The sequence below is a fragment of the Pseudomonas sp. PDM28 genome (genome assembly GCF_019219115.1).
Classification (GTDB): Bacteria; Pseudomonadota; Gammaproteobacteria; order Pseudomonadales; family Pseudomonadaceae; genus Aquipseudomonas; species Aquipseudomonas laurylsulfatiphila.
Genome location: NZ_JAHUWG010000011.1, coordinates 169017 through 226687, shown reverse-complemented (window position 1 = coordinate 226687; position 57671 = coordinate 169017). Strand labels below are relative to the sequence as shown.

At 59.8% G+C, this 57671-nt stretch carries 47 protein-coding genes, 3 tRNA genes and 2 pseudogenes (2 of these 52 cut by a window edge); 39 read left to right on the top strand and 13 right to left on the bottom strand.

Translation table 11 applies throughout. The features are described from left to right. The 3 genes from KW841_RS24790 to KW841_RS24780 form a co-directional block, all read right to left on the bottom strand. Positions 1–44, bottom strand: partial view of a LutB/LldF family L-lactate oxidation iron-sulfur protein gene (locus KW841_RS24790; protein WP_218480135.1) — the beginning only. Its footprint begins 1411 nt before the window's first position; only the first 44 of its 1455 coding nucleotides appear in the window; its start codon is at positions 42–44; its stop codon lies beyond the left edge, outside the window. Next, on the bottom strand, positions 41–865 hold the full coding sequence (locus KW841_RS24785; protein ID WP_218480134.1) for a (Fe-S)-binding protein: 825 nt from the start codon (positions 863–865) through the stop codon (positions 41–43). The genes KW841_RS24790 and KW841_RS24785 overlap by 4 nt, the downstream gene beginning before the upstream one ends. 150 nt (positions 866–1015) lie before the next feature. Continuing rightward, the gene (locus KW841_RS24780; protein WP_218480133.1) at positions 1016–2710 is read right to left on the bottom strand and encodes a lactate permease LctP family transporter; all 1695 of its coding nucleotides are present in this window, start codon (positions 2708–2710) and stop codon (positions 1016–1018) included. Positions 2711–2971: 261 nt separating this feature from the next. Here KW841_RS24780 and KW841_RS24775 point away from each other — a divergent pair, with 261 nt between their 5' ends. Further along, positions 2972–3739 carry a GntR family transcriptional regulator gene (locus KW841_RS24775; protein WP_218480132.1) on the top strand — a complete coding sequence of 256 codons (768 nt, stop codon included), beginning with the start codon at positions 2972–2974 and terminating at the stop codon, positions 3737–3739. Between the two features lie 116 nt (positions 3740–3855). On the opposite strand, the gene smpB is transcribed toward KW841_RS24775, so the two are convergent. Next, on the bottom strand, positions 3856–4338 hold the full coding sequence (gene smpB, locus KW841_RS24770; protein WP_007973144.1) for an SsrA-binding protein SmpB: 483 nt from the start codon (positions 4336–4338) through the stop codon (positions 3856–3858). A gap of 118 nt (positions 4339–4456) precedes the next feature. Between smpB and KW841_RS24765 the strand changes: the two genes are divergently transcribed. The 3 genes from KW841_RS24765 to KW841_RS24755 are packed head-to-tail and all read left to right on the top strand — an operon-like array spanning position 4457 to position 6609. Further along, entirely contained in the window at positions 4457–5860 is a 1404-nt protein-coding gene (locus KW841_RS24765; RefSeq protein ID WP_218480131.1) for a sodium-dependent transporter, read from the top strand. Positions 5861–5867: 7 nt separating this feature from the next. Further along, on the top strand, positions 5868–6302 hold the full coding sequence (locus KW841_RS24760; protein ID WP_116580920.1) for a type II toxin-antitoxin system RatA family toxin: 435 nt from the start codon (positions 5868–5870) through the stop codon (positions 6300–6302). Continuing rightward, on the top strand, positions 6295–6609 hold the full coding sequence (locus KW841_RS24755) for an RnfH family protein (RefSeq protein WP_218480130.1): 315 nt from the start codon (positions 6295–6297) through the stop codon (positions 6607–6609). Before KW841_RS24760 ends, KW841_RS24755 begins: the two co-directional genes overlap by 8 nt. Positions 6610–6670: 61 nt before the next feature. Here the strand turns inward: KW841_RS24755 and KW841_RS24750 are convergent, their stop codons facing one another. Beyond that, the gene (locus tag KW841_RS24750; RefSeq protein WP_007973139.1) at positions 6671–7198 is read right to left on the bottom strand and encodes an outer membrane protein assembly factor BamE; all 528 of its coding nucleotides are present in this window, start codon (positions 7196–7198) and stop codon (positions 6671–6673) included. 97 nt (positions 7199–7295) lie between these two features. On the opposite strand from KW841_RS24750, the gene fur reads away from it, so the two are divergent. Continuing rightward, positions 7296–7700, top strand: coding sequence for a ferric iron uptake transcriptional regulator (fur, locus tag KW841_RS24745; protein WP_003197684.1), 405 nt, complete (start codon positions 7296–7298; stop codon positions 7698–7700). A gap of 191 nt (positions 7701–7891) precedes the next feature. On the opposite strand, the gene recN is transcribed toward fur, so the two are convergent. Further along, positions 7892–9565: a DNA repair protein RecN gene (gene recN, locus KW841_RS24740; protein WP_218480129.1), complete on the bottom strand. Its 1674-nt coding sequence runs from the start codon at positions 9563–9565 to the stop codon at positions 7892–7894. Between the two features lie 240 nt (positions 9566–9805). Here recN and grpE point away from each other — a divergent pair, with 240 nt between their 5' ends. The 8 genes from grpE (at position 9806) to KW841_RS24700 (ending at position 20273) form a co-directional block, all read left to right on the top strand. Further along, the gene (gene grpE / locus KW841_RS24735) at positions 9806–10372 is read left to right on the top strand and encodes a nucleotide exchange factor GrpE (RefSeq protein ID WP_007973134.1); all 567 of its coding nucleotides are present in this window, start codon (positions 9806–9808) and stop codon (positions 10370–10372) included. Positions 10373–10474: 102 nt separating this feature from the next. Next, on the top strand, positions 10475–12391 hold the full coding sequence (gene dnaK / locus KW841_RS24730; protein WP_007973133.1) for a molecular chaperone DnaK: 1917 nt from the start codon (positions 10475–10477) through the stop codon (positions 12389–12391). A 296-nt stretch (positions 12392–12687) separates the two neighbouring features. Further along, positions 12688–13812: a molecular chaperone DnaJ gene (dnaJ, locus tag KW841_RS24725; RefSeq protein ID WP_007973132.1), complete on the top strand. Its 1125-nt coding sequence runs from the start codon at positions 12688–12690 to the stop codon at positions 13810–13812. Between the two features lie 10 nt (positions 13813–13822). Further along, on the top strand, positions 13823–14626 hold the full coding sequence (gene dapB, locus KW841_RS24720; protein WP_007973131.1) for a 4-hydroxy-tetrahydrodipicolinate reductase: 804 nt from the start codon (positions 13823–13825) through the stop codon (positions 14624–14626). 259 nt (positions 14627–14885) lie between these two features. Then, the gene (carA, locus tag KW841_RS24715; protein WP_095965946.1) at positions 14886–16022 is read left to right on the top strand and encodes a glutamine-hydrolyzing carbamoyl-phosphate synthase small subunit; all 1137 of its coding nucleotides are present in this window, start codon (positions 14886–14888) and stop codon (positions 16020–16022) included. 117 nt (positions 16023–16139) lie between these two features. Beyond that, on the top strand, positions 16140–19361 hold the full coding sequence (gene carB, locus KW841_RS24710; protein ID WP_007973129.1) for a carbamoyl-phosphate synthase large subunit: 3222 nt from the start codon (positions 16140–16142) through the stop codon (positions 19359–19361). A gap of 2 nt (positions 19362–19363) precedes the next feature. Beyond that, positions 19364–19840 carry a transcription elongation factor GreA gene (gene greA / locus KW841_RS24705; RefSeq protein ID WP_093230733.1) on the top strand — a complete coding sequence of 159 codons (477 nt, stop codon included), beginning with the start codon at positions 19364–19366 and terminating at the stop codon, positions 19838–19840. A 28-nt stretch (positions 19841–19868) separates the two neighbouring features. Continuing rightward, positions 19869–20273, top strand: coding sequence for an MFS transporter (locus KW841_RS24700; protein WP_218480128.1), 405 nt, complete (start codon positions 19869–19871; stop codon positions 20271–20273). A 9-nt stretch (positions 20274–20282) separates the two neighbouring features. On the opposite strand, the gene KW841_RS24695 is transcribed toward KW841_RS24700, so the two are convergent. Beyond that, positions 20283–20591 (bottom strand): YhbY family RNA-binding protein, encoded by a 309-nt coding sequence (locus tag KW841_RS24695; protein ID WP_007942889.1) that lies wholly within the window; start codon positions 20589–20591, stop codon positions 20283–20285. 105 nt (positions 20592–20696) lie between these two features. On the opposite strand from KW841_RS24695, the gene rlmE reads away from it, so the two are divergent. From rlmE to KW841_RS24615, 16 genes are all read left to right on the top strand, one after another. Further along, positions 20697–21329 carry a 23S rRNA (uridine(2552)-2'-O)-methyltransferase RlmE gene (gene rlmE / locus KW841_RS24690; protein ID WP_007988685.1) on the top strand — a complete coding sequence of 211 codons (633 nt, stop codon included), beginning with the start codon at positions 20697–20699 and terminating at the stop codon, positions 21327–21329. A gap of 199 nt (positions 21330–21528) precedes the next feature. Then, positions 21529–23439 (top strand): ATP-dependent zinc metalloprotease FtsH, encoded by a 1911-nt coding sequence (ftsH, locus tag KW841_RS24685; protein WP_033047686.1) that lies wholly within the window; start codon positions 21529–21531, stop codon positions 23437–23439. 8 nt (positions 23440–23447) lie between these two features. Further along, positions 23448–24299, top strand: a complete 852-nt coding sequence (folP, locus tag KW841_RS24680; RefSeq protein ID WP_102698876.1) for a dihydropteroate synthase — start codon at positions 23448–23450, stop codon at positions 24297–24299. Positions 24300–24315: 16 nt separating this feature from the next. Then, positions 24316–25653: a phosphoglucosamine mutase gene (gene glmM / locus KW841_RS24675; protein WP_116580924.1), complete on the top strand. Its 1338-nt coding sequence runs from the start codon at positions 24316–24318 to the stop codon at positions 25651–25653. Positions 25654–25719: 66 nt separating this feature from the next. Further along, positions 25720–26475, top strand: coding sequence for a triose-phosphate isomerase (tpiA, locus tag KW841_RS24670; RefSeq protein ID WP_007988681.1), 756 nt, complete (start codon positions 25720–25722; stop codon positions 26473–26475). 4 nt (positions 26476–26479) lie between these two features. Continuing rightward, a complete protein-coding gene (gene secG, locus KW841_RS24665) occupies positions 26480–26863 on the top strand; it encodes a preprotein translocase subunit SecG (RefSeq protein ID WP_017336473.1) in 384 nt (127 codons plus the stop codon). Between the two features lie 22 nt (positions 26864–26885). After that, positions 26886–26971: transfer RNA gene (locus KW841_RS24660), tRNA-Leu, on the top strand. A gap of 97 nt (positions 26972–27068) precedes the next feature. Next, positions 27069–27145 (top strand) — tRNA-Met (locus tag KW841_RS24655). A gap of 138 nt (positions 27146–27283) precedes the next feature. Further along, entirely contained in the window at positions 27284–27742 is a 459-nt protein-coding gene (gene rimP, locus KW841_RS24650) for a ribosome maturation factor RimP (protein ID WP_007973115.1), read from the top strand. Between the two features lie 59 nt (positions 27743–27801). Continuing rightward, positions 27802–29283 (top strand): transcription termination factor NusA, encoded by a 1482-nt coding sequence (gene nusA, locus KW841_RS24645; RefSeq protein ID WP_007973112.1) that lies wholly within the window; start codon positions 27802–27804, stop codon positions 29281–29283. Positions 29284–29310: 27 nt separating this feature from the next. Next, positions 29311–31836, top strand: a complete 2526-nt coding sequence (gene infB / locus KW841_RS24640) for a translation initiation factor IF-2 (protein WP_007973110.1) — start codon at positions 29311–29313, stop codon at positions 31834–31836. 159 nt (positions 31837–31995) lie between these two features. Further along, positions 31996–32397, top strand: a complete 402-nt coding sequence (rbfA, locus tag KW841_RS24635; protein ID WP_007973108.1) for a 30S ribosome-binding factor RbfA — start codon at positions 31996–31998, stop codon at positions 32395–32397. A 3-nt stretch (positions 32398–32400) separates the two neighbouring features. Then, positions 32401–33318 carry a tRNA pseudouridine(55) synthase TruB gene (gene truB, locus KW841_RS24630; protein ID WP_007973105.1) on the top strand — a complete coding sequence of 306 codons (918 nt, stop codon included), beginning with the start codon at positions 32401–32403 and terminating at the stop codon, positions 33316–33318. Positions 33319–33460: 142 nt separating this feature from the next. Further along, entirely contained in the window at positions 33461–33730 is a 270-nt protein-coding gene (gene rpsO / locus KW841_RS24625) for a 30S ribosomal protein S15 (protein ID WP_015093441.1), read from the top strand. A gap of 206 nt (positions 33731–33936) precedes the next feature. Next, positions 33937–36042: a polyribonucleotide nucleotidyltransferase gene (pnp, locus tag KW841_RS24620; RefSeq protein ID WP_007973102.1), complete on the top strand. Its 2106-nt coding sequence runs from the start codon at positions 33937–33939 to the stop codon at positions 36040–36042. Positions 36043–36181: 139 nt separating this feature from the next. After that, a tRNA-Thr gene (locus KW841_RS24615) sits at positions 36182–36257 on the top strand. Between the two features lie 15 nt (positions 36258–36272). On the opposite strand, the gene KW841_RS24610 is transcribed toward KW841_RS24615, so the two are convergent. Then, the gene (locus KW841_RS24610; RefSeq protein ID WP_116580926.1) at positions 36273–36812 is read right to left on the bottom strand and encodes a hypothetical protein; all 540 of its coding nucleotides are present in this window, start codon (positions 36810–36812) and stop codon (positions 36273–36275) included. Positions 36813–37114: 302 nt separating this feature from the next. Here KW841_RS24610 and KW841_RS24605 point away from each other — a divergent pair, with 302 nt between their 5' ends. Continuing rightward, positions 37115–37420 carry a DUF6388 family protein gene (locus KW841_RS24605; protein ID WP_218480127.1) on the top strand — a complete coding sequence of 102 codons (306 nt, stop codon included), beginning with the start codon at positions 37115–37117 and terminating at the stop codon, positions 37418–37420. Positions 37421–37471: 51 nt separating this feature from the next. Here KW841_RS24605 and nadC read toward each other — a convergent pair whose 3' ends face one another. Next, a complete protein-coding gene (gene nadC, locus KW841_RS24600; protein WP_218480126.1) occupies positions 37472–38320 on the bottom strand; it encodes a carboxylating nicotinate-nucleotide diphosphorylase in 849 nt (282 codons plus the stop codon). Between the two features lie 264 nt (positions 38321–38584). On the opposite strand from nadC, the gene KW841_RS24595 reads away from it, so the two are divergent. The 5 genes and pseudogenes from KW841_RS24595 to KW841_RS30165 all read left to right on the top strand — a co-directional run. Then, positions 38585–40771 (top strand): DUF1631 domain-containing protein, encoded by a 2187-nt coding sequence (locus tag KW841_RS24595; RefSeq protein WP_218480125.1) that lies wholly within the window; start codon positions 38585–38587, stop codon positions 40769–40771. Between the two features lie 62 nt (positions 40772–40833). Then, on the top strand, positions 40834–41394 hold the full coding sequence (gene ampD / locus KW841_RS24590; protein WP_116580928.1) for a 1,6-anhydro-N-acetylmuramyl-L-alanine amidase AmpD: 561 nt from the start codon (positions 40834–40836) through the stop codon (positions 41392–41394). Beyond that, positions 41391–42227, top strand: a complete 837-nt coding sequence (gene ampE / locus KW841_RS24585; protein WP_218480124.1) for a regulatory signaling modulator protein AmpE — start codon at positions 41391–41393, stop codon at positions 42225–42227. The genes ampD and ampE overlap by 4 nt, the downstream gene beginning before the upstream one ends. Before the next feature lie 238 nt (positions 42228–42465). Beyond that, positions 42466–43605, top strand: a pseudogene (locus KW841_RS30170) (HAMP domain-containing protein); the annotation flags it as partial. A gap of 285 nt (positions 43606–43890) precedes the next feature. Continuing rightward, positions 43891–44463, top strand: a pseudogene (locus KW841_RS30165) (methyl-accepting chemotaxis protein); the annotation flags it as partial. A 125-nt stretch (positions 44464–44588) separates the two neighbouring features. Here KW841_RS30165 and KW841_RS24575 read toward each other — a convergent pair. Beyond that, positions 44589–45368, bottom strand: coding sequence for a TatD family hydrolase (locus KW841_RS24575; protein ID WP_218480122.1), 780 nt, complete (start codon positions 45366–45368; stop codon positions 44589–44591). A gap of 3 nt (positions 45369–45371) precedes the next feature. Then, the gene (cra, locus tag KW841_RS24570) at positions 45372–46367 is read right to left on the bottom strand and encodes a catabolite repressor/activator (protein WP_218480121.1); all 996 of its coding nucleotides are present in this window, start codon (positions 46365–46367) and stop codon (positions 45372–45374) included. Between the two features lie 290 nt (positions 46368–46657). Between cra and ptsP the strand changes: the two genes are divergently transcribed. From ptsP to KW841_RS24550, 4 genes are all read left to right on the top strand, one after another. Then, a complete protein-coding gene (ptsP, locus tag KW841_RS24565; RefSeq protein WP_218480120.1) occupies positions 46658–49519 on the top strand; it encodes a phosphoenolpyruvate--protein phosphotransferase in 2862 nt (953 codons plus the stop codon). Next, positions 49519–50460 (top strand): 1-phosphofructokinase, encoded by a 942-nt coding sequence (pfkB, locus tag KW841_RS24560; protein ID WP_218480119.1) that lies wholly within the window; start codon positions 49519–49521, stop codon positions 50458–50460. Before ptsP ends, pfkB begins: the two co-directional genes overlap by 1 nt. 11 nt (positions 50461–50471) lie before the next feature. After that, the gene (locus KW841_RS24555) at positions 50472–52211 is read left to right on the top strand and encodes a PTS fructose-like transporter subunit IIB (protein WP_218480118.1); all 1740 of its coding nucleotides are present in this window, start codon (positions 50472–50474) and stop codon (positions 52209–52211) included. Between the two features lie 101 nt (positions 52212–52312). After that, the gene (locus tag KW841_RS24550; RefSeq protein ID WP_218480117.1) at positions 52313–53854 is read left to right on the top strand and encodes an alkaline phosphatase; all 1542 of its coding nucleotides are present in this window, start codon (positions 52313–52315) and stop codon (positions 53852–53854) included. A 119-nt stretch (positions 53855–53973) separates the two neighbouring features. On the opposite strand, the gene KW841_RS24545 is transcribed toward KW841_RS24550, so the two are convergent. Beyond that, a complete protein-coding gene (locus KW841_RS24545; protein WP_218480116.1) occupies positions 53974–56502 on the bottom strand; it encodes a sulfite reductase flavoprotein subunit alpha in 2529 nt (842 codons plus the stop codon). A gap of 254 nt (positions 56503–56756) precedes the next feature. Continuing rightward, on the bottom strand, positions 56757–57671 hold the 3' portion of the coding sequence (locus KW841_RS24540; RefSeq protein WP_218480115.1) for a TonB-dependent siderophore receptor. 1410 nt of this gene lie beyond the right edge of the window; the window shows 915 of its 2325 coding nt (coding positions 1411–2325); its start codon lies off the right edge, out of view; its stop codon occupies positions 56757–56759.

Here is a 57671-nt window from a genome sequence, read left to right as displayed (position 1 = left end):
TCTTCTTCTACGGCAACCGTAGGAATAATCGTTGAGGTGCTCATCGGGCACCTCCGGTACGCTGCCAGAGGAAGCTGGCCAGATGCTGACCGCGCAACGCTTCCTGCTGTTTTTCCAATGAGCCGTTGATGTTCATCAAGCAGCCGCAATCGGCACTCAATACCTTGTGCGCGCCGGATTCCTTCAACGCCCGGGTCTTGTCAGCCACCATCGCGCCGGAAATGTCTGGCATACGGACGCTGAATGTTCCGCCAAAGCCACAGCATTCACTTTCGTGATCGTGATTGACCCGCTCCACATTGCTCAACTGCGACAACAATTCGCGGCCGTGCAGGTGGGTGTTCATTTCGCGGCGTGCCGAACACGAAGTGTGCAGCGCCACTTTCACCGGCTCACCGCTGTCCTTGAACTGCACCTTGCAGACAAATAGCAGGAACTCGGCCAGTTCATAGGTTCTGGCAGCCAGCGCCTGAACCTGTTTCAACGTGTGCGGCTCGTCCTTGAACAAGTCGGCGTAGTGTTCGCGCAACATCCCGGCGCAAGAGCCCGACGGCACCACCACCGGATAATCCCCGGCAAACAACGCCAGTTGTGAGCGCGCGACGGTTCGTGCCTGCTCGGTGTAACCCGAGGTGTAGGCCGGTTGTCCGCAGCAACTTTGCCCTTGCGGGTACTCGACACGAATGCCTTCGCGTTCCAGCAGGTGGATCGCATCCATCCCGGCTTCGGGGTAGAACAAATCGACCACGCAGGTCCCGAACAGGTATACCCGTGAGGGTTTCTCGCTGGGGTATTGCCGAGGCTCGGGCAGTGGCGGGGCGACACGGGTCGCATTCGGCACGGCGTTGTAAAAAAGCTCGCTCATCAGGCGGTCTCCGGGTGGTCCCGGTTATTCGTCTGTTGAGGCTGCTGAATATAGAGCCGGAAGCTTTCAGCAGCCTTACAGACCGGGGTGTGAATTGCGGACGCCGGGGGCGTGGCCCAGCGTCGGTTTTTACCGTTTTGCTTGTAGTCCTTAGTGCACCAGCATGCCGGTGAACCAGTAGGCCTGAGCCAGGGTGATCAGGCCGACAATCGTTGCAAAGAATAGGCTGTGCTTGAGGGTGAAGCGGAACAGATCCGATTCCTTGCCCACCAGACCGGTCGCGGCGCAGGCCACGGCGATCGATTGTGGCGAGATCATCTTGCCGGTCACGCCGCCGCTGGTGTTCGCCGCCACCAGCAAGGTGTCGTTGACACCGATCTGGTGCGCGGTGGTCGCTTGCAGCGAACTGAACAGGGCGTTGGACGAAGTATCGGAGCCGGTGAGGAACACGCCCAACCAGCCGAGGAACGGCGAGAAGAACGGGAAGGCTGCACCGGTGCCTGCCAACACCAAGGCCATGGTCGAGGACATTCCCGAGTAGTTGGTGACGAAGGCGAACGCCAGCACCATGCCGATGGACAGGATCGGCCAGCGCAGTTCGTAGAAGGTCTCCTTCAAAGTGGTAAGACCAGTTTTGACGTTGATCTTCAGCACCAGCATCGAGATCAGCGCCGAGAAGAAGATCGCTGTGCCAGTGGCAGAAATCGGGTCAAGTTTGAACACTGCCGGAATAGCCGTTGGTGCAGCCACGATCGGCGCGACCTTGATCACCATTTGATCAAGATGCGGGATCGCAAAGTTGAACACGAAGCTGTACATCGAACCGCCGGCGGCAAACATGGCCTTGAACGGTTTCAGGGTCCAGATCGTGACCAATACGGTCAGGATCAGGAACGGCGACCAGGCCTTGAAGATTTCCCCGAGGCTGTAAGGTGAAGCCACGGTTGTGCGCTTCTGGCCGAAACCACCGACGCTGGCGCTCACCACGGAGGCCGAGACAGCGCCGACGATGTGCTGGCCAGCGGCGCGTTTTGGTTGCCAGACTTTCAGGAACAGGGTCAGGGAGATCAGTGCGGCCAGGGCCGAGGTGATGTCCGGCAGTTCCGGGCCGATGAAGTTCGAAGTGAAGTACTGGGTCACGGCAAAGCTTAAACCGGCCACCAGCGCTGCCGGCCAGGTTTCCCGCACGCCACGCAGGCCGTCCATCATGAACACCAGCCAGAACGGCACGAACAGCGACAGCAGCGGCAACTGGCGGCCGGTCATGGCGCCGATCTTGAAGGCGTCGATACCGGTCACTTGCCCGGCCACGATGATCGGAATGCCGAGGGCGCCGAAGGCTACTGGTGCGGTGTTGGCGATCAGGCACAAGCCAGCGGCGTACAGCGGGTTGAAGCCCAGTCCTACAAGGAGTGCAGCGGTAATCGCCACCGGCGCGCCGAAACCGGCGGCACCTTCCAGGAATGCACCGAAGCAGAAGCCGATCAGCAGCACCTGCAAGCGTTGGTCATCGGTGATCGAGAGGACTGAGCTGCGGATGACTTCAAACTGACCGCTTTTGACTGTCAGCTTGTAGAGGAACACCGCGGCCACGATGATCCAGGCAATCGGCCACAGGCCATAAGCGAAGCCATACCCGGCGGCGGCGAGCGCCATATCGACCGGCATCTGGAAAGCGAAGATCGCCACCAGGATCGACAACGCCAGGGTGATGCTGCCGGCCACGTGCCCTTTGAGGCGGAACACGGCCAGGGCCAGGAAGAAAAACACGATGGGGATGACGGCGGCGAGTGCGGACAGGCCGAGGCTGCCGAGCGGGGTATAGAGCTGTTGCCAGGTTTGCATATGGGGTGGCCCCTAATTGTTGTTGGTCAGGCACTGATCAGCGTTCTTGGATAATTGGTAATACCAATTTACAATCGCTGTTGGCTAGGGTAAAAGCCTTGTAGGCGGTGTGTCAATTTGCCGCCCTAAAACTTTTGTCGAATGCAAAGTGCGCAGGTCGTCCGTCTGGTATGACCAAATGCGTTGTGGCAGGTGCTGGCGCGGCGCCGATAGGCCAGAATAGAGCCCCGGCGAGCCGTCGGATCGTGGAGAAATCGAGTTATGGGGTTTGATCAGATTCGTCAGCGCCGTTTGTCTGACGATATTGTCGAGCAGCTTGAGGGCATGATCCTCGAGGGCACGCTGAAGGCCGGAGAGCGCTTGCCGGCCGAGCGCGCGTTGGCCGAACAATTTGGCGTGTCCCGCCCTTCGTTGCGTGAAGCCATTCAGAAGCTGACCGCCAAGGGGCTGCTGGTCAGTCGCCAGGGCGGTGGCAACTATGTGGTGGAATCACTGGGGACCACCTTCAGTGATCCCTTGTTGCAGCTGCTGGAAAGCAACCCCGAGGCGCAGCGCGATCTGCTCGAGTTTCGCCATACGCTGGAAGCGTCCTGTGCCTACTACGCGGCGTTGCGCGCCACTGATGTGGATCGCGAGCGGCTGACCGCGGCATTCAACAAGTTGCAGGACTGCTATTCGCGTCACGAAGAGGTGAGTCGTGCCGAAGAGGGGGTCGCGGACGCAAGCTTTCACCTGGCGATCGCCGAGGCAAGCCACAATGCCGTGCTGCTGCATACCATCCGCGGGCTGTTCGACTTGCTCAAGCGCAACGTGGTGACCAACATCGGTGGCATGTACAAACAGCGCACTGAAACCCGCGACATGCTGATCACGCAGCATCGGGAGTTGTACCAGGCGATTATCGAAGGGCGGGCGGAGCAGGCGCGGGAAGTTTCCAGCCGGCACATTCTGTACGTGCAGGAGGTGCTGGAAGAAGTGCGTCAGGAAGTGCAGCGCGTGGCCCGGGCGGAACGGCGCAAGGGGATGTGACCTTTTGAAGCAAAAGATCGCAGCCTTCGGCAGCTCCTACATTGGAATGCGTTCCCTGTAGGAGCTGCCGCAGGCTGCGATCTTTTCGCTGACGCCGCGAAACTCAGGCAGAAAAATCAGTCTTCCTTGCCCTTGTTGCGCACCGCACGCTGCAACTCGCGACCCGCGTCGCGTTCGCGCTCGGTATCGCGCTTGTCGTATTCCTTCTTGCCCTTGCCCAGGGCAATCTCGCACTTGACCATGTGCTTGCTCCAGTACCAGGACAGGCACACGCAGGCGTAACCCTTTTGCTGCACCGCAGCGGACAGCTTGTCCAGCTCGCGACGGTTGAGCAGCAGCTTGCGGCTGCGCACCGGGTCAGCGATGACGTGGGTGCTGGCGGTCGTCAGGGGCGTGATGTGGCTGCCGAGCAGCCAGGCTTCGCCATCCTTGAGCAGGACATAACTGTCAACCAGTTGCAGCTTGCTTGCCCGCAGACTTTTTACTTCCCAGCCGGCCAGGACCAGACCAGCCTCGAACTTGTGCTCGATGAAGTAATCGTGTCGCGCCTTTTTATTTTGCGCGATGGTCCCTGTTGGGTGTTTCTTCTGTTTAGCCATAGGGGCGGCATTATAGGGAGTTACAACAGAGTCGGCTACGGGGTTGCTACGTGCTTGAGCAGGTTGATTGAATCCCGGACAATGCGGCCTCTTTTTTGAACGCTTGGGCGTGATAACGATGTCGACAGACAAGGTTTCTGTCCACGGCAGTTGGGCTAGCCGCTGGGTCTTCATACTCGCCGCGACCGGTTCGGCCGTGGGGCTGGGTAGTATCTGGAAATTCCCGTACATGGTCGGCGTCTATGGCGGCGGTGCCTTCGTGCTGATGTTTCTGGCCTGCATCGCGCTGATTGGTGTGCCGGTCATGCTGGCCGAAACGCTGATCGGCCGCCGTGCACGGCAGAGTCCGGCCAATGCCTTGAAGGCGCTGGCGGTCGAGGCGGGGCACTCGGGCAAATGGTCCTGGGGGGCATTTGCCGGAATGATCACGGCGTTGCTGATCCTGTCGTTCTACAGTGTGGTGGGCGGCTGGTCGCTGGATTACATCATCGACATGGGGCGTGGCGATTTTCAGGGGGTGACGGCGGATCAGGTAGGGGCTTACTTCGGTAATGTCATTGCCGATCCCTGGCGCCTGACACTTTGGCACACGATTTTCATGCTGCTGTCAGCGGTGGTGATCGCAAAGGGCGTGGTCGCCGGGCTTGAGCGCAGTTTGCGCATCATGATGCCGCTGTTGTTCGTGATGGTCCTGGTCCTGCTGGGCTACAGCATGACCACCGGTCATTTCATGGAAGGTGTGCATTTCATGTTCGACTTCCACCCGGAAAAGGTTCTGGACGGCTTGTTGCCCGCAATGGGGCATGCGTTCTTTTCCCTGAGCGTGGGCGTCGGCTCGATCATGATCTATGGCGCCTACATGCCGAAGAGCTCGTCGATATCGGGGACTGTCGTTGGTGTGGCGCTGCTCGACACCTTCGTTTCCCTGGTGGCCGGCCTGGCATTGTTTCCGATTGTTTTCGCGGCGGGCCTGAACCCGAGCGAAGGGCCGGGGCTGATGTTCGTCAGCCTGCCGTTTGCCTTCGGCAACGTGGCGTTCGGGCAATTGATGGGGGTGGTGTTCTTCGTGCTGGTGGCGGTCGCCGCCTGGAGTTCGGCGATTTCCCTGCTTGAACCGATGGTGGCCTATCTGGTGGAGCGCACTAAAGTGAGTCGTGCGTGGGTCACCTTCTGGCTGGCTTTCAGCTGCTGGTTCGTCGGCCTGGGCACGGTGTTCTCCTTCAATATCTGGAAGGAGGCCAAGTTCTTCGTGAGCGAAGGCGGGATGTTCCACCTCTACCAATGGGGAGCAACCGGTGGTCTCGATTTCTTTGGCGTGATCGATTTCTTCACCTCGCGAATCATGTTGCCGCTTGGCGGTTTGTGTTTCGTGGTGTTTGCGGGCTGGATCATGGGGCGTGAAGCGGTGCGCGACGAGTTGTCGATTCGCAACCCGGCGCTGTTTGGTCTGTCCTTGTTCTTGATGCGCTATGTGGCGCCCATCGGCATCCTCGTAGTGTTTGCCGCCCAGCTGTGGAAGTGACGCTGACATGACGACACACATTTCACGTTCGGCCTTGCTGCCGTACCCGGCACAAGCGCTGTATGACCTGGTCAACGACGTGGCGCGCTACCCGGAGTTTCTGCCGTGGTGCTCGTCGGCCGAAGTCCTGGAGAGCTCATCCGAGCATATGCGGGCGAGCGTTGGGGTGGCCAAGGGCGGCCTTAGCCAGCATTTCGTCACGCGCAACACCCTGGTTCCCGGGCAGTCGATCGAAATGAACCTCGAAGAGGGTCCTTTCACCCAATTGCATGGCATCTGGGTATTCAAGGCGCTGACTGACAAAGCCTGCAAGATCAGCCTCGATCTGTCGTTCGATTATGCCGGGCCACTGGTTCGTGCCACCTTGGGGCCGCTGTTCAATCAGGCCGCCAACACCCTGGTGGATGCGTTCTGCCAGCGTGCCAAGCAGATACATGGTTGAGGTCATGATTGAAATCGAGGTGGTCTACGCGGCGGTGGACCGTCAGGTGCTGCTGACGCTGACGGTGCCGGTCGGGACGAGCGTGAGGGCAGCCTTGCTTGGGTCCGCCCTGGCAGGGGAGTTTCCGGAGCTGGATCTGGCCAATTGCCCCGTAGGGATCTTCGGCAGGGTTGTAGCTGATCCAGAGCATCGGTCTGTCCAGGCCGGGGATCGCATCGAGATTTACCGCCCGTTGCTGGTCGACCCGAAAGAGGTGCGCCGACTGCGCGCGGCAAAAGCGGCCGAGGCCAAAGCGCGGAATCAGTGAGTGGCTTGAACGCCAGACAATAAAAAGCCCGGGCATGCCGGGCTTTTTATTGCGTCGCAAATTATTGCGGCGAGGTGTCCAGTGGTTGCGGCGTCGGGACCGGCACGGTTTCTACGCCGTCGACGTCCTTCTGGATCTGGTCCAGCAACGAACCTGGCTTGACCGGCTTTTCCGGTTTTGGCTTCTCGACGTTTTCTGCCGGGGCAGCCACTGTCGTGCCGCTGTCCTTGCCGAGAATGGCTTCGTCACGGCTCACGCCTGGCATGAAATCACCAGAGAGGCTGACAAGCTGATCATTTGGGTTGAAGATAACGCTGATGCGTTCCTGTTGGCGTTCACCGCCACCCGGTTGCAAGCTGTACAGATAATCCCAGCGATCGGCATGGAACGTGTCAGTCAGCAGAGGGTTGCCCATGATAAACCGTACTTGCTTGCGGGTCATTCCCGGGCGTAACTGGTCTATCATGTCCTGCGTGACGACATTGCCCTGCTGGATGTCGATTTTGTAAACCCCGGGGAATGAACAACCGGCGAGTGCGAGCAGTCCCACAAAGGTGAAACTGGTTAGCAAGAGCTTGGTGTTTTGCATCGGTGGGCGACTTCCACTATCTTGGCTGGGACAACGTAAACGCCGATCATACCCGCATTAAGAGAAGCTGCGAAGCAGCATCGCGAGAAAGCTGACCATGGTTGAAAATAGCGAACTACGCAAAGCCGGCCTCAAAGTGACCCTGCCACGGGTCAAAATTCTGCAAATGCTCGACTCCGCCGAGCAACGCCACATGAGTGCCGAGGATGTCTACAAGGCCCTTATGGAGGCTGGTGAGGACGTCGGTCTGGCCACGGTTTACCGTGTTCTGACCCAGTTCGAGGCAGCTGGCCTTGTGGTGCGGCACAACTTCGACGGAGGCCACGCGGTCTTCGAACTGGACGACGGGAAGCATCACGACCATATGGTCAACGTCGAAACCAGCGAAGTGATCGAATTCTTCGACGAAGAAATCGAGCGGCTTCAGAAAGCAATCGTCGACAAGTATGGCTTCGAGATGGTTGATCACAATCTGGTGCTGTACGTGCGCAAGAAAAAGTAAGCATGTCGCGCGAACATCCGTTCGCGAAACGAGCGAAGGCGACCCCAGGGTCGCCTTCGTGCTTTCTGCGGTGTGCTGGTTTGCACATGGTTCCTGTAGGAGCTGCCGCAGGCTGCGATCTTTTGATCTGTGCTTTTAGAAAGGGCAAAGTCAAAAGATCGCAGCCTGCGGCAGCTCCTACAGAGTTCGCTTTAGATTTTTGCAGTGACGACCATTTTCTTGGCGTGAGCCAGGGATTCCTTGGTCAGATCGATGCCGCCCAGCATCCGCGCGACTTCTTCAACGCGCTCGTTTTTGCTCAGTTTGGAAACCGCCGTGCGGGTGGCATCTTCGCCGCGCACTTTATGCACAAATAGATGCTGATGACCTTGCGCTGCCACTTGCGGCAAGTGGGTCACGGTCAGCACCTGTCCGCGCTCGCCGAGCCTGCGCAGCAACTGGCCGACGATTTCTGCGGTCGGGCCGCCAATGCCGACGTCGACTTCGTCGAACACCAGGGTCGGTACGCGGGAGGTCTGTGCGGTGATCACCTGAATCGCCAGGCTGATCCGCGACAGTTCGCCGCCGGACGCCACTTTCGCCAGGGCCTTCAGCGGCTGGCCGGGGTTGGCGCTGACCAGCAGTTCTACCTGTTCCAGCCCGTTTGGCAGCAGTTCGTTGCCGCTGTTCGGGCGCAGTTCAATGGTGAAGCGGCCGCCGGGCATGCCCAGTCGCTGGATCTCCTGCTCCACGGCGCTGGCCAGGCTGCTCGAGGCTTGATGCCTGAGATCGCTCAGCTCCCGAGCCTTTTCCTGGTAGTGCCGGGCATAGGACGACAGCTCATCGCTCAAGCGCTCGATGGATTCGTCGTTGGCGTTCAGGGTCTCGATTTCATCCAGCAGTTTCTGCTGCATCTCGGCCACTTCAGTCGGCTGGATGCGGTGTTTGCGCGCCAGGGTGTAGATCGCATCGAGGCGTTCTTCCAGGTATTGAAGGCGCGATGGATCGGCATCGAAATTGTCGAGGAAACGGTTCAGTTCGCCCACGGCCTCTTCAACCTGGATCTGTGCGCTGGTCAGCAAGCTGCTGGCTTCGCCCAGGGCGCCGATCGAGCTGTTCACGCTCGACAGGCGGTTGAGGCTGGCGGTGAGGGCGTTCAGGACATTCCCGGAATCACTTTCGCTGCATTGTTCGACGACTTGCCGGCAAATGCCCAGCAGGGTTTCGGCGTTGGTCAGGTTCTTGTGTTCCTGTTCCAGCTGCTCGAGCTCGTTGTCGCCGAGGCCAAGGTTTTCCAGTTCTTCGAGTTGATAGCTGAGCAATTGATGGCGTGCACGTTGCTCGTCGCCGGAGTTGGAGAGCCGCTCCAGTTCCTGGCGGGTCTGACGCCAGCGTTGGGCGGCCAGTTGAACCTGGCGGGCAAGGTCCGTCGCGCCGGCATATTCATCGAGCAGGCGACGGTGGGTATCGGTCTTGAGCAGGGATTGGTGTTCGTGCTGGCTGTGAATGTCGATCAGCAGCTCGCCCAGCGCCTTGAGATCGCCAAGCGGGCAGGGCGTGCCGTTGATGTAGCCACGCGAGCGACCTTCGGATGTGATCACCCGGCGCAGGATGCACGGGCCGTCGTTTTCGAGGTCGCGTTCGGCCAGCCAGGCGCTGGCTTCCGGAATGTCGGCCAGATCGAAGGTGGCCAGGATATCGGCCTTGTCGGCGCCCGGGCGGACCACGCCGCTGTCGGCACGATCGCCCAGGGTCAGGCCCAGCGCGTCGAGCATGATCGACTTGCCCGCGCCGGTTTCCCCGGTGATCACGCTCATCCCGCGATCGAGTTCGAGATCGAGATGTTCAACGATGGCGTAGTTGTGTACGGACAGGTGCACCAGCATATGGGCCGCTCCCAGGTGTTAGGTCTGGTTATTTATACAGTGTTTTGTTTCTGGCTGACAATGCCCCTCGTTAGCTCGATTCGATCGGTCCGGCCAATCCCTTATCGCGAGCCGGCATGACAATGCGATTGTTTTTTGTAGGGTTAATCATCGGCGCCCCTTGAAGCCGGATTTTGCGGCCCCATATAGCTGGGCAGAAGCGCGAGTTGAGTTCGCGGACGATATTGAAAGGAGAAATCTATGGCTGACGAACAGACAGTGGATACGCAAAACCCAGACGCCAACCAGGCGCCCGAGGCTTCGGGTGAAGACCTGGCGGCTCGTGTACAAGTGCTCGAAGAGCAACTGGCAGGCGCTCAGGATCAGGCTTTGCGTGTAGCCGCCGATCTGCAGAACGTCCGCCGTCGCGCCGAGCAGGATGTGGAGAAGGCTCACAAGTTCGCGCTGGAAAAATTCGCCGGCGACCTGCTGCCGATCGTCGACAGCCTGGAACGCGGCCTGGAGCTGTCCAGCCCGGACGACGAAAGCATCCGTCCGATGCGCGAAGGCATCGAGCTGACCCTGAAAATGTTCCACGACACCCTCAAGCGTTATCAGCTGGAAGCGATCGACCCGCATGGCGAACCGTTCAACGCTGTTCATCATCAGGCGATGGCCATGCAGGAAAGTGCCGATGTCGAGCCGAACAGCGTTCTGAAGGTGTTCCAGAAGGGCTATCAGCTCAATGGACGCCTGCTGCGCCCGGCGATGGTCGTGGTCAGCAAGGCGCCTGCGCCGGTTTCGCCTTCGATTGACGAGCAGGCTTGAAATCCGCCGCAAGGCCCCCATTTATAAGTCAAGCGTTTAAGTGCTACCGCAGTTAGCCACCACTGCTGCGGCAACCAAATCCAAAGTTTCGGGAGAGTGAACATGGGCAAAATTATCGGTATCGACCTGGGGACTACCAACTCCTGCGTCTCCGTGCTGGAAAACGGCAAGGCCAAAGTTATTGAAAACGCTGAAGGCGCGCGCACCACGCCGTCGATCATCGCTTATGCCAACGATGGCGAAATCCTGGTTGGCCAGTCGGCCAAGCGTCAGGCTGTGACCAATCCGCACAACACCCTGTATGCGGTGAAGCGTCTGATCGGTCGTCGTTTCGACGAAGAAGTCGTGCAGAAAGACATCCAGATGGTCCCTTACAAGATCGTCAAGGCTGACAACAGCGACGCCTGGGTTGAAGTGAACGGCCAGAAAATGGCGCCGCCACAAATCTCGGCTGAAATCCTGAAGAAAATGAAGAAGACCGCCGAAGATTACCTCGGCGAGACCGTGACTGAAGCGGTGATCACCGTTCCGGCCTACTTCAACGACAGCCAGCGTCAGGCGACCAAAGACGCCGGCCGCATCGCCGGTCTGGACGTAAAACGTATCATCAACGAACCGACCGCTGCTGCTCTGGCTTACGGTATGGACAAGGCCAAGGGCGATCACACCGTGATCGTTTACGACCTGGGCGGCGGTACTTTCGACGTTTCCGTGATCGAGATCGCTGAAGTCGATGGCGAGCACCAGTTCGAAGTACTGGCCACCAACGGTGACACGTTCCTGGGCGGTGAAGACTTTGACATTCGTCTGATCGACTACCTCGTCGACGAATTCAAGAAAGAAAGCGGCATGAACCTCAAGGGTGACCCGCTGGCCATGCAGCGCCTGAAAGAAGCCGCTGAAAAAGCCAAGATCGAACTGTCCTCGAGCCAGTCGACCGACGTGAACCTGCCGTACATCACTGCAGACGCCACCGGTCCTAAGCACCTGAACGTGAAGATCTCCCGCGCCAAGCTCGAAGCATTGGTGGAAGACCTGGTTCAGCGCACCATCGAGCCTTGCCGCATCGCAATGAAAGATGCCGGTATCGACGTTGGCGCGATCAACGACGTGATCCTGGTGGGCGGTCAGACCCGTATGCCACTGGTTCAGAAGCTGGTCACCGAGTTCTTCGGCAAAGAAGCACGTAAAGACGTCAACCCGGACGAAGCGGTTGCCATGGGTGCTGCCATTCAGGGCGCGGTACTGGCCGGTGACGTGAAAGACGTTCTGCTGCTCGACGTCAGCCCGCTGACCCTGGGTATCGAAACCATGGGTGGCGTGATGACCGCGCTGATCGAGAAAAACACCACGATTCCTACCAAGAAATCGCAAGTGTTCTCGACTGCCGACGACAACCAGGGCGCCGTGACCATTCACGTGCTGCAGGGCGAGCGTAAGCAAGCTGCTCAGAACAAGTCCCTGGGCAAGTTCGACCTGGCCGACATTCCACCGGCTCCACGTGGTGTGCCGCAGATCGAAGTGACCTTCGACATCGACGCCAACGGCATCCTGCACGTCGGTGCGAAGGACAAGGCTACCGGCAAGACTCAGTCGATCGTGATCAAGGCCAACTCCGGCCTGTCCGACGAGGAAATCGAACGCATGGTGCGTGATGCCGAGGCTAACGCCGAGGAAGACCGCAAGTTCGAAGAGCTGGCCGCTGCCCGTAACCAGGGCGACGCACTGGTTCACTCGACGCGCAAAATGGTGACCGATGCCGGCGATAAAGTGACTGCCGAAGAGAAGACTGCAATCGAAGCTGCCGTAGTTGCCCTGGAAGCCGCCGTCAAAGGCGACGACAAGGCTGCTATCGACGCCAAGGTTGAAGAGCTGTCGAAAGTCTCCGCTCCAGTGGCGCAGAAGATGTACGCCGAACAGGCTCAGCCTGCTGAAGGCGCTGCACCGCAGGGCGAATCGGCTGAGAAGGCTGACGACGTTGTCGATGCCGAGTTCGAAGAAGTCAAAGACCACAAGTAAGTTGTTGGTCGGCCGGTTGACTGCCTTCAGGCGGTGACTGGTAGGATGTCGCCGCGCGGGAGCTTGCTCCCGCGTTGGCGTATCTGGAATACGCGAATTTTTACAGCATGCGACAGCGCTCGCGTGTTGCTGGCATGGCCGGGAATGCTCCTGCTTTCCGAGCCGAAAGTGCCACTTTGAATCTAAGACCAGGATCGTTGAATTGACGTGAGTTGGGTCCGGGCCTGTATTGGGGCTCAACGAGTTCGGCAAACTCAGGAGGGTTTTGCCGGACGTCCTCAAGAGTGCAAAGACTTATGGCAAAGCGTGACTATTACGAAGTATTGGGTGTTGAGCGTGGTTCAAGCGAAGCGGACCTGAAAAAGGCTTACCGTCGCCTGGCGATGAAGCACCACCCGGACCGTAATCCCGATGACAAGGCGTCGGAAGAGATGTTCAAGGAGGCCAACGAGGCCTACGAAGTGCTTTCCGATTCCAGCAAGCGCGCGGCGTACGACCAGTACGGCCATGCCGGTGTCGATCCGAGCATGGGGGGCGGCGGTGCCGGTTTCGGTGGCCAGAACTTCTCCGACATCTTTGGTGATGTCTTCAGTGACTTCTTCGGTGGCGGTCGCGGCGGTTCCCGTGGCGGTGCTCAGCGCGGCAGTGACTTGCGCTACACCCTGGAGCTGGACCTGGAAGAAGCGGTGCGCGGCACGACCGTGAATATCCGCGTTCCGACGCTGGTCAATTGCAAGCCGTGCGATGGTTCCGGTGCCAAGAAAGGTTCCTCGCCGGTGACTTGCCCGACCTGCGGCGGTATTGGTCAGGTGCGCATGCAGCAAGGCTTCTTCTCGGTGCAGCAGACCTGCCCGCGCTGCCATGGCCAGGGCAAGATCATTTCCGATCCGTGCGATTCCTGCCACGGCGAAGGTCGCGTCGAAGAGTACAAGACCCTGTCGGTGAAAGTGCCGGCCGGCGTCGATACCGGTGACCGCATTCGTCTGTCCGGCGAAGGCGAGGCGGGAGCCCAGGGTGGCCCGACCGGCGACCTGTACGTGGTGATCAACGTGCGCGAGCACTCGATCTTCCAGCGTGATGGCAAGCACCTGTTCTGCGAAGTGCCGATCAGCTTCGTCGATGCGGCGCTGGGTGGCGAGCTGGAAATTCCGACCCTTGATGGCCGGGTCAAGTTGAAGATCCCCGAGGGGACTCAGACCGGCAAGCAGTTCCGTGTGCGTGGCAAGGGTGTCGCACCTGTGCGTGGCGGTGGTGCGGGCGACTTGATGTGCCGTGTGGCGGTCGAGACGCCGGTCAACCTGAGCCGTCGCCAGCGCGAAATGCTTGAGGAATTCCGCAGTTCGCTGGCGGACGACAACAGCCATTCGCCGAAAACCACTGGTTGGTTCGAAGGCGTGAAACGCTTCTTCGGCGATTTGTAAGGAGACAGGCATGCGACGTATTGCAGTGATGGGCGCCGCCGGGCGCATGGGCAAGACCCTGATTGAAGCAGTGCAGCAGGCACCAGGCGCCGGATTGACGGCGGCTGTGGATCGTCCTGACAGCACGCTGGTCGGTGCGGATGCCGGTGAACTGGCGGCTATCGGTCGCATCGGCGTGCCGCTGTCCGGTGATCTGGATCGGGTGGTCGACGAGTTCGACGTGCTGATCGACTTCACGCACCCGACGGTGACCCTGAAGAACCTGGCTTTCTGCCGTAAACACGGCAAGGCCATGATCATCGGGACCACGGGCTTCAGTGTTGAAGAAAAGCAGTTGCTGGCGGAAGCGGGCAAGGACATTCCGATTGTCTTCGCGGCCAACTTCAGTGTCGGGGTCAACCTGTGCCTGAAGCTGCTCGACACGGCCGCTCGCGTATTGGGTGACGACGTCGATATCGAAATCACCGAGGCTCACCATCGGCATAAAGTCGACGCGCCGTCGGGCACTGCCGTGCGCATGGGTGAGGTGATTGCCGATGCGTTGGGTCGTGACCTGAAGAAAGTGGCGGTGTATGGCCGTGAAGGCCAGACCGGTGCGCGTGATCGTGAAACCATCGGTTTCGCCACTGTGCGGGCCGGCGACATCGTCGGTGATCACACCGTGCTGTTCGCCGCCGACGGCGAGCGTGTCGAGATCACCCACAAGGCGTCCAGTCGCATGACCTTCGCCAAGGGCGCGGTACGTGCTGCATTGTGGCTGGACGGGCGCGAGCCTGGCCTTTACGACATGCAAGACGTGCTCGATCTGCGTTAAGATGCACCCGAAATCGGGCTCGCGCACCGCGTTTGAGCCCGGTTTTGTTCCGCCAAGCGACGTCCTGTCGCATTCTCCAGCCTTTAAGGCTCATTGGCGGTAGACCGAAAAGGCCTTTTTCTGTAAGCTACAGCTTTAGTGTGTCCACTAAAAGCGCGCAGAATAATTCAGTGAAGAAGCGGGGTGACGTGTCCATACGTCACTCCGCTTTTTTACAACCTGCGATCGCCCTTTCAGGCTTTATTTACGGGAGGTCTTCTTGACTAAGCCAGCCATACTCGCCCTTGCTGATGGCAGCATTTTTCGCGGCGAAGCCATTGGAGCCGACGGTCAGACCGTTGGTGAGGTGGTGTTCAACACCGCAATGACCGGCTATCAGGAAATCCTTACCGATCCTTCCTACGCCCAACAGATCGTTACCCTGACTTATCCGCACATCGGCAACACCGGCACCACGCCGGAAGACGCCGAGTCCAACCGCGTCTGGTCCGCTGGCCTGGTCATCCGTGACCTGCCTCTGGTGGCGAGCAACTGGCGTAACACGATGTCTCTGTCCGACTACCTGAAGGCCAACAATGTTGTGGCCATCGCCGGTATCGACACCCGCCGCCTGACGCGCATCCTGCGTGAAAAAGGCGCGCAGAACGGCTGCATCATGGCCGGTGACAACATTTCCGAAGAAGCCGCCATCGCCGCCGCCCAGGGTTTTCCAGGTCTGAAAGGCATGGATCTGGCGAAGGTTGTCAGCACCAAGGACAGCTACGAATGGCGTTCGACTGTCTGGGACCTGAAAACCGACAGCCACGCGACCATCGAAGCCTCCGAGCTGCCGTACCACGTGGTTGCCTACGACTACGGCGTCAAGGTGAACATCCTGCGCATGCTGGTCGAGCGCGGTTGCCGCGTGACCGTGGTGCCGGCGCAAACCCCTGCTGCCGATGTGCTGGCGCTCAAGCCGGACGGCGTGTTCCTGTCCAACGGCCCTGGTGATCCGGAGCCATGCGACTACGCGATCCAGGCGATCAAGGACGTGCTGGAAACCGAGATCCCGGTCTTCGGTATCTGCCTCGGTCACCAACTGCTAGCCCTGGCCTCCGGTGCCAAGACCCTGAAAATGGGTCACGGTCACCACGGTGCCAACCACCCGGTCCAGGACCTGGACACCGGTGTGGTGATGATCACCAGCCAGAACCACGGTTTTGCAGTAGACGAAGCCACCCTGCCCGCCAACGTTCGTGCGATCCACAAATCGCTGTTCGACGGCACCCTGCAGGGGATCGAGCGTACCGACAAGAGCGCCTTCAGCTTCCAGGGTCACCCGGAAGCCAGCCCTGGCCCGAACGACGTAGCGCCATTGTTCGATCGCTTCATCAACGAGATGGCCAAGCGACGCTGATCGCTCGCCTTGATGTAGCAAAGCTTGAGGGTGGCCCCGCATCGGCGGCCCCCTCAAGGCTTCAGAGATTGAACAAGACGGCTTGCCGACTGACCTGCGGATTTGAGTGACAAACCCATGCCAAAACGTACAGACATTAAAAGCATCCTGATTCTCGGCGCTGGCCCGATCGTGATCGGCCAGGCCTGCGAATTCGACTACTCCGGCGCCCAGGCCTGTAAAGCCCTGCGCGAGGAGGGTTACCGCGTCATCCTGGTGAACTCCAACCCGGCCACCATCATGACCGACCCGGCCATGGCCGACGCTACCTACATCGAACCGATCAAGTGGCAGACCGTTGCCAAGATCATCGAGAAAGAGCGTCCGGACGCGCTGCTGCCGACCATGGGTGGCCAGACCGCCCTGAACTGCGCCCTGGACCTGGAGCGCGAAGGCGTTCTGGAGAAGTTCGGCGTAGAGATGATCGGTGCCAACGCCGATACCATCGACAAGGCTGAAGACCGTTCGCGTTTCGACAAGGCGATGAAGTCCATCGGCCTGGCGTGCCCGCGTTCCGGTATCGCCCACAGCATGGAAGAGGCCAACGCGGTCCTCGAGAAGCTTGGCTTCCCGTGCATCATCCGTCCGTCCTTCACCATGGGCGGCACCGGTGGCGGTATCGCTTACAACCGTGAAGAGTTCGAAGAAATCTGCGCCCGTGGTCTGGACCTGTCGCCGACCAAAGAGCTGCTGATCGACGAATCGCTGATCGGCTGGAAAGAGTACGAGATGGAGGTTGTCCGCGATAAGAAGGACAACTGCATCATTGTCTGCTCCATCGAAAACTTCGACCCGATGGGTGTGCACACCGGTGACTCGATCACCGTGGCTCCGGCACAGACCCTGACCGACAAGGAATACCAGATCCTGCGTAACGCCTCCCTGGCGGTGCTGCGCGAGATCGGCGTGGAAACCGGTGGTTCCAACGTTCAGTTCGGTATCTGCCCGAACACCGGCCGCATGGTCGTGATCGAAATGAACCCGCGCGTATCCCGCTCCTCGGCGCTGGCTTCGAAAGCCACCGGCTTCCCGATCGCCAAGGTCGCGGCCAAGCTGGCTGTGGGCTACACCCTCGACGAGCTGTCGAACGACATCACCGGCGGCAAGACCCCGGCGTCCTTCGAACCGTCCATCGACTACGTCGTGACCAAGTTGCCACGTTTCGCCTTCGAGAAGTTCTCCAAGGCTGACGCGCGCCTGACCACTCAAATGAAGTCGGTCGGTGAAGTCATGGCCATCGGCCGTACCTTCCAGGAATCCCTGCAGAAAGCCCTGCGCGGCCTGGAAGTTGGTGTTTGCGGCCTGGACGAGAAGGTTGATCTGGCCAATCCGGAAAGCATGAGCGTGCTCAAGCGCGAGCTGACCGTGCCGGGCGCCGAGCGTATCTGGTACGTGGCGGACGCCATGCGCGCCGGCATGAGTGTTGAAGATATCTTCGGCATGACCATGATCGATCCTTGGTTCCTGGTGCAGATGGAAGACCTGATCAAGGACGAAGAGAAGGTCAAGACCCTGGGTCTGACCAGCATCGACCGTGACCTGATGTTCCGTCTCAAGCGCAAAGGCTTCTCCGACATGCGTCTGGCCAAGCTGCTGGGCGTGACCGAGAAGGCCCTGCGTGCTCACCGTCACAAGCTGGAAATCTTCCCGGTCTACAAGCGCGTCGACACCTGCGCGGCCGAGTTCGCCACTGACACCGCTTACCTGTACTCGACGTATGAAGAAGAGTGCGAAGCGGCGCCATCGGGTCGCGACAAGATCATGATCCTGGGCGGCGGTCCGAACCGTATCGGCCAGGGCATCGAGTTCGACTACTGCTGCGTACACGCGGCACTGGCCCTGCGCGATGACGGTTACGAGACCATCATGGTCAACTGCAACCCGGAAACCGTTTCCACCGACTACGACACCTCCGATCGCCTGTACTTCGAGCCAGTGACCCTGGAAGACGTGCTGGAAATCGTTCGCGTCGAGAAACCAAAGGGCGTGATCGTCCAGTACGGCGGCCAGACCCCGCTGAAACTGGCCCGCGCCCTGGAAGCTGCTGGCGTGCCGATCATCGGCACCAGCCCTGACGCCATCGACCGTGCCGAAGACCGTGAGCGCTTCCAGCAAATGGTCCAGCGCCTGAACCTGCGTCAGCCGCCAAACGCCACCGTGCGCAGCGAAGACGAAGCCATTCGCGCCGCGGCCAAGATCGGTTACCCGCTGGTGGTGCGCCCGTCCTACGTACTGGGCGGCCGTGCGATGGAAATCGTCTACGAAGAAGAAGAACTCAAGCGCTACCTGCGTGAAGCGGTTCAAGTGTCCAACGACAGCCCGGTGCTGCTGGACCACTTCCTCAACTGCGCCATCGAGATGGACGTGGATGCGGTTTGCGACGGCAAAGACGTGGTAATCGGCGCGATCATGCAGCACATCGAGCAGGCCGGTGTTCACTCCGGTGACTCCGCGTGCTCGCTGCCGCCGTACTCGCTGCCGGCGCACATCCAGGACGAGATGCGCGAGCAGGTCAAGAAAATGGCCCTGGAACTGGGCGTGGTCGGCCTGATGAACGTGCAGTTGGCGCTGCAGGGCGAAGACATCTACGTCATCGAAGTCAACCCGCGTGCTTCCCGTACCGTACCGTTCGTGTCCAAGTGCATCGGTGTTTCCCTGGCGATGATCGCAGCACGCGTGATGGCCGGTAAAACCCTGAAAGAACTGGGTTTCACCAAGGAAATCATCCCGAACTTCTACAGCGTGAAAGAGGCGGTGTTCCCGTTCGCCAAATTCCCTGGTGTTGACCCGATCCTCGGCCCAGAGATGAAGTCGACCGGTGAAGTGATGGGCGTGGGCGACACCTTCGGTGAAGCGTTCGCCAAGGCCCAGATGGGTGCCAGCGAAGTATTGCCGACCGGCGGTACTGCGTTCATCAGCGTACGCGACGACGACAAGCCACTGGTTGCGGGCGTGGCCCGTGATCTGATCAACTTGGGTTTCGAAGTGGTTGCCACTGCCGGGACTGCCAAGCTGATCGAGGCTGCAGGCCTGAAAGTGCGCCGTGTGAACAAGGTGACCGAGGGTCGTCCGCACGTGGTCGACATGATCAAGAATGACGAAGTCACGCTGATCATCAACACCACCGAAGGTCGTCAGTCGATCGCTGATTCGTACTCCATTCGTCGTAATGCCCTGCAGCACAAGATTTACTGCACCACCACCATTGCTGCTGGCGAAGCCATCTGCGAAGCGCTGAAGTTCGGTCCCGAGAAGACCGTGCGCCGCTTGCAGGATCTACACGCAGGATTGAAGGCATGAGCATAACGAAGTACCCAATGACCGTTCAGGGCGCTCGCGCCCTGGAAGAAGAGCACACTCACCTGACCAAGGTCGTTCGTCCGAAGCTCAGCCAGGACATCGGTACGGCCCGCGAGTTGGGTGACTTGAAGGAAAACGCCGAATACCACGCTGCCCGCGAGCAGCAGGGTATGGTCGAGGCGCGGATCCGTGACATCGAAGGCCGCATGCAGAACGCGGTGATCATCGATGTGACGACCATTCCTCACACCGGCAAGGTGATTTTCGGCACCACCGTCGAAATCGCCAACGTCGAAACCGATGAAAGCGTGACTTACCAGATCGTTGGTGAGGACGAGGCTGACATCAAGCTCGGCAAGATTTCCGTCGGTTCGCCGATCGCTCGCGCCTTGATTGCCAAGGAAGAGGGTGATGTGGTCGCCGTGAAAACGCCTGGCGGTGTTATCGAGTACGAGATTGTCGAAGTTCGTCACATCTGAAGGCCGGCGTCCGTTTCGTGCGGGCGCCATGCTTTGGCAACTGACCCAGATGTTGTGGGTCGGTGGCTTGTGGCTGTTGCAAGTGGGTCTGTTGCCGGTGCTGGGCCGAATTGGCCTGGCGCCGCTGCTGATCGACGAAATTGCAGGTACGCTCAATACGCTGGTAGTGGGATTCGCTACGGCGTGTTTGATTTTTCAGGCTTTGGTGCTGATTAAGGCCGAGGGCCTTGTCAGTCTATGGCGGGATATACGCGGGCAACTGCTGTTGATGGCGCTGTATGCGTGCGCGATGTACTTCGTGGTGCGCTTCGGTTGGCCGGATGCGCTGCGTTGGCAGGCGTTCAGCTATCTTGTTCTGGGCTTTTCCGGGCTGGTGCTGGTGTTGCAGCCGGTGCCGGGATGGAGTGGCAGGGTGCGCGAAGCACACCCTTGACCCTTGCCATCACTTGAAGCGATGGACGTTCGACAGCTGCTTGTTGACGCTGAAGTTCTTGCGGTAGATCAGCGCCATCTTGCCGATGACCTGAACCAGATCCGCTTTGCCGACCTTGCAGAGCTCTGCAATGGACGCCAGGCGCGATTCGCGATCGAGGATGTTGAGCTTGATCTTGATCAGCTCGTGATCCGCCAAAGCGCGTTCGAGTTCGGCTAACACACCTTCAGTCAAGCCATTGTCTGCCACAATCAAAACCGGTTTCAGATGGTGGCCAATGGATTTGTACTGTTTCTTCTGCTCTTGAGTGAGCGGCATAATCTGACCCCTGCGTCTGATCTTGTAAAAAGCGGCGGCCAGTTTACCCGAGCGAGTCCGGGACCGCCCAGTTAATCACGACCCGTTTTAATTCCGAGGTATCCCGTGGCCCGTTCCAAGACAAGCCTTAAGTGGCTGCAAGAACATTTCAACGACCCATTCGTCAAAATGGCACAGAAAGACGGGTACCGTTCCCGCGCCAGCTACAAGCTGCTGGAGATCCAGGAAAAGGACCGTTTGATCCGTCCTGGCATGAGCGTAATCGACCTGGGTGCGGCTCCGGGTGGCTGGTCGCAGGTGACCAGTCGTCTGATTGGCGGGCAGGGCACACTGATCGCTTCTGACATTCTTGAAATGGACAGCATCCCCGACGTCACCTTTATTCAAGGCGACTTTACCGAGGATGCCGTGCTGGCCCAGATCCTCGACGCCGTCGGAAATAAAGAAGTAGACCTTGTGATTTCCGACATGGCCCCCAATATGAGTGGATTGCCGGCCGTTGATATGCCGCGCGCGATGTTCCTGTGCGAACTGGCGCTGGATCTGTCGACGCGGGTGCTCAAGCCCGGTGGTGATTTTTTGATCAAGATCTTCCAGGGCGAAGGTTTCGACGAGTTCCACAAGAGCGTTCGCCAGCAGTTCGAGAAGGTGCAGATGCGCAAGCCGACCTCGTCGCGCGACCGTTCTCGCGAGCAGTACCTGCTGGGCCGCGGTTTCCGCGGTCGCAGTGAGGAATGAGTGAATTTTCGATCGGGGTGATAGGATTTTTGTATTACGCCTTGTCAGAATTAGCGAATATTGTGTAGGAAGTGTTTCACAAAGGGTTACAGACGGCGCCTGCCAAGTCGTAGGTAATGTAGTAAGTTAGGCCGGTGAATATCATGCGAAGCGCGCGCCAGTAGCGGAGCTTGCTTCAGAGGGTAGTTAATTGAACGATATGGCAAAGAATCTGATCCTGTGGTTGATCATCGCGGCTGTCCTGGTGACGGTGATGAACAACTTCTCCAGCCCTAACGAGCCGCAGACCCTCAACTATTCCGACTTCATCCAGCAGGTCAAGGATGGCAAGGTCGAGCGCGTGGCGGTTGATGGCTACGTGATTACCGGCAAGCGCAACGATGGCGACAGCTTCAAGACCATTCGCCCGGCGATCCAGGACAACGGCCTGATCGGCGACCTGGTGGACAACCACGTCGTGGTCGAAGGCAAGCAGCCTGAGCAGCAAAGCATCTGGACCCAACTCCTGGTCGCCAGCTTCCCGATCCTGGTGATCATCGCCGTGTTCATGTTCTTCATGCGGCAGATGCAGGGCGGTGCCGGTGGCAAGGGCGGGCCGATGAGCTTTGGCAAGAGCAAGGCGCGCCTGCTCTCCGAGGATCAGGTGAAAACTACCCTGGCTGACGTTGCCGGTTGCGACGAAGCCAAGGAAGAGGTCGGCGAGCTGGTCGAGTTCCTGCGCGATCCGGGCAAGTTCCAGCGCCTGGGTGGCCGCATTCCTCGCGGTGTGCTGATGGTCGGTCCTCCGGGTACCGGTAAAACCCTGCTGGCCAAGGCTATCGCCGGCGAAGCCAAAGTACCTTTCTTCACCATTTCCGGTTCCGACTTCGTCGAGATGTTCGTCGGTGTGGGTGCCAGCCGTGTTCGCGACATGTTCGAACAGGCCAAGAAACACGCTCCATGCATCATCTTCATCGACGAAATCGATGCGGTCGGTCGCCATCGTGGCGCTGGCATGGGGGGTGGTCACGACGAACGCGAGCAGACGCTCAACCAGTTGCTGGTCGAGATGGACGGCTTCGAAATGAATGACGGCATCATCGTGATTGCCGCGACCAACCGTCCTGACGTGCTGGACCCTGCGTTGCTGCGTCCAGGCCGTTTCGACCGTCAGGTTGTGGTCGGTCTGCCGGACATTCGTGGCCGCGAACAGATTCTCAAGGTTCACATGCGCAAAGTGCCAATGGGTGACGATGTTGCTCCGGCCGTGATCGCACGTGGTACCCCGGGCTTCTCCGGTGCCGACTTGGCCAACCTGGTGAACGAGGCGTCGCTGTTCGCTGCCCGTGCCGGCAAGCGCATCGTCGAAATGAAAGAATTCGAACTGGCGAAAGACAAGATCATGATGGGCGCCGAGCGCAAGTCCATGGTCATGTCCGAGAAAGAAAAGCAGAACACGGCTTATCACGAAGCGGGCCACGCCATTGTGGGGCGCGTCGTGCCTGAGCATGATCCGGTGTACAAGGTGTCGATCATCCCGCGCGGTCGTGCGTTGGGTGTGACCATGTTCCTGCCGGAAGAGGATCGTTACAGCCTGTCCAAGCGTGCATTGATCAGTCAGATCTGCTCGTTGTATGGCGGTCGTATCGCTGAAGAAATGACCCTGGGCTTCGATGGCGTGACCACCGGTGCTTCCAACGACATCATGCGTGCCAGCCAGATTGCGCGGAACATGGTGACCAAGTGGGGTCTTTCGGAAAAGCTCGGTCCGTTGATGTATGCCGAAGAAGAGGGTGAAGTGTTCCTCGGTCGCGGCGGTGGCGGTCAAAATGCAAGCTTCTCCGGTGAGACAGCCAAGCTGATCGACTCCGAAGTGCGTAGCATCATCGATCAGTGCTACGGCACGGCGAAGCAGATTCTCACCGACAACCGTGACAAGCTCGATGCCATGGCTGATGCCTTGATGAAGTACGAAACCATCGATGCCGAGCAGATCGACGACATCATGGCGGGTCGTACGCCTCGCGAGCCACGCGACTGGTCGGGTGGCACGGGTACTTCCGGCACCCCGCCGGTGGTACAGGATGAGCGTCCGGAAACACCGATCGGCGGTCCTGCTGCTGACGTATAAGGTTTGAAATGACTTCTGTTCAGTCCTCGACCCGGTTGCCTTGCGGCAACCGGGTTCTTGATTTGGCCCAGACGCATGTCATGGGTATCCTCAATGTCACTCCAGATTCGTTCTCCGATGGTGGCCAATACAGTCAGCTCGACGCGGCCATGCGCCACGCCGAAGCCATGGTGGCGGCCGGCGCGACGCTGATCGATGTCGGTGGCGAATCCACTCGTCCTGGTGCCAGGGCGGTATCGCCGCTGGAGGAGCTGGAGCGCGTGGCGCCGATTGTCGAGCGCATTGCTCGCGAGCTGGACGTCATCATCTCGGTCGACACCTCAACGCCAGCCGTCATGCGTGAAACGGCGCGTCTGGGTGCCGGGTTGATCAATGACGTACGTTCGTTGCGCCGCGATGGCGCGCTGGATGCCGCGGCGGCCACCGGTCTGCCGGTTTGCCTGATGCATATGCTGGGCGAGCCAGGCGATATGCAGGACAATCCGCAGTATCAGAACGTTACAAGGGAAGTCGGTGAGTTTCTCGCCGAGCGCATGGTTCAATGTTCGTTGGTGGGCATTCCAGCGGAGCGGATCATTCTTGACCCCGGCTTTGGTTTCGCCAAGACCTTGCAGCACAACCTGAGCTTGTTCAAACATATGGAAGCCCTGCATGCCCTGGGGCGCCCCCTGTTGGTCGGGGTTTCGCGAAAGAGCATGATTGGCCAGGCATTGAATCGTCCGGTGGGAGACCGGCTGTATGGCGGTTTGGCGCTCGCGGCGCTGGCTTCGGCGAAGGGTGCGCGTATATTGCGCGTCCATGATGTAGCCGAAACAGTGGATGTGGTGCGGATGATCGCCGCAGTGGAATCAGCCGAATAAGAATGATGGAGCACTTATGAGCAAAAAATATTTTGGCACCGATGGTATTCGTGGGCGTGTCGGCGAGTACCCGATTACTCCTGATTTCATGCTCAAGCTCGGCTGGGCTGCCGGCATGGCGTTCCGCAAGATGGGCGCCTGCAAGGTATTGGTAGGCAAGGACACCCGGATCTCCGGCTACATGTTCGAGTCTGCACTTGAGGCGGGGCTTACTTCCGCAGGTGCCGATGTAATGCTCCTGGGTCCGATGCCGACCCCGGCGATTGCCTACCTGACGCGCACCTTCCATGCCGAGGCCGGCATCGTGATCAGTGCGTCGCACAATCCGCATGATGACAATGGCATCAAGTTCTTCTCCGGCAAGGGCACCAAGCTTCCGGATGAGGTTGAGCTGATGATCGAAGAATTGCTCGATACGCCAATGACCGTGGTGGAGTCGAGCAAGATCGGCAAGGTATCGCGAATCAACGACGCTTCGGGACGCTATATCGAATTCTGCAAGAGCAGTGTGCCCACCGGCACCAGCTTCACCGGCATGAAGATCGTGATCGACTGTGCTCACGGTGCGACCTATAAAGTGGCGCCGAGTGTGTTCCGTGAGCTGGGCGCGGAAGTCGTCGTGCTGTCGGCGCAGCCGAACGGGTTGAACATCAACGACAATTGCGGTTCGACCCACATGGGGCCGCTGCAGGCTGCCGTCGTGGCTGAGCATGCCGATCTGGGCATCGCCTTCGATGGTGACGGCGATCGTGTTCAGATGGTCGACCACACGGGTGCGGTGGTCGATGGCGACGAGTTGCTGTTCATCATTGCCCGTGACCTGCATGAGCGCGACAAGCTGCAGGGCGGCGTCGTTGGAACCCTGATGAGTAACCTGGGGCTGGAGCTGGCCCTGGCTGATCTCGGTGTTCCCTTCGTGCGTGCCAATGTCGGTGACCGCTATGTGATTGCCGAATTGCTGGAGCGCAACTGGATCGTGGGCGGTGAAAACTCCGGACACGTTGTGTGCTTCAGTCACACCACCACCGGTGATGCAATCATTGCTGCGCTGCAGGTGCTGATGGGGCTGCGCGCGCGGGATGAAAGTCTGGCGCAGGCTCGTCAGGCGCTGCGCAAGTGCCCTCAGGTGCTGATCAATGTGCGTTTCGGCGGTGGTGCAAATCCCCTGGAGCATCCATCGGTCAAGGAAGCCAGCGAACGTGTGACCAAGGCCATGGCAGGTCGGGGGCGTGTGCTGTTGCGCAAGTCCGGAACCGAGCCGCTGGTGCGTGTGATGGTCGAAGGTGAAGACGAAACCCTGGTTCGCGGCTATGCCGAAGAGCTGGCAAAACTGGTTACTGAAGTTTCTGCCTGAATTCGGCTTGCCAGCCTTGATTGTGTTGGGTAACATCTGCGCCCACTTTGACCGACGAGGTACAGCATGCGTCGCCCTATGGTAGCTGGTAACTGGAAGATGCACGGTACCCGCGCCAGCGTCGCTGAGCTGATCAACGGCCTTCGTGACTTGGCCTTGCCGAGCGATGTTGATGTCGCGGTATTCCCGCCTTTTTTGCATATCAATCAAGTGATTGATGGCTTGAAAGGAAAGTCGATTTCGGTCGGCGCGCAGAATTCTGCGGTGGAGTCCGGGCAAGGTGCGTTGACCGGTGAAGTTGCACCGAGTCAGTTGGTGGATGCAGGTTGTTCCCTGGTGCTTGTCGGGCACTCCGAACGCCGCCAGATCATGGGCGAGCAGGACGGAATGCTGATCCGCAAGTTCGCAGCGGCACAGGCATGTGGCTTGATTCCGGTGTTGTGCATAGGGGAAACCCTTGAGCAGCGTGAAGCCGGAAAGACTCTTGAGGTTGTCTCGCGTCAGCTGGGCAGTATCATTGAGGAGCTGGGTGTCGGTGCCTTTGCCAAGGCAGTGATCGCTTACGAGCCGGTCTGGGCCATTGGCACCGGGCTGACTGCAACGCCGCAACAGGCGCAGGATGTGCACGCAGCCATTCGCGCCCAGTTGGCGGCAGAGAATTCTGAAGTCGCACAAGGTGTGCGGCTTCTATACGGCGGCAGCGTGAAGGCGGCCAATGCGGTCGAACTGTTCGGCATGCCGGATATCGATGGGGGTCTCATTGGTGGGGCTTCCCTGAATGCAGATGAGTTCGGTGCGATTTGTCGCGCCGCGGGAAACTGAAAAAATGCTGGAAACAGTCGTAGTCGTTTTTCATCTGCTGGGTGCATTGGGCGTAGTAGCTCTGGTTTTGCTGCAGCAGGGTAAAGGTGCGGACGCTGGCGCGTCTTTCGGAGCAGGTGCTTCAAATACTGTGTTCGGAAGCCAAGGTTCCTCTACCTTTCTTAGTAAGTTTACTGCTATACTTGCCGCAGGTTTTTTCATAACCAGCTTGGGGTTAGGTTACTTTGCTAAAGAGAAGGCTCACCAGCTGACTCAAGTAGGTCTCCCAAATCCAGCGGTACTGGAAGTTCCAAAGCAACAACCGGCTTCTGATGATGTCCCGGTGCTTCAAGAGCAAAAGTCGGCTACTCCAGCGACTGACGTACCTCCAGCTCAAGAGCAGAAGTAAGAAGGGTTTCAAACGCAGTATTGCCGAGGTGGTGGAATTGGTAGACACGCAACCTTGAGGTGGTTGTGCCCATAGGGTGTAGGGGTTCGAGTCCCCTTCTCGGTACCAATTAGTCAGGAGAGCCCGCTGTTGCGGGCTTTCTTGCAGGTGGAAGGTTACATTGACCCTGTAGGGGATCGGTCGTATACTTCCGCCCCAGCTTTGTCGCGGGGTGGAGCAGTCTGGTAGCTCGTCGGGCTCATAACCCGAAGGTCGTCGGTTCAAATCCGGCCCCCGCAACCAGTTTAAGGAGCCCCTTTTAAGGGGCTTTTTGTTAGCTGGACACTTTCTACGCCGCTGTTCGACGGCGTTTCAAGGATGGGCGTTTCGCCCATTTTTTTATTTTGCATAGCATGCACATACATGCACTAGGGGGTTCAGGTGTCGAGCAAGCTAGAAGAGTTGCAGGCCTTGCTGGCCCCGGTGGTCGTGGCCCTAGGCTATGAATGCTGGGGTATCGAGTTTTCGGCTCAGGGTCGTCACTCGATGTTGCGCGTTTATATCGATAAAGAAGGCGGCGTGCTGGTGGACGATTGTGCCATCGTCAGCCGTCAGATCAGCGGTGTGCTGGATGTTGAAGATCCGATCTCCGTTGAATACACCCTTGAAGTTTCCTCGCCTGGCATGGAACGCCCTCTGTTCACTCTTGAGCAGTTTGCAAAATTTGCCGGTGAACAAGTGAAGATCAAGCTGCGCTCGCCTTTTGAAGGACGACGCAACTTTCAGGGCCTTCTGCGCGGCGTAGAAGAGCAGGATGTCGTGGTGCAGGTAGAAGACCATGAGTTCCTGTTGCCGATCGATATGATCGACAAGGCCAACATTATTCCCAGTTTTGACTGAGGCGTGCCAGATACTGCGGATCCCGCGGATCCAATGGCTTGCGAAAGGCGAGGCGTACGATGAGCAAAGAAGTACTGCTGGTTGTTGAGTCGGTATCCAACGAAAAGGGTGTACCGGCAAACGTGATTTTTGAAGCGCTGGAGCTGGCCCTGGCCACTGCGACCAAAAAGCGTTTCGAAGACGAAGTTGATCTGCGTGTGGAAATCAACCGCCACACGGGTGCCTACGAGACTTTCCGTCGCTGGACGGTCGTCGAAGAGGCAGACCTGGACGATCCGGCCATCGAAACCTGGCCGAGCAAGGTTGCCGAAACGCATCCTGGCGCCAAGGTTGGTGACGTTGTCGAAGAGAAAATCGAGTCCATCGAATTCGGCCGCATTGCTGCACAGACTGCCAAGCAAGTCATCGTGCAGAAAGTTCGCGAAGCCGAGCGCGCTCAGGTTGTTGACGCTTATCGCGAGCGCCTGGGTGAAATCATCTCCGGCACCGTGAAAAAAGTCACCCGCGACAACGTGATCGTTGATCTGGGCAACAACGCCGAAGCGTTGCTGGCCCGTGAAGACATCATTTCTCGCGAAACTTTCCGGGTTGGCGTGCGTCTGCGTGCGCTGCTCAAGGAAATCCGCACCGAGAACCGCGGCCCGCAGCTGATCCTGTCGCGTACCGCGCCGGAAATGCTGATCGAGTTGTTCCGCATCGAAGTGCCGGAAATTGCCGAAGGCCTGATCGAAGTGATGGCTGCGTCCCGTGATCCGGGATCCCGCGCCAAGATCGCCGTCCGCTCCAAGGACAAACGCATCGACCCGCAAGGCGCTTGCATCGGTATGCGCGGTTCGCGCGTCCAGGCAGTGTCGGGTGAGTTGGGCGGTGAGCGTGTTGACATCGTTCTGTGGGACGACAACCCGGCTCAGTTCGTGATCAACGCCATGTCCCCGGCCGAGGTTGCGGCAATTATCGTTGACGAAGATGCCCACGCAATGGACATCGCCGTTGGCGCAGACAATCTGGCTCAGGCCATTGGTCGTGGTGGTCAGAACGTGCGTCTGGCCAGCCAGTTGACTGGCTGGACCCTGAACGTGATGACCGAATCGGACATCCAGGCTAAGCAGCAAGCAGAAACCGGCGACATCCTGCGCAACTTCATCGACGAGCTGGAAGTCGACGAAGAGCTGGCTCAGGTGCTGGTAGATGAAGGCTTCACCAGCCTGGAAGAGATTGCCTACGTACCGCTGGAAGAAATGCTCAACATCGACGGCTTTGACGAGGAAATCGTCAACGAGCTTCGTGCTCGTGCCAAGGATCGCTTGTTGACCAAAGCCATCGCTACTGAGGAAAAGCTGGCAGACGCCCATCCGGCCGAAGACCTGCTCTCGCTTGAGGGTATGGACAAGGATTTGGCGATGGAACTGGCGGTGCGCGGCGTAGTTACCCGCGAAGACCTGGCCGAGCAGTCTATTGACGACCTGCTCGACATCGACGGCATTGACGATGATCGTGCCGGCAAGTTGATCATGGCCGCCCGAGCCCACTGGTTCGAGTAATTAGGCGCGGCCTGAGGAGAGAAGTGCATGACGCAAGTCACGGTGAAACAACTGGCCGATGAGGTCAAAACACCGGTAGAGCGCCTGTTGCAGCAGATGCGTGAGGCAGGTCTGCCGCACACCGCCGCCGAAGAAAGTGTGACTGACAGTGAGAAGCAATCGTTGCTGACTCACTTGAAAAGCAGCCACAAGGCGAAAGTGGAAGAACCACGCAAGATTACGCTGCAGCGTAAAACCACCAGCACCCTGCGGGTTGCCGGCAGCAAAAGCATCAGCGTTGAAGTACGCAAGAAGAAAGTCTTCGTACAGCGCAGCCCGGAAGAAATCGAAGCCGAGCGCAAGCGTGAACTGGATGAACGTCGCGCAGTAGAAAATGCTGCACGTCAGAAGGCTGAAGAAGAAGCCAAGCGTCGCGCCGAAGAAGAAGCGCGTCGCCAGCCTGCTGCTGCGCCGACCGCTCCAGCCGAACCTGTTGCAGCGCCTGCTGTGGTAGCCGAGCCAGTGCGTGAAAGCGCACCGGTTGTGGCAGCCGCTCCGGCACCTGCGGCAGACACTCGCAAGCGCGACGAACAGCGTCGTCCGGACAAACCACGAGCCGACGACAACAATCGTCGCGGTGGTGGCGATGGCGAGCGCAAAAACGCTCCGCATCGTGCTTCGGTCAAGGAAAAGGCGCCAGCGCCACGCGTTGCCCCACGTACTACCGACGAAGAAAGCGATGGCTTCCGTCGTGGTGGTCGCGGCAAGGCCAAGCTGAAGAAGCGCAACGCCCACGGTTTCCAGAGCCCGACCGGCCCTGTCGTGCGCGAAGTGAAGATCGGCGAGACCATCACTGTGGGCGATCTGGCCCAGCAGATGTCGGTCAAGGCTGCTGAAATCATCAAGTTCATGTTCAAACTGGGTACTCCAGCGACCATCAACCAGGTACTGGATCAGGAAACTGCCCAGCTGGTAGCTGAAGAGCTGGGCCACAAAGTGACCCTGGTCAGCGACACCGCCCTGGAAGATTCCCTGGCCGAGTCCCTGAAGTTTGAAGGCGAGGCAGTTTCCCGTGCTCCAGTCGTGACCGTAATGGGCCACGTTGACCACGGTAAGACTTCCCTGCTCGACTACATCCGTCGTGCCAAGGTTGCTGCTGGCGAAGCCGGTGGTATTACCCAGCACATCGGCGCATACCACGTTGAAACCGACCGTGGCATGGTGACGTTCCTCGACACCCCTGGTCACGCCGCGTTTACCGCGATGCGTGCCCGTGGTGCCAAGGCGACCGACATCGTGATCCTGGTGGTTGCAGCGGACGACGGCGTAATGCCGCAAACCATCGAAGCTGTTCAGCACGCCCAGGCTGCTGGCGTTCCGCTGGTTGTCGCTGTGAACAAGATCGACAAGCCAGGTGCTGACCTCGATCGCATCCGTAGCGAACTGTCGGTACACGGCGTGACTTCGGAAGAGTGGGGTGGCGATACTCCATTCGTACCGGTTTCGGCGAAGATGGGTACCGGTGTAGACGAACTGCTCGAAGCCGTTCTGCTGCAAGCCGAAGTCCTGGAACTGACTGCAACCCCATCGGCTCCTGGCCGTGGTGTCGTGGTTGAATCCCGCCTGGACAAGGGCCGTGGCCCGGTGGCTACCGTGCTGGTTCAAGACGGTACCCTGCGTCAGGGCGACATGGTCCTGGTCGGTTCGAACTATGGCCGCGTGCGTGCCATGCTCGACGAGAACGGCAAGCCAATCAAGGAAGCCGGTCCGGCCATCCCTGTCGAGATCCTCGGCCTGGACGGTACCCCGGACGCTGGCGACGAGATGAGCGTGGTTGCCGACGAGAAGAAAGCCCGTGAAGTGGCTCTGTTCCGTCAAGGCAAGTTCCGCGAAGTCAAACTGGCTCGCGCTCACGCCGGCAAGCTGGAAAACATCTTCGAAAGCATGGGTCAGGAAGAGAAGAAGACGCTCAACATCGTCCTCAAATCCGACGTCCGTGGTTCGCTGGAAGCGTTGAACGGCGCCTTGAACGGCCTGGGTAACGACGAAGTGCAAGTGCGTGTGGTCGGTGGCGGCGTCGGTGGTATCACCGAATCCGATGCCAACCTGGCACTGGCCTCCAACGCTGTACTGTTCGGCTTCAACGTGCGTGCCGATGCCGGTGCGCGCAAGATCGTCGAGCAGGAAGGTCTGGATATGCGTTACTACAACGTGATCTACGACATCATCGAAGACGTCAAGAAAGCCCTGACCGGCATGCTCGGCAGCGATGTTCGCGAGAACATCCTGGGCATCGCCGAAGTGCGTGACGTGTTCCGTTCGCCGAAGTTTGGCGCGATCGCCGGTTGCATGGTTATCGAAGGTGTTGTGCACCGTAACCGTCCAATCCGTGTACTGCGTGAAGACATCGTTATCTTCGAAGGCGAGCTGGAATCCCTGCGCCGCTTCAAGGATGACGCTTCCGAAGTACGTGCCGGCATGGAATGCGGTATCGGCGTGAAGAGCTACAACGACGTCAAGGTCGGTGACAAGATCGAAGTCTTCGAGAAGGTGCAGGTTGCTCGCAGCCTCTAATTCGCGCACTTCAGGAGCCGTGACGGGTAGCCGCATGCAAATGCGCAATTCGTCACCAGGACTCTAAACGCAACGCCCGGTCTGGCTTTTGTCAGGCCGGGCGTTTGCCGCTTTCAGACCTTGCGGGTTTCACCGTGGGGCAGTTACAGGTAACAAGACATGGCAAAAGAATACAGCCGTACCCAACGTATCGGCGATCAGATGCAGCGTGAGCTGGCACAACTGATCCGTCGTGAAGTCAAAGACCCGCGCGTCGGCCTGGTCACCATTACCGCAGTGGAAGTCAGCCGTGACGTCGGTCACGCCAAGATCTTCATCACCGTGATGGGGCAGGACAGCGCCGAAGAAATCGCACAAAGCATCAAGGTGCTGAACTCCGCCGCCGGTTTCCTGCGCATGCAGCTGGCTCGCGAGATGAAGCTGCGCAGCGTTCCACAGCTGCACTTCCACTACGACGAAAGCGTCGTGCGTGGTGCGCATCTGTCGGCATTGATCGAGCGCGCAGTGGCTGAAGACAATCAGCATCCGGTTGCGGCAGAAGCCGAAGACACCAAGGAGTAACCGGTGGCTCAGGTCAAACGTATCCGTCGTAACGTCAGCGGCATTATCCTTCTCGACAAGCCGCTGGGGTTCACCTCCAACGCGGCCTTGCAGAAGGTTCGCTGGTTGCTCAACGCCGAAAAGGCAGGTCATACCGGCAGTCTCGATCCCTTGGCCTCCGGCGTGTTGCCGCTGTGCTTCGGCGAGGCCACCAAGTTCTCGCAATACCTGCTCGATTCCGACAAGGGTTACGAAACCCTGGCGCAACTGGGCAAGACCACCACCACGGCGGATGCCGAAGGTGAAGTTTTGCAGGAACGCCCGGTGACCGTTGGTCGCTCCGATATCGAGGCTGTACTGCCGAAATTTCGTGGGCAAATCAGTCAGATACCGCCGATGTACTCGGCGCTCAAGCGTGATGGCCAGCCGCTTTACAAGCTGGCTCGTGCAGGCGAAGTAGTGGAGCGCGAACCGCGTTCTGTTACTATTACGCGCTTGGAATTGCTGGCCTTCGAAGGAGATACTGCGCGGCTGGCGGTGGATTGCAGCAAAGGCACCTATATCCGTACCCTGGTGGAGGATATCGGTGAGCAACTCGGTTGTGGCGCTTATGTTGCAGAACTGCGACGTACCCAGGCCGGGCCATTCACCCTGGCGCAGACTGTTACCCTCGAAGAGCTGGAAGCGGTACATGCCGAAGGCGGCAACGAAGCGGTCGATCGCTTCCTGATGCCATCGGACAGCGGCCTGCTGGATTGGCCACTGTTGCAGTTCTCCGAAGCAAGCGCGTTCTACTGGCTCAACGGTCAGCCGGTGCGTGCCCCGGATGCTCCGAAGTTCGGCATGGTGCGGGTACAGGATCACAATGGTCGCTTCATCGGTATCGGTGAAGTGAGCGAAGACGGGCGCATCGCGCCGCGTCGACTGATTCGGTCAGAATGACCGAAACCAGTCCGCGTAATACCGGGCTGGCGAGGGTGGCTGTTAACAGGCACGGTCACTACTCATTTTTAGATACAGGGATTTGTCCCTGGCCTGTTGAAACTGTTTTTCTGAAACAGTTTCCTGATAAAAGGATTGCCTCATGGCTCTCGACGTTCAAGAAAAAGCTCAAATCGTTGCTGACTACCAGCAAGCTGTTGGTGACACTGGTTCGCCAGAAGTGCAAGTTGCACTGCTGACCGCCAACATCAACAAGCTGCAAGGTCACTTCAAGGCCAACGGTAAAGACCACCACTCCCGTCGTGGTCTGATCCGCATGGTTAACCAGCGTCGTAAGCTGCTGGACTACCTGAAAGGCAAGGATCTGGGTCGCTATCAGACTCTGATCGGTCGCCTGGGTCTGCGTCGCTAATAAGCGATTGCGCTAGAGGTTGGTTGTCTGTCGTGCACCAGCGGGTTTCCCGCCGGCGCATGGCAGGCTCCCAGCCTCAAGTTTTATCTGGATACCTGCTTTGCCTGAGTAACACCTGGACAAACCGCTCGGGCCGATTCCCGACATTGCCCAAGAATTTCGCAAGAAACCAGTTCCCCCAAGAGCCACAAAGAAGGTAGGACACCGTGAACCCGGTAATCAAAAAATTCCAGTTCGGTCAGTCGACCGTTACCCTCGAGACTGGCCGCATCGCCCGTCAGGCCTCCGGCGCAGTATTGGTCACCGTTGACGACGACGTCAGCGTATTGGTGACCGTAGTCGGTGCCAAGCAAGCCGATCCAGGCAAGGGCTTCTTCCCTCTGTCTGTTCACTACCAGGAAAAGACTTACGCTGCCGGTAAGATCCCTGGCGGTTTCTTCAAGCGCGAAGGCCGTCCTTCCGAGAAAGAAACCCTGACTTCCCGACTGATCGACCGTCCGATCCGTCCGCTGTTCCCTGAAGGTTTCATGAACGAAGTGCAGGTTGTCTGCACCGTCGTTTCCACCAGCAAGAAGACCGATCCGGACATCGCTGCGATGATCGGTACCTCGGCTGCCCTGGCCATCTCCGGCATTCCTTTCGATGGCCCGATCGGCGCTGCCCGCGTAGCTTTCCACGAAAGCACCGGCTACCTGCTGAACCCGACTTACGAGCAGCAAGCTGCTTCGAGCCTGGACATGGTCGTTGCCGGTACTTCGGACGCCGTGCTGATGGTTGAATCGGAAGCCAAAGAGCTGACCGAAGACCAGATGCTGGGCGCGGTACTGTTTGCTCACGACGAGTTCCAGGTTGTGATCAACGCGGTCAAAGAACTGGCTGCCGAAGCTGCCAAGCCAACCTGGACCTGGGCTCCTGCGCCAGAAGCCACCGAACTGCTGGGCGCTATCCGTGCCGAGTTCGGCGAAGCGATCTCCCAGGCCTACACCATCACCGTCAAGGCCGACCGTTACGCTCGCCTGGGCGAGCTGAAGGACCAGGTCGTTGCCAAGCTGTCCGGTGAAGAAGGCCAGCCTTCCGCTTCCGACGTCAAAGCGGCTTTCGGTGAAATCGAATACCGCACCGTTCGCGAAAACATCGTAAACGGCAAGCCACGTATCGACGGTCGCGACACCCGCACCGTACGTCCGCTGAACATCGAAGTCGGTGTTCTGCCAAAGACCCACGGTTCGGCCCTGTTCACCCGTGGCGAAACCCAGGCCCTGGTCGTTGCAACGCTGGGTACTGCCCGTGATGCACAGCTGCTGGACACCCTGGAAGGCGAGAAAAAAGACCCGTTCATGCTGCACTACAACTTCCCTCCGTTCTCGGTGGGCGAGTGTGGTCGCATGGGTGGCGCTGGTCGTCGTGAAATCGGTCACGGCCGTCTGGCCCGTCGTTCGGTTTCGGCCATGCTGCCAGCCGCTGACGTGTTCCCGTACACCATCCGCGTGGTTTCGGAAATCACCGAATCCAACGGTTCGAGCTCGATGGCTTCCGTTTGCGGTGCTTCCCTGGCCCTGATGGACGCTGGCGTTCCAATGAAGGCTCCGGTTGCCGGTATCGCCATGGGTCTGGTTAAAGAAGGCGAGAAGTTCGCCGTCCTGACCGACATCCTGGGTGACGAAGACCACCTGGGCGACATGGACTTCAAGGTAGCCGGTACCGCCAAAGGCGTCACCGCGCTGCAGATGGACATCAAGATCAAGGGCATCACCGAAGAAATCATGGAGATCGCTCTGGGCCAAGCCCTGGAAGCGCGCCTGAACATCCTCGGCCAGATGAACCAGATCATTGGCCAGTCGCGTACCGAACTGTCGGCCAACGCTCCGACCATGATCGCGATGAAAATCGACACCGACAAGATCCGTGATGTCATCGGTAAAGGCGGCGCGACCATCCGTGCGATCTGCGAAGAAACCAAGGCTTCGATCGACATCGAAGACGACGGTTCGATCAAGATCTTCGGCGAAACCAAGGAAGCCGCTGAAGCAGCACGTCAGCGCGTTCTGGGTATCACCGCTGAAGCCGAGATCGGCAAGATCTACGTCGGCAAGGTTGAGCGCATCGTCGACTTCGGCGCATTCGTCAACATCCTGCCGGGCAAGGACGGTCTGGTTCACATCTCCATGCTGAGCGACGCTCGCGTAGAGAAAGTGACCGACATCCTGAAAGAAGGCCAGGAAGTGGAAGTGTTGGTACTGGACGTGGACAACCGCGGCCGTATCAAGCTGTCCATCAAAGACGTGGCAGCAGCCAAGGCTTCGGGCGTTTAATCGCGCCTCACACCTGACCGCTTCAACGTTGTAAAAAATGCCCCGCCGTGAAAATGGCGGGGCATTTTTTTGTCTGCGAAACATCGAGACATTGCGCGAAGTTGCCGGACCTCGATAGCAGTGCTAGGTTTAGCCCACCGCCCGTGTAGCTCAGCCGGTAGAGCAGCGCACTCGTAACGCGAAGGTCGCAGGTTCGATTCCTGTCTCGGGCACCATCTCCCCCCCCCTGGTTATTTCACCTTTCTGCTCAAGTCCTCGACGGTCCGCTTGAGGTTGTCGAGTTCGCGGTCCTGGTCGCTGACTTCCCGTTTCAGGCTGGAAATCTCGCTGCTGTTTGAACTGGAGCTGGAGCCGCTATTGCGTTTGAGTTCTTCAACTTGCTTGCCGAGGTTGTTGATGTCGCGCTCCTGCTCGGCCACCTTGCGCTTGAGCTCGTCGATTTCCCTGCTGCTGGAGCTTGAGCTGGAACCGTTGCCGCGCTTGAGATCCTCAATCGTGCGTTGTTGTTCGCTGACGGTTTTCTTCAGGTCTTCGACATTCCCCGAGGTGTCCTTCAACGACTTTTGCATGCTTTGCAGGTCATCGGCACTGATCCCGGTTTTGACCAGGGTGTATTTGTCGTACTCGTAGTGCAGAACCGGGATCTTGTCGCCAAACGAGGAGGGGCCGCTGCTCACTTCGATAGCGGCCAGCGCCGGAAACGGTAGTGCCAGGCTGGCGAACAATGCGGTTGTAAGTACAACAGACGAAGATTTGGAAATGCTGCGCATCACTGAGGTTCCTTGTGAAATGCCGGTATGGCACATCGCTATGACTGGGGATTTGCATTTATGTTCCCGCCGCCATCAGCACATCCTGTGCACAACTTTTTGTGGGGAGATGTAAAGAGACGTGCAAATCGTCCGACAAACATCCTATATTCGGAGCCTGCATGAGCTTCGCCCAGCAGTTTTCAGATGATCCCGAATGGTTCTGAAGGCCAGACAGACCGGGCTACAAGCGGTTCTTCTGCGTCAGAGAGATCCTTGATGATCCAGATCCATCTTCCATTCCCCAGATCAACGAGAACAACATGACCGTAAAAGAATTGAGCCAAGAAGAAAGACACGAAGAAGCCCTCAAGAAGTACGTGCTGGACGCGCCCGAATTGATGGACGAGATCAAGGACTTGAGTCCGGACGATCAGAAAGACCAGATTCAATGGGCCTTCGAGGATGAAGCTGAAGCCCAGGGCTTGCAGCCGTGGGAATTGACGCTCAAGTACACCTCGACCCCGGAGGAATACGAAGTAGAACGCCTGAAGTTGCATAAAGAAGCGGCCGAAGTTTTGGGCGTCGAGTGGGAAGAATACTGCGAGATGAACAATCTGGTGGTTTGAAACAAAAACGCCAGCCTTATCGAGGCTGGCGTTTTTTATTGCGCGATGGTTTCAGATACTGAGACGCATCGACAGATCGACCGCCTTCACATCCTTGGTCATTGCACCGATCGAAATGTAATCCACCCCGGTCCGGGCAATCGGCAGCAACGTGCTCTCGTTGATCCCGCCGCTGGCCTCCAGCTTGGCCTTGCCGGCATTCAGGCGCACGGCTTCGCGCATGTCGTCCAGGCTCAATTCGTCGAGCATGATGATGTCGGCACCGGCCGCCAGCGCTTCTTTCAGTTCATCCAGGCTTTCCACTTCAATCTCGACCGGTTTGCCCGGGGCGATTTTGTGCGCGGCCGCGATGGCCTGCGCGATGCCGCCGCTGGCGGCGATGTGGTTTTCCTTGATCAGGAAGGCGTCATACAGGCCAATGCGGTGGTTGTGGCAACCGCCGCAGGTCACCGCGTACTTTTGCGCAAGACGCAGCCCCGGCAGCGTCTTGCGGGTGTCGAGCAGCTTGACCTGGGTCTCGGCCACGAAGTCCGCCAGGTATTGCGCGCGAGTCGCCACGCCGGAGAGCAGTTGCAGGAAGTTCAGGGCGCTGCGTTCACCGGTCAGCAGTGAGCGCGCCGGGCCTTCGAGGTGGAACAGCACCTGATTGGGCGTTACCCGTTCACCGTCGGCAACCTGCCAGTGCACCGCCACCCGTGGGTCCAGTTGCCGAAACACGTTATCCACCCAGGCGGTACCGCTGATGACGGCCGCATCGCGGGTGATGATGGTGGCTTTGGCCAGGCGTTCGGCCGGGATCAACTGCGCGGTGATGTCGCCGCTGCCGATGTCTTCAAGCAACGCACGGCGCACGTTGGCTTCGATTTCGGCGGTCAGATCGGCGAGACGTAGATTCGGCATAACGGACTCCACAAACAAAGTGGCTCGATTATAGGGCCATGGCACGGACCAACCCAAGGCATCAGAGCGTTACGTTGGCAATGGCACCTGCATTTGGTCGAATCCCTGAGGGTGTCGGTGTGGGCCATCGATACCGAGCAAACGCCTGTTTGAGATGAGGTGCAGAGTCTTCTGGCGCAAAGGTGAGCTTTTACAAGATAATTCGCCTTGTATTTGACGTCATCAGTTTGACGATTCGAAGCATCACCGTTCCAGGGAGGCCGAATGCACAACGACGGGAATGTAGTGCCTTTGCACAAGGCAACTACCGACCAGGTGGCTCACTCGCCACTCGCCCGACTACCGGCGATTCTTCTCCAGGTTCGCGACAAGGCCGCGCAACAGCTGCGACACGGATTGCAGGCGTTATTCGACAACGCCGACGACACCCTCTTCGAAATGGCCGACCGAGCCCATTGTGACGTTGAGCAGAACATCTTCTTTCAAGCGATGCGCGACTTGCGTCTCAAGCACAAAAGCATCGAGCGGGTGTTTATCGAGCAGGTTTTCGGCGCATTCATCCGGCTTGCCCAATACGACCCTGCCATTGCGGCCATGCCCCAGGCCTTGGCGGCCGATGCATCCTTGGCGCAAACCGATGACGAGCGGGAGCGTACGGTCGCAGTGGATGCGATGGTCAGCCGGGTGCTGGACCGCGACGGTTTCGCCCTGGACCAACTGACGGCGCGACTCTGTGCTTTGTCGGGCAAGGGGGTGGGCGATCTGCAAAACCCCCTGAGCCCGGCGATGCTCTGCGAATACTTCTTGCAGGCTGCACGCCAGCTGGGGCTGGAGATCAAGGTCAAGCTGATTATCCTCGGGTTGTTCGAGCGTTATGTCCTCAGCGAGACCGGTCAGCTTTACGCCGAAGCCAATCAACTGCTGCTTGCTACCGGTGTGTTGCCCGACCTGAAACCGGCCCCGGTGCGCCGTACCATGGACCGGCCTGACAGCGCCCCCGTCGAATCGACCGATGAGGGCGCTACTGCGGCCTGCTTGCCCATCGATGACAATGTCCAGGAGGTTTTCGCTGCGTTGCAGGCCCTGCTGTTCAACGTTCGCGGCAGCCTGTCGCCAACGCTGGAGGTCAGTGCCACTGCGCTGCCGATTTCCACGCGCGATCTGTTGCGCCTGCTGTCGCATTTGCAGCAATACGTGCCGGCTCCGGAAGTCGTGGACGATTTTGACCTGCGCAACCAGCTCGAACAGTTACTGACCCGGGTCAGCGTCAAAAGTGGCAGGTCGCGGGTTTTCGGGGAGGCCGACGAAGATGTGATCAACCTGGTCGCGATGCTGTTCGAATGCATGCTCGATGATCGCAATCTGCCGGATCCGCTCAAGGCGCTGATCGGCCGATTGCAGATTCCACTGGTCAAGGTGGCGCTGCTCGACAAGAGTTTCTTCAGTCGCAGCAGTCATCCGGCACGACGCCTGCTCAACGAAATCGCCAGCGCGGCAATGGGTTGGGACGCCTGTGACGATCATCAGCGTGACAGCCTGTACGTGCGCATCGATCAGGTCGTACAGCGTTTGTTGAATGACTTTATCGATGACCCCTCGATATTTTCCGAACTGCTGGCTGACTTTCTCGCGTTTACCCAGGACGAGCGCCGGCGCAGCGAGTTGCTCGAGCAACGCATTCGTGATGCCGAGGAAGGACGGGCCAAGACCGGGCTGGCCCGCCAGCGTGTCGAGCAGGTGTTGAATCAGGCGTTGTTTGGCAAGTACCTGCCGCAAGGCGTACTGGGGTTTGTCCAGGAGGCCTGGAGCAAAGTACTGCTGCTGACGTACCTCAAGCATGGCGATCGGTCGGCTGAGTGGCATGCCGATGTGCGTACCCTGGAACAATTGGTCTGGAGCGTTCAGCACCACCATGAGTCCGATGCGACCAGGATGTTGGCACTGGTACCGGATTTGCTCAAGTCGTTGCGCGACGGGCTGAATTCGTCGGCCTTCGATCCGTTTGCCGCCAGCGAGTTTTTCAGCGAGCTGGAGAGCTTGCACGTTCAGGCAGCGGGGGGCTCACCCGCCAGTGCGTCGCTGATGATCGAGGTGCTGACGCCTGTCGTCCTGCACATGGCCGACGAAAGCCAGGTGCACAGTGAGCCGATACGTTTGCTGGCGGACGATGCGGGTTTGCGCCAGGTCGATAAAATGCTTCCGGGCTGTTGGGTCGAGTTTCAGGAAGACCCGGAAAACAGCCTTCGCTGCAAACTGGTGGCCATCATTGCAGCCACCGGCCAATACATCTTCGTCAACCGCACCGGCATGAAAGTGCTCGAGCGCAGTCGCCCAGACCTGGCCCTGGAGCTGCGCAATGGCAGGGCGCGAGTGCTTGACGACACCATGCTGTTCGAGCGAGCTCTCGAGCGGGTGATCGGCAACCTCAAGCGCCTCAAGCGCGGCAAGTGATCGCGCCTTGGGGGAATATCACGGCATACTGTGCCAACACAGTCGACGTTGAAGGAATCGGTATGCAGTTGGACCCCGCGAGCGGTTGGATTCAGGGTGTGCATGTCTGCCCCTCACCCAACTTCAATGCGCGCCCCACAGACGAGATTTCCCTGCTGGTGATTCACAACATCAGCCTGCCACCGGCGCAGTTCGCCACTGGCAAGGTGCAGGAATTTTTCCAGAATCGCCTGGATGTCACCGAACACCCCTATTTTGAAGGGATTGCGGATTTGCGGGTGTCCGCACACTTTCTGATCGAGCGTGACGGAACGGTTACCCAGTTTGTTTCATGCCTTGAGCGTGCGTGGCATGCAGGGGTCTCGTGCTTCGAGGGGCGGGAAACCTGTAACGATTTTTCCGTGGGCATCGAGCTTGAAGGCACGGATGATCTGCCGTTCACCGACGCGCAATATGGCGCGTTGACGGCCCTGACCCGTCAGTTGCAACGGACGTTCACGGCGATCACTACAGAGCGTATCTGCGGGCACAGCGACATTGCACCCGGGCGCAAAACCGATCCGGGACCGGCGTTCGACTGGGCACGTTATCGCGCCGCTCTGGCACAAGAGGATGGGCAATGAGTTTTCTGGTGTTGCTGTTGGCGGTGTGGATCGAAAAGTTCTCGGCCCTGCGCCATCGGGTTCAGCGTGACAGTGGCTGGACACACGAGCTGAACAAGCTTGAGGTCAGCCCGCGGTTTTCAGGTCGGCCATGGCTGGTGTTGTCGGTCGTGGTCTTGTTGCCGGTGGCATTGCTGGGTTTGCTGCTGGTCGTCATCGAACCGGTGGCCTACGGTTTGCTCGCGTTGCCGATCCATTTGCTGGTCGTGATCTACAGCCTGGGGCGCGGTGATCTGCTGGGCGATCTCGGGCCGTTCCGCGATGCCTGGCGTCGGGAGGACCTGCAAGCAGCGGCCCTTGTCGCCAAGCGCGATCTGGATATCTGTGCAGACAGTGGTGAGCAGTTGCTGGAGCAGGTCGAAGGGCATTTGCTGTGGGAGGCCTACCAGAGCTTTTTCGCGGTGATTTTCTGGTACTTCCTGTTGGGCCCGGTCGCGGCGCTGAGTTATCGGCTGCTGGCGCTGGCCGAAGAACACGGGAAAAACCCGGCGCTGGTCGAACGCGCCGGGCAGCTGCGTCACGCCTTCGACTGGTTGCCGGTGCGTCTGCTGGCAGCGAGCCTGGCGTTGGTCGGCAATTTTGTCGCGGTCAGCCGGGTGATGCTGCATGAACTGCTTAACTGGAACATCAGCGCCGCGCAATTGATCGTGAAAGTCGGGCTGGTGGCCGGTGAAATTCCGGCACCGGTGGCCGGCGCAGAAGGTATCAACAACCTGGATCGCATCTGGGACCTGCTGCTGCGTGCCGCAGTGCTCTGGTATGCCGGGTTTGCGTTGTGGACGGTCCTGCATTAGGCCAGCAGTTGATGCTCTTGTGGTGAGGGGCAAGCCCCCTCACCACAATGGTTCATCCGCCAGTGCGGATGAAACCTGTCGTTAACCTTAAGTTACAAAACTTCCTGCCGATTTAAGTTATACAGAGATAGCGCCGAATAGTGGCTATCTGCTGTCTGTCTGCGCCTGCCAATAAAAAAAATAAGAAATTGAAGGGAGACATCCAGTGAAGAGCTTGCTCTATCCCGCTGTCGCACTGATGAATCGCCTGAGCTTCGGCATGAAGTTCAGCCTGATCAGCGTACTGTTCCTGGTGCCGATGCTGGTGACCAACTTCTATCTGGTGCGTGACTCCTACCGCGAATTCCAGGGCACGCGCATCGAGCTGCAAAGTCTCGACCTGTTGGGCAGCAGCCTGACGTTACGGCGCGATCTGGAAACCCTGAACAACCTGGTGCAGATCAATGTCAGCCTCGGCCAATCCGGCAAGGCCGGCAATGTCGAATCGAAGATCAGCACCCTCGAGCAGAATATTCTGACTCGCCTGCAAGGGCTGACGGCGATGACCAGCGACCCGGAGTATGTCGCGGTGTTTGATGGCAAGCGCGATGAGATGATCGCCGCGTTCAAGGCTCAGCAAACGGAAAACTCCCTGCAAAGTAAAAGTGCCCTGATCGGCAAGCTGGTGGGCAGCGCGCAGATTTTCGGCCAGCTCATCACCAGCCAGTCCGGCCTCAGTCGCGACAACCAGAGCGACATGCGCCAGTTGAGTGAACTCGTCACCCTCGTCACACCCCGTGTCACCCAGATTCTGGGCGAAGGTCGGGCAATGGGGTCCTACTCGTTGGGACAGGGTTTCATCAACTCGGCGTCGAGTACCCGTTTCGATGAATTGCTGGCGCAGATTGAAAAGCTCCAGGCCGAATATGGCCTGAAGTTGCAGGACGCCTTGGGTTCCAGCAAAGCCGCCCGCGATACCCTGGCCGCTCAGGCCGATAGCAGCCGGGCGTCCTTGAAGAAAGCCAGCGAGCTGTTCGAAGAACAAGTGGTCATGGCCGATACCCTCGATGCGCCGTGGCAGGGCTTTTACGATCAGGTCAGCGCCCTGATGGACCAGACTTACCAACTCAACGAAGCAACCCTCAAGTATCTGGGGCCGCAGTTGCAGCAGCGGCTGGACCAGAATCGCACACACATGGTCTTGCAGGCCGTGGCGTTATCAGTCGTATTCGTGTTGATCTTTTACCTCTACGGCGCTTTCTATGTCTCGACCCGCACCACGCTCAAGCGCTTGGGGGCGGTGATGGACAAGGTGGCGGCCGGCGACATGACCGTGACCTTCAGCGCCCATAGCCGTGACGAACTGGGCGAGTTGGGCGAGGTGTTCAATGGCACCGTGAAAAAAATCCATGACCTGATCGAGCGGGTCGGGCAGACCGTCAGCGAAGTCGAGCGCCAGGCCGGTCAGGTGCAAAGCGTTTCCGCGCAAAGCAACCAGGCCGTCGCCGGGCAGCGCACACAAATCGAACAAGTGGCCACGGCGATGAACCAGATGTCGGCCACTTCCCAGGAGGTCGCGCGCAGTGCTGCGGCGGCGGTGAGCAGCGCCCACAGTGTCAACGACGAAACCATCAGCGGTCGCGGCTTGGTGGAGTCGCAGCAAGGCAGCATTGCCGCACTGGCCAGCGAAATCGATCAGTCGGTGCTGGTGATCAATCAACTGGCCAGCGACAGCCAGTCCATCAGCCGCGTTCTGGAAGTGATCAAGAGTATCGCCGAGCAGACCAACCTGCTGGCACTCAATGCCGCCATCGAGGCCGCACGGGCCGGTGAGCAGGGGCGCGGTTTCGCCGTGGTCGCCGATGAAGTCCGGACCCTGGCCAAGCGTACCCAGCAATCGACCGAAGAAATCGAGCAGATGATCGCCAAGCTCCATGGCGGAGTCGGCGCGGCGGTCAAGGCCATGGGCACCAGTCATGAAATGGCCAACGGCACGGTGGGGCAGTCGGAGAAAGTCCAGCGGGCGCTGGAAAATATTCTGGGAGCGGTCGGCATGATTGTCGACCAGAACCAGCAGATTGCCGCCGCCGTGGAGCAACAAACCGCCGTGGCCCACGACATCGACCAGAACATCGTCGAGATCAATCGCGCCGGTGAGCGTACCGCTGAAGGTGCGCATCAGACCGAAGACGCCAGCCGGGCGTTGTCGGCTCAGGTCGTGGAGTTGAAACAGTTGATCAGTGCGTTCCGGGTCTGAAATTCTCCTCGGGAACCCTGTGGGAGCGGGCTTGCCCGCGAAGACGGCGGCACATTCAACATCAATGTGACTGAAAGCTCGCTTTCGCGAGCAAGCCCGCTCCCACCGTTGGCGGGTGCTGGCAGTTATGACCAGTTAAACAACTCGCAGGCATTGGCCGTACTGGCCGCGGCCAATTGTTCAGGGCGGATCGCGATGATGTCGGCCAGTGCCGCGCAGATCGCCGGCAAGTGTGCCGGGCTGTTGCGCTGGCCGGGGAACATGGCGGGCGCCATGTCCGGCGAGTCGGTTTCCAACACCACCGAATCCAGCGGCAGTTCGGCGAGCACGCGGTGCATGCGCAGTGCCTGTGGCCAGGTCGGGGCGCCGCCAAGGCCGAGCTTGAAACCGAGCTTGATGTATTCCCGCGCCTCCTCCTTGCTGCCGGCGAAGGCGTGGATAATCCCGGCACGTTTCAGGCGAAACCGTTTGAGTGTGGCAATCACCGCCGCATGGCTACGCCGCACATGGATCAATGCGGGAAGATTGAAGTCCGCCGCCAGTTGCAATTGCGCCTCGAACAACGCCTGTTGGCGGTCGCGATCGAGGGATTCGATGAAGTAGTCCAGGCCGATCTCGCCCACCGCACACAACTGCCGATGGCCGGCCAGACGGGTCAGCCACTCACCGAGTTCGCTCAGGTGTTGCGGGCGATGATCGTCCAGATACACCGGATGCAGACCGAATGCGGCGTGCAGGTCGGGGTCACTCTGCACCAGCTCCCAGACCCGTTGCCAATTGGCCTGGTAAACCCCCAGCACCACGATCCGCCGCACCCCGAGGGCGCGGCTTTCGGTCAGCAGCGCCTGGCGATCGGCGTCGAAGTCCGGAAAATCCAGGTGGGTATGGGTGTCGATCAGCTCCACGGTTCAGTCCTGGCGAATACGCTGCTTGAACGTGCGCGCAATGGCTTGTACGCCGGGCTGGTAGTCCGACTGCTCGATGGCCGCCAGAGCGAGCGCGAGGGCCTTGTCGGCGATCAACTGGTGTTGCTGGGCCATGGCGTTAACCGGCAGCGGCAGGAAGTCCAGCAATTGGGTGTCGCCGAACGTGCCGAGGCGCAGCGGGCGGTTTTTCAGCGGGAAGTCGTGCAGCGCATCGAACACGCCCTGAAGCAGTACGTAGGAGGTGGTCACCAGCGCATCGGGCAAATGGCCCAGGCGCAGCAGCAACTCTTCCATCAATTGTTTGCCGCACTCGCGGCTGAAGGATTCGCCTTCTTCGATCAGTACTTCGCCGTTGAACCCGCTGAGGGCTTCTTTGAAGCCCGCGGCACGTTCCCGGCTGATGCTCAGTTCCGGACGTGCGCCGATCAGGGCGATCTGTTTGGGCAGCGGCTCCAGCAGGCTGCGGGTCAGTTGCAGGCTGGCCTCGTGGTCGTCGCTGATCACAGAGCAAAAGCGCTCGGGGTCCATGACCCGGTCAATGGCAATGATCGGTATGCCCTTGGCCTGCAACTGGCGATAGCTGTCGTCGCCGGCCGGCAGGCAACTGGCAACAATCAGCGCGTCACAGCGTCGGGCGCGGAACAGTTGCAGCAATTGCCGTTCGCTGTCCGGGGCATCGTCGGAACTGGCGATCAGCAACTGATAACCGCGGGCGCGGGCGCCTTGTTCCAGTAATTTGGCGATTCGTGCGTAACTGGGGTTTTCCAGATCCGGCAGAATGAACCCCAACGTGCGCGTGTGTCGGCTGCGCAAGCCGGCGGCCTGTGGGTTAGGCGTGAAGCCATGTTGTTCGACCACCGCGCGCACGCGTTCGACGGTGGCGCTGCTGATGCGCTGTTGTTCGGCCTTGCCATTGATGACATAGCTGGCGGTGGTGACGGACACACCGGCCAACTGGGCAATATCACTGAGTTTCAACCCGCTGTTTCCTTGTTTTTTCGAGATTGCCTCGACATTTTCGTCAATCCTAACCGATTAAGGCAGGCGACCATTGTCGCAACGCATCCGACAAGTTGAGCTTCAAGGATGGGACATTATCGAGTAACGTGCCATTCATTCTAGATTAAACGTTTCAGCAAGCGTATTTTCTACGTTAAAGGCGCCTTTGGCCGGTTCTGCCGTGAAACCGCCAAAAGTGACGACCAAGCGCCTGAGCTGACTCATTCAAAACAATACCTGGCACCCCAAGGCGCCAAAAAGGAGAAAGCATGCTCGAGCTCACTGTAGAGCAGATTTCCATGGGCCAGTCGGCCGTGGACAAGTCCGCAGCGCTGCAATTGCTGGCCCGGCATCTGGTCACCGACGGCCTGGTTGCCGAGGGCTATCTGGCCGGTTTGCAGGCGCGGGAGGCCCAGGGCTCGACCTTTCTCGGTCAAGGTATTGCCATCCCCCACGGGACCCCCGAAACCCGCGACCAGGTGTTCACCACCGGTGTGCGCCTGATGCAGTTCCCTGAGGGGGTGGACTGGGGCGACGGTCATATCGTTTATCTGGCGATCGGTATCGCCGCCAAATCCGATGAGCATCTGCGTCTGTTGCAATTGCTCACCCGCGCCCTCGGCGAGACTGACCTGGGTCAGGCCCTGCGTCGCGCCGGCTCTGCTGAAGCATTGCTGAAATTGCTGCAAGGCGCTCCGCAGGAGTTGGCGCTGGATGCGCAGATGATCGGCCTCGGTGTGGCAGCCGAAGATTTCGAAGAACTGGTCTGGCGCGGCGCACGTTTGTTGCGCCAGGCCGACTGCGTGAGCAATGGTTTCTCCGCCGTTCTGCAACAGGTCGAAGCGCTGCCGTTGGGTGATGGCCTGTGGTGGCTGCACAGCGAGCAAACGGTGAAACGCCCCGGCCTGGCCTTCGTCACCCCGGACAAACCGCTGCGTTATCTCGGCCAGCCACTCAATGGACTGTTCTGCCTGGCGAGCCTCGGTGAGGCCCATCAAGCCCTGCTCGAGCGTCTGTGCGCGTTGTTGATCGAAGGACGTGGCCATGAATTGGGGCGCGCCACCAGCAGCCGCAAAGTCCTCGAAGTGCTCGGTGGTGAAGTGCCCGCCGACTGGCCCAGTGCGCGCATTGCCTTGGCCAATGCCCACGGTTTGCATGCGCGGCCGGCGAAGATCCTCGCGCAACTGGCGAAAAGTTTTGAGGGTGAGATCCGCGTGCGCATCGTCGACGGCCACGACAGCGCGGTGTCGGTGAAGAGCCTGAGCAAGCTGCTCAGCCTCGGCGCCCGTCGCGGGCAGGTCCTGGAATTCATCGCCGAACCGGGCATCGCGGCGGATGCGTTGCCGGCCCTGTTGGCCGCCATCGAAGAAGGCCTCGGTGAAGAAGTCGAGCCGCTGCCGCCAGTCAGCCAGGCACGGGAAGTCGTTGCCGATATGGCCGAAGTGGTCCTCGCCCCGCTATCCGGCAGCGTGGTCCAGGCCATTGCCGCCGCCCCGGGCATCGCCATCGGTCCGGCGCATATTCAAGTCCTGCAAACCATCGATTACCCGTTGCGCGGTGAGTCCGCCGCCATCGAGCGCGAACGTCTCCAGCACGCGCTGGCGCAGGTGCGCCGGGACATCCAGGGATTGATCGAGCGCAGCAAAAGCAAAGCCATTCGCGAAATCTTCATCACCCACCAGGAGATGCTCGACGACCCGGAACTGACCGATGAAGTCGATACGCGCCTCAAGCAGGGCGAAAGCGCGGAGGCTGCATGGATGGTCGTGATTGAAGCGGCGGCCCGGCAGCAGGAAGCGTTGCAGGATGCCTTGCTCGCCGAACGCGCTGCCGACTTGCGCGATATTGGGCGTCGGGTATTGCTGCAACTCAGTGGTATCGAAACCCCGAGCGAACCGGATCAGCCGTACATTCTGGTGATGGACGAGGTCGGCCCGTCCGACGTCGCGCGTCTCGACCCGGCTCGCGTGGCCGGGATTCTCACTGCACGGGGTGGCGCTACGGCGCACAGCGCGATTGTTGCCCGGGCCCTGGGCATTCCGGCATTGGTCGGCGCCGGCCCCGGCGTGTTGCTGTTGGCGCCGGGTACGCCATTGCTGCTCGATGGCCTGCGTGGGCGTCTGCATGTGGACGCTGACGCGATGACCTTGCAGCGTGCCACGGCCGAACGCGATACCCGCGAGCAGCGCTTGAAGGCAGCCGCCGAGCAACGCCACCAGCCGGCACTGACGACCGACGGCCATGCCGTCGAAGTGTTCGCCAATATCGGCGAAAGTGCCGGCGTCACCAGTGCGGTGGAGCAGGGCGCCGAAGGTATCGGCCTGTTGCGCACCGAACTGATTTTCATGGCCCACCCGCAAGCGCCCGACGAGGCGACTCAGGAAGCCGAGTACCGCCGCGTCCTCGACGGCTTGGCCGGGCGGCCGCTGGTGGTGCGTACCCTCGATGTCGGTGGTGACAAACCGCTGCCGTACTGGCCGATTGCGAAGGAAGAAAACCCGTTCCTCGGCGTGCGCGGCATTCGCCTGACCTTGCAGCGCCCACAGATCATGGAGGCGCAACTGCGTGCCTTGCTGCGGGCTGCCGACAACCGTCCGCTGCGGATCATGTTCCCGATGGTCGGCAGCGTTGATGAATGGCGTCAGGCCCGTGACATGACCGAACGTCTGCGCCTGGAAATCCCGGTTGCCGACCTGCAACTGGGGATCATGATCGAAGTGCCGTCGGCGGCCTTGCTGGCGCCGGTGCTGGCCAGGGAGGTCGACTTTTTCAGCGTCGGTACCAACGACCTGACCCAATACACCCTGGCCATCGACCGTGGCCATCCGACGCTGTCGGCCCAGGCCGATGGCTTGCACCCGGCGGTGCTGCAACTGATCGACATCACCGTGCGTGCGGCCCATGCCCACGGCAAATGGGTCGGCGTGTGCGGCGAGCTGGCAGCCGACCCGCTGGCGGTGCCGGTGCTGGTTGGCCTCGGGGTGGATGAGCTCAGTGTCGGCGCGCGCAGTATTGCCGAGGTCAAGGCGCGGATTCGCGAACTGGGCTTCACTCAGACTCAAACCCTTGCCCGTCAGGCCTTGGCCGTGGGCAGCGCGAATGAAGTGCGCGCACTCGTGGAGGCCTTGTAATGGCACGGATTCTCACCCTGACCCTCAACCCGGCGCTGGACCTGACCGTACAGTTGCCGCGCCTTGAAGCCGGTCAGGTCAATCGCAGCGATGTCATGCACACCCACGCCGCCGGTAAAGGCGTGAACGTGGCGCAAGTGCTGGCCGACCTCGGGCATCAGTTGACCGTCAGTGGTTTTCTTGGCGAAGACAACCTGCAAGCGTTTGAAACGCTATTCACCAAACGCGGTTTTGTCGACGCCTTCATCCGCGTTCCCGGTGAGACCCGCAGCAACATCAAGCTGGCGGAAAGCGACGGACGCATCACCGACATCAACGGACCGGGGCCCCAGGTCAGCGAAGCGGCGCAGCAGGCCTTGATCGATCGACTGGAGCAAATTGCCCCGGGCCACGATGCGGTGGTGGTCGCCGGAAGCTTGCCGTTGGGCGTCAGTGCGCAGTGGTTGCAGGCACTGATTTTGCGCTTGAAGACGCTGGGGCTGAACGTTGCCCTCGACACCAGCGGTGAGGCATTGCGTGCAGGGCTCAAAGCGGGACCCTGGCTGATCAAACCCAACACTGAAGAGCTGGCCGAGGTGCTGGACTGCGAGGTCGTGTCGGTCACTGCCCAGGCTGAGGCGGCGGAGCGTTTGCACGCCCAGGGCATCGAGCATGTGGTGATTTCCCACGGCGCCGAAGGCGTGAACTGGTTCAGCGTCGGTTCGGCGCTGCATGCCACGCCACCCAGGGTCAGTGTCGCCAGCACGGTGGGCGCGGGTGATTCATTGCTGGCGGGAATGCTCCACGGCTTGCTCAGCGCCGATACGCCGGAGCAAACCTTGCGCACTGCCACGGCGATTGCCGCGATGGCAGTGACCCAGATCGGATTCGGCATTGGCGATGCAGCGCAACTGGCGCAGCTCGAACAGGGTGTGCGCGTGCGTCCCCTGACAGAACAATAAGAGGGTTTGTCATGAAGTTAGCCATCGTTACGGCCTGCCCGAACGGCATGGTCACCAGTGTGCTGTGTGCCCGGCTGCTCGATGCCGCGGCTCAGCGTCAGGGCTGGAGCACCAGTGTCGAAATCACCGACGCCGCACATCCGGAAAAGCAACTGTCGGCGGCCACCCTCGACGCGGCCGAGTGGGTGCTGCTGGTGACCAGCGCGCCCGTGGACATGGCGCGGTTTGTAGGCAAGCGAGTGTTCCAGAGCACCCCGGCCCAGGCCCTGCAAGACGTGGAAGCCGTGCTGCGACGTGGTGCGCAGGAAGCGCAGATTTACGCCGCTTCCGAAGCGGTCATCGAGCCAGTGGCTGTAGCCCGGAACGTGCCGCGACTGGTGGCCGTTACCGCATGCCCGACAGGCGTCGCTCACACGTTCATGGCCGCCGAGGCTTTGCAGCAAGCAGCCAAGCGCCTGGGTTATGACTTGCAGGTGGAAACCCAAGGCTCGGTCGGTGCGCGCAATCCACTGAGCGCAGCGGCGATTGCCGAGGCCGATGTGGTGCTGTTGGCGGCCGATATCGAAGTCGCCACCGAGCGTTTCGCCGGCAAGAAAATCTATCGCTGTGGCACCGGCATTGCCCTCAAGCAAGCCGAAGCAACCTTGAAAAAAGCCTTGGCCGAAGGGCAGCAGGAAAGCGCAGCGAACGCTGCCCAAACAACGGCCAAACAGGAGAAGACGGGCGTCTATAAACACCTGCTGACAGGTGTGTCGTTCATGTTGCCGATGGTGGTCGCCGGCGGCTTGCTGATCGCCTTGTCGTTCGTGTTCGGAATCACCGCGTTCAAGGAAGAGGGCACGCTGGCGGCAGCGTTGATGCAGATCGGCGGTGACACGGCGTTCAAGCTGATGGTGCCGCTGCTGGCAGGCTATATCGCCTATTCCATCGCCGACCGTCCGGGCCTCGCACCAGGGATGATCGGCGGTCTGCTGGCGAGCACCCTGGGTGCCGGTTTCATTGGCGGGATCATTGCCGGTTTCCTCGCCGGTTATGCAGCCAGGGCGATCAACAAATACGCGCGTTTGCCCCAGAGCCTTGAGGCGTTGAAACCGATCTTGATTATTCCGTTGCTGGCGAGTCTGTTCACCGGTCTGGTGATGATCTACGTGGTCGGTAAACCGGTGGCCGGCATGCTTGCCGGACTCACGCATTTCCTCGACAGCATGGGCACCACCAACGCGATCCTGCTGGGTGTGCTGCTGGGTGGAATGATGTGCGTCGACCTTGGCGGGCCGATCAACAAGGCGGCCTATGCCTTCTCGGTCGGGTTGCTGGCGTCGCAGAGTTACGCGCCGATGGCGGCGACCATGGCCGCCGGCATGGTGCCGCCGATCGGCCTGGGCATCGCCACGTTGATTGCCCGGCGAAAGTTTGCGCAGACTGAACGCGAAGCCGGTAAAGCAGCGCTGGTGCTGGGGCTATGCTTCATCTCCGAAGGGGCGATTCCGTTTGCGGCGAAAGATCCGTTGCGGGTGATTCCGGCGAGCATCGCCGGCGGTGCGCTGACCGGTGCGCTGTCGATGTATTTCGGCTGTAAATTGATGGCGCCCCACGGCGGTTTGTTCGTGCTGGCGATCCCGAATGCGATCAACCATGCGCTGTTGTATCTGCTGGCGATTGTCGCGGGGAGTCTGTTGACGGCGGTGGTGTATGCGCTGGTCAAGCGGTCGGAGACTGTGGAGTTGGCACTGGAGCCGGCCAAGGCGTAGATCAAAAGATCGCAGCCTTCGGCAGCTCCTACATGGGCAGATTGTGAACACCTGTAGGAGCTGCCGCGGGCTGCGATCTTTTCCATTCCTGGGAGACCACCATGAGCGATTTCAACCTCGGGCGCCGTCGTGTCATGCAAGCGGTCGGTGTCGGATTGCTGCTGCCGGGGCTGGCGCCGGCGGTGATCGCTTCGGTCAAGGATCGGCCGCAACTCACCGATGGCGTGCAGTCCGGCGACCTGCTGGGTGACCGGGCGATCATCTGGAGCCGCTGCGACCGCCCCGCCCGGATGGTGGTGGAATGGGACACCCGCAGCCTGTTTCCCAACCCTCGGCGATTCGTCTCGCCCCTGGCCGATGCGCGCACCGATTTCACCGCCCGGGTCGAGCTCACCGGGCTGCCCGCCGACCAGGCGATTTTCTATCGCGTGCAGTTTGAAGACGCCCAGAGCGGCGTTGCCAGCGAGCCCTGGTTAGGTCACTTGCGCAGCGTGCCGCAGACCCGGCGCGACATCCGTTTTGTCTGGAGCGGCGACTCCGCCGGCCAGGGCTTCGGCATCAACCCGGACTTTGGCGGCATGCGCATCTACGAGGCGATGCGCCGGCGGCTGCCGGACTTCTTTATCCACAGCGGCGACATCATTTACGCCGATATCCCGATCCGGGCGCAGCTCACCACAGAAGGCGGCCGGGTATGGCGCAACATCACCACCGAGGCCAAGAGCAAAAGCGCCGAGACCCTCGATGAGTACCGTGGTAATTACCGCTACAACCTGATGGACGAAAACATCCGTCGCTTCAACGCCGAGGTCCCGCAGATCTGGCAGTGGGACGACCACGAAGTGGTGGACAACTGGTCGCCCGGCAAGCAGCTGGGTGCGCGTTACCAGAGCAAAGATATCCACAGCCTGGTGGACCGCGCACGCCAGGCCTGGCTCGAATACGCGCCGATGCGCTGGCAGAGCGCCGATGGCGGCGGGCGCATCTATCGCAAGCTCGGTTACGGGCCCATGCTCGATGTGTTCGTGGTGGACATGCGCAGTTATCGCGGGGCCAATGACAACAATCTGGGCGAGGCCAAGCCATTCCTCGGTCGCGAGCAACTGGACTGGCTCAAGCGCGAAATGCAGGCCTCGAATGCGCAATGGAAAGTGATCGCCGCCGACATGCCCATCGGCCTCGGCGAAGGGGACGGCGAAGTCAGACCCGGTGTCACGCGGTGGGACGCGGTGGCCAACGGTGACCCCGGCCCGGCCCAGGGACGCGAACTGGAAATCGCCGAATTGCTCGGTTTTCTGCGGGCGCAGCAGGTGCGCAATTTCCTGTTCCTGACTGCGGATGTGCATTACTGCGCGGCCCATCATTACCATCCGGATCGGGCGGCGTTTCAGGATTTCGAACCGTTCTGGGAGTTCGTCGCCGGGCCTTTGAATGCTGGCAGCTACGGACCGAATCCGCTGGATAAAACCTTTGGTCCTGAAGCGGTGTTCGAAAAGGCTCCACCAGCCCAGAACCTCTCGCCGTTTGGCGGGTTTCAGTTTTTTGGCGAGGTGAACATTGATGGGCAGAGCGGGGAGTTGAGCGTGGTGTTGCGCGATCTGGATGGCGAGTCGGTGTTCGAGCAGAAGTTGCAGCCGGTTTGATCGGCACTGAACCCATGTGGGAGCGGGATTGCTCGCGAAAGCGGAGTGTCAGCACAGATGATTTCGACTGACACGACGCCTTCGCGAGCAAGCTCGCTCCCACATGGGGATGTGGTGAATCAGTACACGTCGCGGCGGTAGCGGCCCTGTTCGATCAGGCGCTCCACTTCGGCGGCGCCCAGCACCTCGTTGAGCACCTGGTCCACACCCGAAGCCATGCCTTGAAGGCTGCCGCAGATGTAGATCACCGCACCGTCCGCCAGCCACTGCTTCAGTTCGGCCGCCGATTCGCGCAGGCGATCCTGTACGTAGATCTTTTCGGCCTGATCACGTGAAAACGCCAGGTCCAGTCGCGCCAGGTCGCCATTGATCAGCCACTCCTCCAGCTCCTTTCGGCACAGGTAGTCGTGCTCGCGATTGCGCTCGCCAAACAGCAGCCAGTGACGTTGCTGGCCGTCGGCAATCCGTGCCTTGAGCAGGCTGCGCAACCCGGCCAGCCCCGTGCCATTGCCCAGCAGGATCATCGGAACCGGTTGGGCTGGCAGATGGAAACCACTGTTGCGCCGCACGCGCAGGCTGATGGAACTGCCCACTGGCGCGTGTTCAGTCAACCAACCGGAACCGACGCCGAGGTTGCCATCGGCATGCACTTCCTGGCGCACGATCAGTTCCAGCACGCCATCGGCCGGAATCGACGCAATGGAGTACTCGCGCATGGCCAGCGGCACTAGGGCTTCTGCCAGCGCCTGCGCATGCAGGCCGACCAGATGGGCGCGGTTCTGCGGCAACTGGCGGCTGGCGAGGGCCTGTTCGAGGGTTTCCTCCAGGCCGTTGAGTTGCACCTTGGTCTCACCGTGAATCCCCAGGCCATCGAGGAAATGCTCGATCACCCATGGGCAATTGCGCGGCAAGACTTCCACCAGGTCACCGGCCAGCCAGCTGCTGGTGGTGGGTGGCTTGAGCCCCAGCAAGTACACCGGGGAACCGCTGCTGTCCGGGTTGAGCAACTCGCGATGGGTCAGGGTCCAGTTGTCGTAGCTGGGCGCTTGCCAGGTGTCGACGGGCGCCTGGCCCGTCAGCAGGCCCAGTTGCTGTTGCCAGTGGCGCAAGGCGTAAGGATCGCCGCTGTCCACTTCCACCGGGGCGAACAAGGTTGTGCCGCCGTGTTCGCCGAGCCAGGTGTGCAGGCGTTTGGCGAATCCGCAGAAGTGTTGATATTGCCGGTCGCCGAGGCCGAGGACCGCATAGTTCAGGCGTTCCAGGCTCGGCGTGCGGCCCAGTACCTTGCGTTCGAAACCCCTGGCGCTGTCTGGTGCTTCACCATCACCGAAGGTACTGACGACGAACAGTGCGTTGTTCGAGTCCTGCAAATCCCGTTCGCTGACGTCCGCCAGCGGCTGCACCTTCACCGGCAGGCCCGCAGCCTGCAATTGCCCGGCGGTCTGCCAGGCCAGTTGCTCGGCGAACCCGCTCTGGCTGGCGAAACCGATCAGCCAGGCCGGTGCGTCATCAGCGGGTGTGACGAGACCTTGGCGAGCGTCCTTGATCTGGCGTTTTTTGCGGCGACGATCCAGGTACAGCATCCAGCCGGTGACGAAGAACAGCGGCATGCTCAGCGCAGTGAGGGTCAGGAGGATGCGCCCGACGATGCCGAAGTAAGTGCCGACATGCAGTGCATAGATGCTGGTCAGCAGTTGCGCCTTGAAGCTCTTGTCGCTGTAGCGGTCAACCCGTTTGACCACGCCCGTGGCTGGGTCGAGGGTGATCTGGTTCAAGGCGCGGTCGTGAGGCGAGGTTTTCAGCAGGAAGGAAACGGTCGCCGGCTGGCCGGCCACTGGCGGCATGCGCACGTTATAGGAACTGAGTTGCGGGCCGGCCGCGCTGTAGATGCTGCTCCACATTGCCGCGTAATCGGCTGTTGGTGCCGGACCTTGCGGCGCAGGGCCACGTCCGCCGCGAACGCGTTCGTTCTGCGGTGAGTCGGAGAGCAACCGGGTCAGGCCCTTGTTGTACCACTCGTAGGACCAGGACAACCCGGTCAGCGCTGCCAGGAGATAAAACACCAGGCACCAGGTGCCGGCCACCGAATGCAGGTCCCAGTTGAAGCTGCGACCTTTTTTCTTCCAGTCCAGGGTCAGCCAGGCGCGCCAGCTTCTCCATTGGCGAGGCCAGCGCAGGTACAGGCCGGACAGGCAGAAGAACACCAGGATCAGCGTGCACGCGCCGGTGATCTGCCGACCCGTGTCACCCATGGCGAGGAAGCGGTGCAGTTGCAGCATCAGGCCGAAGAAACCCTGGCCGGAGGCATCGCCGAGGAGCTCGGCGGTGTACGGGTCGAAGTAGCGCATCTCGCCACGGCGTTCGCCCGGCGGCGGGGTGAACCATACTTTGGCGGCGTTGCCGCTGTCGGTTTCCACGGTGAACATCGAGACTTTTTTGCCCGAAGCGGCTTCGATGTGCTCCACCAGTTCGGCAGGCGGCAGCACACCGGCGAGCTGTTTTTCGACCTGCAACACAGAAGGGTTGAGTGTGCTCAGGATTTCATCCTGAAACGACACCGCCGCCCCGGTAATGCCCATCAGGGCCAGGACCAGCCCGGCGCCGATGCCGAAAAACCAGTGCAACTGGAACAGGGTTTTCTTCAACACGTCGCTCGCCTTGTTCGTTCAAGTTGATTCATCACGGCGCGCATTATGCCGTGGGGTTGTCGAGAAGCATTCTTTTTTACGCACAAAGGCCCCGTTCATGTGAATGAACGGGGCCGGGTCTGATTTCGCTTTCACCCTCTCCTGTGGGAGCGAGCTTGCTCGCGATAGCGGTGTGTCGGCCAACATAAATGTTGAATGTGGCGCCGTCATCGCGAGCAAGCTCGCTCCCACAGGGATTGCAGTGTGAGTGGCAATCAGAAGTGGAAGTTGGTGCTCAGCAACGCGGTGCGACCGGCCGCCTGGTTGGCGAAGTGAGTCGAGAATGCTTTGTCGTAGTAGGTTTCATCCGTCAGGTTCTGCACGTTCAGTTGCAGGTCGACGTTTTTGCTCAGCTTGTAGGCTGCCATTGCGTCGTAACGAACGTAGGAGTCAACCATGGTGGTGTTGGCTACGTTGCCGAACACGTCATCGACATAGAACGCACCGCCGCCGATGGTCAGCCTCGGCGTGACCTGATAGGTCGTCCACAGGCTGGCGCTGTTTTTCGGTGTGTTAGGCAGTTCGTTGCCATCGTTGGCTTTGTTAGCCGGCAGGTCGCCGCCATCGACTTGCTCGCTGTCCATGTAGGCGTACCCGGCGAACACTTGCCATTTGTCGGTGAGCTTGCCGCTGGCCGACAGTTCGATACCTTGAACGCGGGTTTTGCCGGCGTTCTCATAAGTGGTGGTGTTGGTCTGCACACGAGCGTTGTCTTTTTCGGTGCGGAAGATATCGGCGGTCACGGACAGGCGATCGTTCAACAGGTCCCACTTGGTACCGATTTCGTAGTTCTTGGTGGTTTCCGGCTCCATGTCGCTTTTCAGCAGGTTGCCGTTGCGATCCGGCGTGCCACCCAACGGGTTGCCTTCCGAACCTTCGCCCAGGGTGTTACCCGGTGGCGTGGCGGACGTCGCGTAGGACACATAGATGCTGCCGTTTTCCGCTGGTTTGTACACCACGCCGAACTGACCGGTGACAAATTCGCTGGTGTCATCGCCCTTGGACGTGGTCACGCTGGAACCGTTGAAGGTTTTGTAGCTGGTATCGAAATGGTCGTAGCGCAGGCCCATGTTCACCAACCACTGCTCGGACAACGTCAGGGTGTCGAACACATACAGTGCGTAGGTGTC

Excerpts from the sequence above, each read along its gene's own strand:
- rbfA (WP_007973108.1), top strand. The coding sequence starts at position 31,996 with ATGGCAAAAGAATACAGCCGTACCCAACGTATCGGCGATCAGATGCAG.
- KW841_RS24755 (WP_218480130.1), top strand. The coding sequence starts at position 6,295 with ATGGTTGAGGTCATGATTGAAATCGAGGTGGTCTACGCGGCGGTGGAC.
- KW841_RS24695 (WP_007942889.1), bottom strand. The coding sequence starts at position 20,591 with ATGCCGCTCACTCAAGAGCAGAAGAAACAGTACAAATCCATTGGCCAC.
- recN (WP_218480129.1), bottom strand. The coding sequence starts at position 9,565 with ATGCTGGTGCACCTGTCCGTACACAACTACGCCATCGTTGAACATCTC.
- dnaJ (WP_007973132.1), top strand. The coding sequence starts at position 12,688 with ATGGCAAAGCGTGACTATTACGAAGTATTGGGTGTTGAGCGTGGTTCA.
- folP (WP_102698876.1), top strand. The coding sequence starts at position 23,448 with ATGACTTCTGTTCAGTCCTCGACCCGGTTGCCTTGCGGCAACCGGGTT.
- dapB (WP_007973131.1), top strand. The coding sequence starts at position 13,823 with ATGCGACGTATTGCAGTGATGGGCGCCGCCGGGCGCATGGGCAAGACC.
- secG (WP_017336473.1), top strand. The coding sequence starts at position 26,480 with ATGCTGGAAACAGTCGTAGTCGTTTTTCATCTGCTGGGTGCATTGGGC.
- KW841_RS24765 (WP_218480131.1), top strand. The coding sequence starts at position 4,457 with ATGTCGACAGACAAGGTTTCTGTCCACGGCAGTTGGGCTAGCCGCTGG.
- KW841_RS24760 (WP_116580920.1), top strand. The coding sequence starts at position 5,868 with ATGACGACACACATTTCACGTTCGGCCTTGCTGCCGTACCCGGCACAA.
- KW841_RS24780 (WP_218480133.1), bottom strand. The coding sequence starts at position 2,710 with ATGCAAACCTGGCAACAGCTCTATACCCCGCTCGGCAGCCTCGGCCTG.
- KW841_RS24610 (WP_116580926.1), bottom strand. The coding sequence starts at position 36,812 with ATGCGCAGCATTTCCAAATCTTCGTCTGTTGTACTTACAACCGCATTG.
- nadC (WP_218480126.1), bottom strand. The coding sequence starts at position 38,320 with ATGCCGAATCTACGTCTCGCCGATCTGACCGCCGAAATCGAAGCCAAC.
- tpiA (WP_007988681.1), top strand. The coding sequence starts at position 25,720 with ATGCGTCGCCCTATGGTAGCTGGTAACTGGAAGATGCACGGTACCCGC.
- KW841_RS24555 (WP_218480118.1), top strand. The coding sequence starts at position 50,472 with ATGAAGTTAGCCATCGTTACGGCCTGCCCGAACGGCATGGTCACCAGT.
- infB (WP_007973110.1), top strand. The coding sequence starts at position 29,311 with ATGACGCAAGTCACGGTGAAACAACTGGCCGATGAGGTCAAAACACCG.
- nusA (WP_007973112.1), top strand. The coding sequence starts at position 27,802 with ATGAGCAAAGAAGTACTGCTGGTTGTTGAGTCGGTATCCAACGAAAAG.
- KW841_RS24605 (WP_218480127.1), top strand. The coding sequence starts at position 37,115 with ATGACCGTAAAAGAATTGAGCCAAGAAGAAAGACACGAAGAAGCCCTC.
- KW841_RS24550 (WP_218480117.1), top strand. The coding sequence starts at position 52,313 with ATGAGCGATTTCAACCTCGGGCGCCGTCGTGTCATGCAAGCGGTCGGT.
- pfkB (WP_218480119.1), top strand. The coding sequence starts at position 49,519 with ATGGCACGGATTCTCACCCTGACCCTCAACCCGGCGCTGGACCTGACC.
- KW841_RS24785 (WP_218480134.1), bottom strand. The coding sequence starts at position 865 with ATGAGCGAGCTTTTTTACAACGCCGTGCCGAATGCGACCCGTGTCGCC.
- grpE (WP_007973134.1), top strand. The coding sequence starts at position 9,806 with ATGGCTGACGAACAGACAGTGGATACGCAAAACCCAGACGCCAACCAG.
- fur (WP_003197684.1), top strand. The coding sequence starts at position 7,296 with ATGGTTGAAAATAGCGAACTACGCAAAGCCGGCCTCAAAGTGACCCTG.
- carB (WP_007973129.1), top strand. The coding sequence starts at position 16,140 with ATGCCAAAACGTACAGACATTAAAAGCATCCTGATTCTCGGCGCTGGC.
- KW841_RS24700 (WP_218480128.1), top strand. The coding sequence starts at position 19,869 with ATGCTTTGGCAACTGACCCAGATGTTGTGGGTCGGTGGCTTGTGGCTG.
- ptsP (WP_218480120.1), top strand. The coding sequence starts at position 46,658 with ATGCTCGAGCTCACTGTAGAGCAGATTTCCATGGGCCAGTCGGCCGTG.
- KW841_RS24750 (WP_007973139.1), bottom strand. The coding sequence starts at position 7,198 with ATGCAAAACACCAAGCTCTTGCTAACCAGTTTCACCTTTGTGGGACTG.
- ampE (WP_218480124.1), top strand. The coding sequence starts at position 41,391 with ATGAGTTTTCTGGTGTTGCTGTTGGCGGTGTGGATCGAAAAGTTCTCG.
- ampD (WP_116580928.1), top strand. The coding sequence starts at position 40,834 with ATGCAGTTGGACCCCGCGAGCGGTTGGATTCAGGGTGTGCATGTCTGC.
- ftsH (WP_033047686.1), top strand. The coding sequence starts at position 21,529 with ATGGCAAAGAATCTGATCCTGTGGTTGATCATCGCGGCTGTCCTGGTG.
- KW841_RS24595 (WP_218480125.1), top strand. The coding sequence starts at position 38,585 with ATGCACAACGACGGGAATGTAGTGCCTTTGCACAAGGCAACTACCGAC.
- KW841_RS24775 (WP_218480132.1), top strand. The coding sequence starts at position 2,972 with ATGGGGTTTGATCAGATTCGTCAGCGCCGTTTGTCTGACGATATTGTC.
- glmM (WP_116580924.1), top strand. The coding sequence starts at position 24,316 with ATGAGCAAAAAATATTTTGGCACCGATGGTATTCGTGGGCGTGTCGGC.
- smpB (WP_007973144.1), bottom strand. The coding sequence starts at position 4,338 with ATGGCTAAACAGAAGAAACACCCAACAGGGACCATCGCGCAAAATAAA.
- dnaK (WP_007973133.1), top strand. The coding sequence starts at position 10,475 with ATGGGCAAAATTATCGGTATCGACCTGGGGACTACCAACTCCTGCGTC.
- rpsO (WP_015093441.1), top strand. The coding sequence starts at position 33,461 with ATGGCTCTCGACGTTCAAGAAAAAGCTCAAATCGTTGCTGACTACCAG.